This window comes from Vibrio sp. MED222, assembly GCF_000153005.1.
GTDB classification, from domain to species: Bacteria; Pseudomonadota; Gammaproteobacteria; order Enterobacterales; family Vibrionaceae; genus Vibrio; species Vibrio tasmaniensis_A.
Window position 1 is genome coordinate 394416 of sequence record NZ_CH902609.1, and the last position, 57671, is coordinate 452086.

Annotated in this window: 59 protein-coding genes (1 of these 59 only partly in view); 24 read left to right on the top strand and 35 right to left on the bottom strand. The window is 45.5% G+C overall.

Going from position 1 to position 57671, the window contains the following annotated elements:
* The first annotated feature begins 643 nt into the window (after positions 1-643).
* Positions 644-1189, top strand: coding sequence for a gamma carbonic anhydrase family protein (locus tag MED222_RS05330; protein ID WP_009848088.1), 546 nt, complete (start codon positions 644-646; stop codon positions 1187-1189).
* On the opposite strand, the gene MED222_RS05325 is transcribed toward MED222_RS05330, so the two are convergent.
* The 4 genes from MED222_RS05325 to MED222_RS05310 all read right to left on the bottom strand — a co-directional run bounded on the left by MED222_RS05325 (position 1186) and on the right by MED222_RS05310 (position 3873).
* On the bottom strand, positions 1186-1455 hold the full coding sequence (locus MED222_RS05325) for a DUF1488 domain-containing protein (protein ID WP_009848089.1): 270 nt from the start codon (positions 1453-1455) through the stop codon (positions 1186-1188). The genes MED222_RS05330 and MED222_RS05325 overlap by 4 nt on opposite strands.
* Positions 1456-1472: 17 nt before the next feature.
* Positions 1473-2303, bottom strand: a complete 831-nt coding sequence (aroE, locus tag MED222_RS05320) for a shikimate dehydrogenase (RefSeq protein WP_009848090.1) — start codon at positions 2301-2303, stop codon at positions 1473-1475.
* 75 nt (positions 2304-2378) lie between these two features.
* Entirely contained in the window at positions 2379-3296 is a 918-nt protein-coding gene (gene hemF / locus MED222_RS05315) for an oxygen-dependent coproporphyrinogen oxidase (RefSeq protein WP_009848091.1), read from the bottom strand.
* Positions 3297-3315: 19 nt separating this feature from the next.
* The gene (locus MED222_RS05310; protein WP_009848092.1) at positions 3316-3873 is read right to left on the bottom strand and encodes an L-threonylcarbamoyladenylate synthase; all 558 of its coding nucleotides are present in this window, start codon (positions 3871-3873) and stop codon (positions 3316-3318) included.
* A gap of 195 nt (positions 3874-4068) precedes the next feature.
* Here MED222_RS05310 and purE point away from each other — a divergent pair, with 195 nt between their 5' ends.
* Entirely contained in the window at positions 4069-4554 is a 486-nt protein-coding gene (gene purE / locus MED222_RS05305) for a 5-(carboxyamino)imidazole ribonucleotide mutase (RefSeq protein ID WP_004735777.1), read from the top strand.
* A 5-nt stretch (positions 4555-4559) separates the two neighbouring features.
* Entirely contained in the window at positions 4560-5690 is a 1131-nt protein-coding gene (locus MED222_RS05300) for a 5-(carboxyamino)imidazole ribonucleotide synthase (protein ID WP_009848093.1), read from the top strand.
* An 85-nt stretch (positions 5691-5775) separates the two neighbouring features.
* Here the strand turns inward: MED222_RS05300 and MED222_RS05295 are convergent, their stop codons facing one another.
* Genes MED222_RS05295 through MED222_RS05280 form a run of 4 tightly spaced genes read right to left on the bottom strand, consistent with a single transcriptional unit; the run spans position 5776 to position 9038 of the window.
* Positions 5776-6345: a DNA topoisomerase family protein gene (locus MED222_RS05295; protein ID WP_004735775.1), complete on the bottom strand. Its 570-nt coding sequence runs from the start codon at positions 6343-6345 to the stop codon at positions 5776-5778.
* Between the two features lie 12 nt (positions 6346-6357).
* Positions 6358-6834 carry a DUF494 family protein gene (locus MED222_RS05290; protein ID WP_009848094.1) on the bottom strand — a complete coding sequence of 159 codons (477 nt, stop codon included), beginning with the start codon at positions 6832-6834 and terminating at the stop codon, positions 6358-6360.
* A gap of 3 nt (positions 6835-6837) precedes the next feature.
* A complete protein-coding gene (gene dprA, locus MED222_RS05285) occupies positions 6838-7950 on the bottom strand; it encodes a DNA-processing protein DprA (protein WP_009848095.1) in 1113 nt (370 codons plus the stop codon).
* Complete coding sequence (locus tag MED222_RS05280; protein ID WP_009848096.1) at positions 7947-9038, bottom strand: LysM peptidoglycan-binding domain-containing protein; 1092 nt, start codon at positions 9036-9038, stop codon at positions 7947-7949. Before MED222_RS05280 ends, dprA begins: the two co-directional genes overlap by 4 nt.
* A gap of 140 nt (positions 9039-9178) precedes the next feature.
* On the opposite strand from MED222_RS05280, the gene def reads away from it, so the two are divergent.
* The 6 genes from def to MED222_RS05250 all read left to right on the top strand — a co-directional run bounded on the left by def (position 9179) and on the right by MED222_RS05250 (position 15706).
* On the top strand, positions 9179-9691 hold the full coding sequence (def, locus tag MED222_RS05275) for a peptide deformylase (protein ID WP_004735769.1): 513 nt from the start codon (positions 9179-9181) through the stop codon (positions 9689-9691).
* Between the two features lie 38 nt (positions 9692-9729).
* Positions 9730-10695 (top strand): methionyl-tRNA formyltransferase, encoded by a 966-nt coding sequence (fmt, locus tag MED222_RS05270; RefSeq protein WP_009848097.1) that lies wholly within the window; start codon positions 9730-9732, stop codon positions 10693-10695.
* A 119-nt stretch (positions 10696-10814) separates the two neighbouring features.
* Positions 10815-12095, top strand: a complete 1281-nt coding sequence (rsmB, locus tag MED222_RS05265; RefSeq protein WP_009848098.1) for a 16S rRNA (cytosine(967)-C(5))-methyltransferase RsmB — start codon at positions 10815-10817, stop codon at positions 12093-12095.
* 110 nt (positions 12096-12205) lie between these two features.
* Positions 12206-13582 carry a Trk system potassium transporter TrkA gene (trkA, locus tag MED222_RS05260; protein WP_004735766.1) on the top strand — a complete coding sequence of 459 codons (1377 nt, stop codon included), beginning with the start codon at positions 12206-12208 and terminating at the stop codon, positions 13580-13582.
* 97 nt (positions 13583-13679) lie between these two features.
* Entirely contained in the window at positions 13680-15125 is a 1446-nt protein-coding gene (locus MED222_RS05255) for a TrkH family potassium uptake protein (protein WP_009848099.1), read from the top strand.
* Positions 15126-15151: 26 nt separating this feature from the next.
* Positions 15152-15706 (top strand): DUF3157 family protein, encoded by a 555-nt coding sequence (locus tag MED222_RS05250; RefSeq protein WP_009848100.1) that lies wholly within the window; start codon positions 15152-15154, stop codon positions 15704-15706.
* Between the two features lie 22 nt (positions 15707-15728).
* Here MED222_RS05250 and trhA read toward each other — a convergent pair whose 3' ends face one another.
* Positions 15729-16382, bottom strand: coding sequence for a PAQR family membrane homeostasis protein TrhA (trhA, locus tag MED222_RS05245; RefSeq protein ID WP_009848101.1), 654 nt, complete (start codon positions 16380-16382; stop codon positions 15729-15731).
* Positions 16383-16555: 173 nt separating this feature from the next.
* Entirely contained in the window at positions 16556-17347 is a 792-nt protein-coding gene (locus MED222_RS05240; RefSeq protein WP_009848102.1) for a sporulation protein, read from the bottom strand.
* Positions 17348-17630: 283 nt separating this feature from the next.
* Between MED222_RS05240 and MED222_RS22535 the strand changes: the two genes are divergently transcribed.
* From MED222_RS22535 to MED222_RS05215, 6 genes are all read left to right on the top strand, one after another.
* The gene (locus MED222_RS22535) at positions 17631-17798 is read left to right on the top strand and encodes a hypothetical protein (RefSeq protein ID WP_009848103.1); all 168 of its coding nucleotides are present in this window, start codon (positions 17631-17633) and stop codon (positions 17796-17798) included.
* Between the two features lie 131 nt (positions 17799-17929).
* Positions 17930-18193: a YihD family protein gene (locus MED222_RS05235; RefSeq protein WP_009848104.1), complete on the top strand. Its 264-nt coding sequence runs from the start codon at positions 17930-17932 to the stop codon at positions 18191-18193.
* A gap of 326 nt (positions 18194-18519) precedes the next feature.
* On the top strand, positions 18520-19938 hold the full coding sequence (ccoG, locus tag MED222_RS05230) for a cytochrome c oxidase accessory protein CcoG (RefSeq protein ID WP_009848106.1): 1419 nt from the start codon (positions 18520-18522) through the stop codon (positions 19936-19938).
* A 74-nt stretch (positions 19939-20012) separates the two neighbouring features.
* Positions 20013-20999: a serine/threonine protein kinase gene (locus MED222_RS05225; protein WP_009848107.1), complete on the top strand. Its 987-nt coding sequence runs from the start codon at positions 20013-20015 to the stop codon at positions 20997-20999.
* A 53-nt stretch (positions 21000-21052) separates the two neighbouring features.
* A complete protein-coding gene (locus tag MED222_RS05220; RefSeq protein ID WP_009848108.1) occupies positions 21053-21652 on the top strand; it encodes a thiol:disulfide interchange protein DsbA/DsbL in 600 nt (199 codons plus the stop codon).
* A gap of 139 nt (positions 21653-21791) precedes the next feature.
* Entirely contained in the window at positions 21792-22745 is a 954-nt protein-coding gene (locus tag MED222_RS05215) for a DUF2860 domain-containing protein (RefSeq protein ID WP_009848109.1), read from the top strand.
* Between the two features lie 119 nt (positions 22746-22864).
* On the opposite strand, the gene MED222_RS05210 is transcribed toward MED222_RS05215, so the two are convergent.
* Complete coding sequence (locus MED222_RS05210) at positions 22865-24388, bottom strand: YifB family Mg chelatase-like AAA ATPase (RefSeq protein WP_009848110.1); 1524 nt, start codon at positions 24386-24388, stop codon at positions 22865-22867.
* 471 nt (positions 24389-24859) lie between these two features.
* Between MED222_RS05210 and ilvG the strand changes: the two genes are divergently transcribed.
* The 5 genes from ilvG to ilvA are packed head-to-tail and all read left to right on the top strand — an operon-like array spanning position 24860 to position 31195.
* Positions 24860-26506 carry an acetolactate synthase 2 catalytic subunit gene (gene ilvG / locus MED222_RS05205; RefSeq protein ID WP_009848111.1) on the top strand — a complete coding sequence of 549 codons (1647 nt, stop codon included), beginning with the start codon at positions 24860-24862 and terminating at the stop codon, positions 26504-26506.
* Position 26507: 1 nt separating this feature from the next.
* On the top strand, positions 26508-26792 hold the full coding sequence (gene ilvM / locus MED222_RS05200) for an acetolactate synthase 2 small subunit (RefSeq protein WP_009848112.1): 285 nt from the start codon (positions 26508-26510) through the stop codon (positions 26790-26792).
* 12 nt (positions 26793-26804) lie between these two features.
* Complete coding sequence (locus MED222_RS05195; RefSeq protein WP_009848113.1) at positions 26805-27773, top strand: branched-chain amino acid transaminase; 969 nt, start codon at positions 26805-26807, stop codon at positions 27771-27773.
* Between the two features lie 33 nt (positions 27774-27806).
* Positions 27807-29648 (top strand): dihydroxy-acid dehydratase, encoded by a 1842-nt coding sequence (gene ilvD / locus MED222_RS05190; protein WP_009848114.1) that lies wholly within the window; start codon positions 27807-27809, stop codon positions 29646-29648.
* A 2-nt stretch (positions 29649-29650) separates the two neighbouring features.
* Entirely contained in the window at positions 29651-31195 is a 1545-nt protein-coding gene (gene ilvA, locus MED222_RS05185) for a threonine ammonia-lyase, biosynthetic (RefSeq protein ID WP_009848115.1), read from the top strand.
* Positions 31196-31295: 100 nt separating this feature from the next.
* On the opposite strand, the gene punR is transcribed toward ilvA, so the two are convergent.
* Positions 31296-32210, bottom strand: a complete 915-nt coding sequence (gene punR / locus MED222_RS05180; protein ID WP_009848116.1) for a DNA-binding transcriptional activator PunR — start codon at positions 32208-32210, stop codon at positions 31296-31298.
* A 163-nt stretch (positions 32211-32373) separates the two neighbouring features.
* Between punR and punC the strand changes: the two genes are divergently transcribed.
* Positions 32374-33585, top strand: coding sequence for a purine nucleoside transporter PunC (punC, locus tag MED222_RS05175; protein ID WP_009848117.1), 1212 nt, complete (start codon positions 32374-32376; stop codon positions 33583-33585).
* 127 nt (positions 33586-33712) lie between these two features.
* On the opposite strand, the gene glmU is transcribed toward punC, so the two are convergent.
* The 23 genes from glmU to MED222_RS05065 all read right to left on the bottom strand — a co-directional run bounded on the left by glmU (position 33713) and on the right by MED222_RS05065 (position 53899).
* Complete coding sequence (gene glmU, locus MED222_RS05170) at positions 33713-35071, bottom strand: bifunctional UDP-N-acetylglucosamine diphosphorylase/glucosamine-1-phosphate N-acetyltransferase GlmU (protein ID WP_009848118.1); 1359 nt, start codon at positions 35069-35071, stop codon at positions 33713-33715.
* 182 nt (positions 35072-35253) lie between these two features.
* Positions 35254-35676: a F0F1 ATP synthase subunit epsilon gene (locus MED222_RS05165; RefSeq protein WP_004735742.1), complete on the bottom strand. Its 423-nt coding sequence runs from the start codon at positions 35674-35676 to the stop codon at positions 35254-35256.
* A gap of 18 nt (positions 35677-35694) precedes the next feature.
* Positions 35695-37098, bottom strand: a complete 1404-nt coding sequence (gene atpD / locus MED222_RS05160; protein ID WP_009848119.1) for a F0F1 ATP synthase subunit beta — start codon at positions 37096-37098, stop codon at positions 35695-35697.
* 34 nt (positions 37099-37132) lie between these two features.
* Complete coding sequence (atpG, locus tag MED222_RS05155) at positions 37133-37999, bottom strand: F0F1 ATP synthase subunit gamma (protein ID WP_009848120.1); 867 nt, start codon at positions 37997-37999, stop codon at positions 37133-37135.
* Between the two features lie 48 nt (positions 38000-38047).
* Positions 38048-39589: a F0F1 ATP synthase subunit alpha gene (atpA, locus tag MED222_RS05150; RefSeq protein WP_009848121.1), complete on the bottom strand. Its 1542-nt coding sequence runs from the start codon at positions 39587-39589 to the stop codon at positions 38048-38050.
* A 13-nt stretch (positions 39590-39602) separates the two neighbouring features.
* On the bottom strand, positions 39603-40136 hold the full coding sequence (gene atpH / locus MED222_RS05145) for a F0F1 ATP synthase subunit delta (RefSeq protein WP_009848122.1): 534 nt from the start codon (positions 40134-40136) through the stop codon (positions 39603-39605).
* Between the two features lie 15 nt (positions 40137-40151).
* Positions 40152-40622 (bottom strand): F0F1 ATP synthase subunit B, encoded by a 471-nt coding sequence (atpF, locus tag MED222_RS05140; RefSeq protein WP_010433231.1) that lies wholly within the window; start codon positions 40620-40622, stop codon positions 40152-40154.
* Between the two features lie 59 nt (positions 40623-40681).
* Positions 40682-40939, bottom strand: a complete 258-nt coding sequence (atpE, locus tag MED222_RS05135; protein ID WP_004411110.1) for a F0F1 ATP synthase subunit C — start codon at positions 40937-40939, stop codon at positions 40682-40684.
* 49 nt (positions 40940-40988) lie between these two features.
* Positions 40989-41786, bottom strand: coding sequence for a F0F1 ATP synthase subunit A (gene atpB / locus MED222_RS05130; protein WP_009848124.1), 798 nt, complete (start codon positions 41784-41786; stop codon positions 40989-40991).
* An 8-nt stretch (positions 41787-41794) separates the two neighbouring features.
* A complete protein-coding gene (locus tag MED222_RS05125) occupies positions 41795-42184 on the bottom strand; it encodes a F0F1 ATP synthase subunit I (RefSeq protein ID WP_008221392.1) in 390 nt (129 codons plus the stop codon).
* A gap of 192 nt (positions 42185-42376) precedes the next feature.
* Positions 42377-43258 (bottom strand): ParB/RepB/Spo0J family partition protein, encoded by an 882-nt coding sequence (locus MED222_RS05120; RefSeq protein WP_009848125.1) that lies wholly within the window; start codon positions 43256-43258, stop codon positions 42377-42379.
* A 23-nt stretch (positions 43259-43281) separates the two neighbouring features.
* Positions 43282-44055 (bottom strand): ParA family protein, encoded by a 774-nt coding sequence (locus tag MED222_RS05115; protein WP_009848126.1) that lies wholly within the window; start codon positions 44053-44055, stop codon positions 43282-43284.
* A 14-nt stretch (positions 44056-44069) separates the two neighbouring features.
* Complete coding sequence (gene rsmG, locus MED222_RS05110; RefSeq protein WP_009848127.1) at positions 44070-44702, bottom strand: 16S rRNA (guanine(527)-N(7))-methyltransferase RsmG; 633 nt, start codon at positions 44700-44702, stop codon at positions 44070-44072.
* Complete coding sequence (mnmG, locus tag MED222_RS05105) at positions 44702-46597, bottom strand: tRNA uridine-5-carboxymethylaminomethyl(34) synthesis enzyme MnmG (protein ID WP_009848128.1); 1896 nt, start codon at positions 46595-46597, stop codon at positions 44702-44704. The genes rsmG and mnmG overlap by 1 nt, the downstream gene beginning before the upstream one ends.
* A 480-nt stretch (positions 46598-47077) precedes the next feature.
* The gene (mioC, locus tag MED222_RS05100) at positions 47078-47512 is read right to left on the bottom strand and encodes an FMN-binding protein MioC (protein ID WP_009848129.1); all 435 of its coding nucleotides are present in this window, start codon (positions 47510-47512) and stop codon (positions 47078-47080) included.
* 50 nt (positions 47513-47562) lie between these two features.
* Complete coding sequence (gene mnmE / locus MED222_RS05095; protein WP_009848130.1) at positions 47563-48924, bottom strand: tRNA uridine-5-carboxymethylaminomethyl(34) synthesis GTPase MnmE; 1362 nt, start codon at positions 48922-48924, stop codon at positions 47563-47565.
* 129 nt (positions 48925-49053) lie between these two features.
* Positions 49054-50673 (bottom strand): membrane protein insertase YidC, encoded by a 1620-nt coding sequence (gene yidC, locus MED222_RS05090; RefSeq protein WP_009848131.1) that lies wholly within the window; start codon positions 50671-50673, stop codon positions 49054-49056.
* A gap of 2 nt (positions 50674-50675) precedes the next feature.
* The gene (yidD, locus tag MED222_RS22090; protein ID WP_004735802.1) at positions 50676-50933 is read right to left on the bottom strand and encodes a membrane protein insertion efficiency factor YidD; all 258 of its coding nucleotides are present in this window, start codon (positions 50931-50933) and stop codon (positions 50676-50678) included.
* Complete coding sequence (gene rnpA / locus MED222_RS05085) at positions 50900-51223, bottom strand: ribonuclease P protein component (protein WP_029223763.1); 324 nt, start codon at positions 51221-51223, stop codon at positions 50900-50902. The genes yidD and rnpA overlap by 34 nt, the downstream gene beginning before the upstream one ends.
* Before the next feature lie 45 nt (positions 51224-51268).
* Complete coding sequence (rpmH, locus tag MED222_RS05080) at positions 51269-51403, bottom strand: 50S ribosomal protein L34 (RefSeq protein WP_004735800.1); 135 nt, start codon at positions 51401-51403, stop codon at positions 51269-51271.
* A gap of 206 nt (positions 51404-51609) precedes the next feature.
* Positions 51610-52347 (bottom strand): amino acid ABC transporter ATP-binding protein, encoded by a 738-nt coding sequence (locus MED222_RS05075; protein WP_009848133.1) that lies wholly within the window; start codon positions 52345-52347, stop codon positions 51610-51612.
* Positions 52344-53015 carry an amino acid ABC transporter permease gene (locus tag MED222_RS05070; RefSeq protein ID WP_009848134.1) on the bottom strand — a complete coding sequence of 224 codons (672 nt, stop codon included), beginning with the start codon at positions 53013-53015 and terminating at the stop codon, positions 52344-52346. Before MED222_RS05070 ends, MED222_RS05075 begins: the two co-directional genes overlap by 4 nt.
* Positions 53016-53149: 134 nt before the next feature.
* Positions 53150-53899 carry an amino acid ABC transporter substrate-binding protein gene (locus MED222_RS05065; RefSeq protein WP_009848135.1) on the bottom strand — a complete coding sequence of 250 codons (750 nt, stop codon included), beginning with the start codon at positions 53897-53899 and terminating at the stop codon, positions 53150-53152.
* A 309-nt stretch (positions 53900-54208) separates the two neighbouring features.
* Between MED222_RS05065 and dnaA the strand changes: the two genes are divergently transcribed.
* The 3 genes from dnaA to recF all read left to right on the top strand — a co-directional run.
* Positions 54209-55630, top strand: coding sequence for a chromosomal replication initiator protein DnaA (gene dnaA / locus MED222_RS05060; RefSeq protein ID WP_009848136.1), 1422 nt, complete (start codon positions 54209-54211; stop codon positions 55628-55630).
* Between the two features lie 81 nt (positions 55631-55711).
* Positions 55712-56812 carry a DNA polymerase III subunit beta gene (gene dnaN / locus MED222_RS05055; protein WP_009848137.1) on the top strand — a complete coding sequence of 367 codons (1101 nt, stop codon included), beginning with the start codon at positions 55712-55714 and terminating at the stop codon, positions 56810-56812.
* Between the two features lie 74 nt (positions 56813-56886).
* Positions 56887-57671, top strand: partial view of a DNA replication/repair protein RecF gene (gene recF, locus MED222_RS05050; protein ID WP_009848138.1) — the 5' portion only. Its footprint extends 295 nt past the window's final position; 785 of the gene's 1080 nt are visible here — the first part of the coding sequence; the start codon lies at positions 56887-56889; its stop codon lies beyond the right edge, outside the window.

Below are 57671 nucleotides of genomic sequence, written 5' to 3' on the forward strand. Positions count from 1 at the left end.
CCGCCAGCGTTCAATCTGAGCCATGATCAAACTCTTCAAGTTAAGATTTTGTGACTCAACGAATACTGACTTCAAAACTAATATTCATTCGAAAATGAACATGTAATTCTAAAGCTATTACCCCTCTCTTCTTAAATAAATAGGAACAGAATGGTAATGAATTGACTGTGCCGAATAACTACAAGTAGTTAAACGTATTGGTCACTCAGTTCATTGAAATCAATTTTGATTCCGAAGAATCTGTTTTATCTAACGATAAAACGTTTTGATATTCATCAACGAGTGCCCACACAGATTGATAGGTTTAAATTGTTAAAGAGCTTTTCCTTTTTGAGCTTCGCTCAAATCGGACGGCCATTTTAGCGATTTAAGTTTTAGTGTCAACCACTATTTTCAAAACTTTTTTCAAGCGCTTAGCTTGGTTAATTTGACCTGATGATTCGTTTTCGCTTTTGAAACCAAAGCTTGGAAGCCATCCCGTGTCAGCGAGGTGGCATTATAGAGATTTCGATCACACTGGCAAGCCCTTTTTGAAGTTTTTCTTACTTTTTTGATTGTTCGAGCGTTTTTTGTTCAAAACACCCCATTTTCACTAGTATTCCCCTTAATTAACGGCTTAAGGTGCCTATATAAAGGAGGATTTATGAGTTCAATACGCAGTTATAAAGGAATATCCCCTCAGATAGGGCAAGGTGTCTATATAGATACAAGTTCGGTACTGGTTGGTGATATCAAAATCGGTAATGACTCTAGCGTGTGGCCTTTGGTTGCAGCTCGAGGGGATGTGAACCACATTCATATTGGAGAGAGAACGAATATCCAAGATGGTAGTGTCTTGCACGTCACCCATAAGAATGCAGAAAACCCTGAGGGTTACCCTCTATTAATAGGCAATGATGTCACTATCGGTCATAAAGTAATGCTGCATGGCTGCACGATTGAAGATCGTGTACTTGTGGGTATGGGAGCTATTGTGCTTGATGGCGTGATTATTAAAGAAGAAGTGATGGTTGGTGCTGGTAGCTTAGTGCCACCGAACAAGGTACTTGAAAGCGGTTATCTCTATGTAGGAAGCCCGGTAAAACAAGCACGCCCATTAAACGATAAAGAGCGTGCTTTTTTACAGAAGTCAGCTGACAACTATGTTCAGAATAAAAACGACTATCTAGACTCTGTACTTCCAGTCTAAAGCGCTTTGATTTGGATCCGATTAGAGGAGTCATACTCCTCTTCTTCTATTAACTCTTCAGCTAGCTCTTCAATATCGAAACGTAACTCTGAAAAGATAACTAAAGCTTGATCGCCTTCTTCTATATCTTTGCCTGCCAATCGAGACAACTCTTCAATAGACATTACACACTCAATCAGTGCACCCGACTGCTGTACTGGGAAGGTGATTGATTGATTCTCTTCATCCCAATCTTGGATATCAGAAAATAGAATTGATTGATTCATTTTTTATAAACACCTCATTACATCTCTAGGTTTTTACGTAATTCTCTTAAAATCTGTTTTGTTCCCGGACGAAGACCACGCCAAAGCATAAAGCTTTCTGCTGCCTGCCCCACCAACATACCCAAACCATCATAAGCAGCATGAACACCATTATCTAATGCCCATTGATTAAATACTGTGGTTCCCGATCCATAAACCATGTCATAAACGGCGCTAGTAGAATTGAAAATAGCATCAGACACTTCAGGAAGCTGCCCACTTAGACCAGATGAGGTCGAGTTAATAATGACATCAAAACCTTCATTAACATCACTTAACCCTATACCTTTGATATTTCCATGCGACGAAAACATCTCAGCCAGAAGTTCAGCCTTGGAGCAGGTTCGATTAGCGACCACCAGCTGTTGTGGCTTTTGATCGAGAAGAGGTTGAATCACTCCTCTCGCAGCACCACCAGCGCCAAGAAGAAGAACGCGAGCTCCTTTTAACGCAACTTGATGTTGAAGAAGGTCTTGAACTAAGCCTTCACCATCGGTGTTATCACCAATGATCTCTCCATCATCTAGCTTCTTAAGTGTGTTTACGGCACCTGCTAGTTCAGCTCTCTCAGTCAGGCGATTAGCGAACTGACAAGCATCTTCTTTAAATGGCGCAGTGACATTACACCCTCTCCCACCTTCACTAAAAAATGCTTGAGCAGCAGTGATGAATTCACCTTGTTCTGGCTGGAGTGCTGTATAGGTAAGTTGTTGGCTGGTTTGGCGAGCAAATAATGTGTGAATGAATGGCGATTTGCTTTGCCCAATAGGGTTACCGAAAACGGCATAACGATCTACTTGCTGTGTCATATCCTTACCTAACAGAAATAAAAAAGGGTCATCTATATAGATGACCCTATCACTATCCCTATAAGGAAGGAAGAACTACCAAACTCGAGGCTTTAGGTAGTCGCTATAAAGCCGAGCTTCTGGTGAACCCGCTTGTGGTTCGTAGCGGTATTCCCAACGAGCCAATGGCGGCATCGACATTAATATAGACTCTGTGCGACCACCGCTTTGTAGACCAAATAAGGTGCCACGGTCATACACTAGGTTAAATTCAACATAGCGGCCACGACGGTATAGTTGGAAGTCACGCTCACGTTCGCCATAAGGTGTCTCTTTGCGTCGTTCTACAATTGGTAAGTACGCCGCAGCAAAGCCTTCACCGACCGCCTGCATGTAAGCAAAGCTCTTATCGAAGCCCCACTCATTTAAGTCATCAAAGAACAAACCACCCACACCGCGTGTTTCGTCTCGGTGAGGCAGATAGAAGTATTTATCACACCACTCTTTATGCTCTTGATAAACATCATCACCAAACGGCGCACAAAGATCTTTAGCGGTTTGATGCCAAGATTGGCAGTCTTCATCGAAAGGATAAAATGGCGTTAAATCAAAACCACCACCGAACCACCAGATAGGGTCTTCCCCTTCCTTTTCAGCAATAAAGAAGCGTACGTTGGCGTGTGAGGTTGGGATGTATGGGTTTTTAGGGTGGATAACTAATGAGACACCCATTGCCTCAAACTTGCGTCCAGCTAATTCAGGGCGATGAGCCGTGGCTGAGGCAGGCATTGCCTTACCCGCTACGTGAGAGAAATTAACCCCACCTTGCTCAAATACCGCACCATTGGTCATCACACGAGTTCGACCACCGCCACCAAGGCGTTCGCCAGGTTCACGTTCCCATGCATCTTCTTCAAACAGTGCTGCGCCATCAGCTTGCTCAAGCTGTTGGCAAATCGAATCTTGTAGGCTCAGTAAAAACTGTTTTACTGCTTCTTTATCAATTGCTGACATCTTTCTTCCTCTGCAGGGTTTAACCCTGTCTTAATATTTTCGACGTTTTTGCATCTCTAATTTCGCTTGGCTTCTCACGACCACCCGTTTGACCTTCTAAAATAGCCACCAAATGTTGACCCAGTTGCTGTTGAACTTCTTCAGTCGTCATACAAGGCGATTCACCTGTCAGGTTAGCACTGGTCGAGGTTAACGGCTTACCGAATTCATTACACATTCTTTGAACTAAAGGGTGATCCGTCACTCGCACCGCGATGGATTCAAATTGGCCACTGACCCAGTCAGTTACTTTACTGCTGGTTGGCATTATCCAAGTCACTGGTCCCGGCCATGTCGCTTTCACTGTTGCCAACTGCGCTTCCGTCAACTGGCTTTCATCAATATAGGGCAGCAACTGCTCGTAACTCGCTGCAATTAGGATCAACCCTTTCTCCATCGGCCGCTGTTTTAAATCGAGCAATTTCTTAATGGCTTGTGGATTATCGGGATCACAACCGACCCCAAAAACGCCTTCAGTCGGGTAAGCAATGACTTCACCTTGTTGCAATGCCTGCAAAGTATGTTGAAAGTTATCCACGGGTTGCCTCATAAATTCTGTTATCGAACTCGCTAAGTGTACAAATTATCATTCACTGTGACTAAAGCTATTTGTTTATAAAATGTATCAATTAACAACTTAGACTGACGCAAACGTTTTCCTTAAGCAATTTTACCCGTATAATGCGCGCAAAATATCTAATCACTAATTAAATCGTACCTGAAGGAGTTTGAGATGACTGTCGGTATTATCATGGGTTCTAAATCTGATTGGCCAACAATGAAGCTAGCTGCAGAAATGTTGGATCAGTTTGGCGTGGCGTACGAAACAAAAGTGGTTTCTGCTCACCGCACACCTCAGTTGCTTGCAGATTACGCAACCAGTGCGAAAGAGCGCGGTATTAAAGTGATTATTGCGGGTGCTGGCGGTGCAGCTCACCTTCCGGGCATGGCAGCTGCTTTCACAAGCGTCCCAGTTCTTGGTGTTCCTGTTCAGTCTAAAGCACTGAAAGGCATGGACTCACTGCTTTCTATCGTACAAATGCCAAAAGGTATCGCGGTAGGTACTCTGGCTATCGGTGAAGCTGGCGCTGCCAATGCAGGCATCCTAGCCGCTCAAATCATTGGTACACACAATGAAGAGGTGATGGCGAAAGTAGAAGCGTTCCGCTCTGAGCAAACAGAAACGGTTCTTGCTAATCCAAACCCTGCAGAGGACTAATTCCAATGCATGTTCTTGTGTTAGGCGCGGGCCAACTTGCTCGCATGATGTCCCTAGCTGGGGCACCGCTGAATATTGAAATTTCTGCTTTTGATGTTGGCAGCAAAAATATTGTTCACCCATTAACGCAAGCGATTCTAGGCAACGGCTTAGACAATGCGATTGAGCGTGCGGACGTCATTACTGCTGAATTCGAACATATCCCTCACGATGTTCTTGAGGTATGTGAGCGCAGCGGTAAGTTCTTACCGACAACAGAAGCAATCAAAGCTGGCGGTGACCGTCGCCTTGAAAAAGCCCTGTTAGACGAAGCAAACGTGAAAAATGCTAAGTACTACGAGATTAACTCTCGTGAAGACTTTGACGCTGCGATCGCTCACGTTGGCTTACCAATGGTATTGAAGAGCACACTTGGTGGCTACGATGGCAAAGGCCAGTGGCGCTTAAAGACATTAGATAATGTTAACGCGACTTGGGCAGAAATGGCTGAGTGCATCGCTGCAACAGACAACCAAGCGATTGTTGCTGAAGAGTTTGTCCCGTTTGACCGCGAAGTATCACTGGTGGGTGCTCGTGGCGCTAATGGCGAGATTCAAGTGTACCCACTGGCTGAAAATGTTCACACCGACGGCGTGTTGAGCTTATCGACAGCGATTGATGACATTGAACTGCAAGAGCAAGCAAAAACCATGTTCACCGCTGTTGCAGAACGTTTGGATTACGTTGGCGTGCTAGCGTTAGAGTTCTTTGATGTTAAAGGTTCACTGCTGGTTAACGAGATTGCACCACGTGTTCATAACTCTGGCCACTGGACACAGCAAGGCGCTGAAACTTGTCAGTTTGAGAACCACCTACGTGCTGTGTGCGGTATGCCACTAGGCAGTACTAAACTGATTCGCCCAACCGCAATGATCAACATTCTTGGTGAAGATACCCTACCTGAGGCTATTCTGGCTCAAGGTGGCTGTCATGTTCATTGGTATGGCAAAGAGAAGCGTGCAGGTCGTAAGATGGGCCACATTAACGTGAGCGCTGACTACAACGCAGAGCTGCAAAGAGCGTTATGCTCACTGGCAGACATTCTCGATAAGCAAGCCTACTCTGCTGTGCATGAATTTGCTGAGCAGATGAAGTAAATCTACATTGCTTGATGGATATAGAACGTTTATTGGATATAGAAACGGCGCTCATTGAGCGCCGTTTTTTTTCTATAACATCAAGTTATTGAGATTGAATGTGATGACACTTGCGATCAGCACATTGCTTCTTAGTGCCACTGGCCGTTTTCTTCTCCAGCAACAGCGGGAACTGACACTCTTCACAACGACCTATAACAGGTGGCTGATTAACGGCGAACTTACACTTAGGATAGTTATCGCACGCATAAAAGGTTTTACCATAGCGAGATTTACGCTCAACCAAATGGCCTCTGCCACACTCAGGACAAGCAACAAGTGGCTGCTCTTCAGGTTGTTCTTTTGGTTGATCCAAAGATTCGATGTGATTACACGTTGGGTAGCTACTACAACCAATGAACATCCCAAAGCGGCCTTGCCTTAATACCAATTCGTTTTGGCATTTAGGGCACGGCACACCCAGCTCTTTAACTACGTGGCCATCGTTCTGATGCAGAGGCTTGATGTAATCACAGCTAGGATACTGCTTACAGCCTAAAAATGGGCCGTGCTTACCATGGCGAAGCTGAAGCTCTCCACCACACTGTGGACATGGTTCATGCTCTAGTGCATGTTCATGTGCTGAAAAAAGCTGATTATCAATCTTACTACTCATGACAAGCCTGTATTAATGCAAGATACCTTGCTCTTTGGTGTACAACAGCTCTTCCATTTGCGTGTAAGCACTTTCATTACCCGGTACATTAAATAGCACCATTAAGATAATCCATTTCAGATCATCCAATTCAAATTCGTTTGTCTCAAGCCCCATCACACGATCAATCACCATTTCACGAATCTCTGTCGTGAGTACATTAATCTGTTCAAGGAAAAGTAAGAAACCTCGACACTCCATATTAATACGTGAAATCTCTCGACTGGTATAAATACGCATCGAGGTATTGGAACACACACTAATCGCCGCTTGGTTCTCAGTATCTTGCAATGCAGCAAGATCTTCTAACCAATGGAGGGCCTTATAAATATCATCTTGGTGAAACCCTGCTCGAAGAAGCTCATCTTCCAGCTCATCTTGATCCACCTGCAATTCAGAATCGCTATGGATGTAGGTTTCAAACAAGTACATCAGTATGTCCATCATCATAGCTTAGCCTCTCCCCTTTCGAATATAGCCACCGGAAACTGCAACAACATGCCCTGAGAGCTCAAGCTCTAAAAGCTGCATCATGACCTCATGCACAGGTATATGGGTTCTCTGTGCCAAAATATCAACGGGTGTCGCCTCTAACCCTACGTTAGCTAACAGCTGTGGAAATGGCAATTGTTCATTTTCCCCCATACTGGGCGTAGGTTCGAACAAGCTGGGCTGCTGATCTATAGACCAGTCTAACAGACTCTTTATTTCGATCAGAACATCTTGAGCATTTTGCACCAAACATGCACCAGCTTTAATTAGGCTGTTACCTCCGCGGCTGGTTGGACTATGAATTGAGCCAGGCAGCGCAAACACCTCTCGGCCTTGCTCCATGGCATAGCGAGCCGTAATCAAAGAACCACTCTTCTCAGCAGCTTCAACTACCAAGGTTCCGAGCGATAACCCACTTATAATACGGTTACGCCGAGGGAAATGTTCAGGTCGTGGTTTTGCGCTTGGGCGAAACTCTGAAATCAGCGCGCCATTCTCACAAATTCTATCCGCTAGATTTCGGTGACGTGCAGGATAAATGGAGTCCAAGCCTGAACCCAACACCGCAAAAGTTTCCCCTCCTTTATCCAGAGCACCATCATGAGCATAGCCGTCAATGCCCAACGCTAATCCACTGGTGACAATTAAACCGTTTTGCACAAACTCTTTGGCGAAGGACTTCGCTGTCTGCAGCCCTTCGAGGCTGGCATTACGACTGCCGACCATTGCGATTTGAGGCTCAATCAGTTTTTCAACGTGACCTTTAACGAAAAGCACGCTCGGCGCAGAGGCGGTCTCATTCAGCAGTTTGGGATAATGCGAGCAACTCGGGGTAATGATGTGATGGTTAGTTTGTTTTGCTTGCCACGCCAGGCAAGCCTCCGCTTCTCTTGGGGCTTGCTCTCTTAGATAGGAAATTTGCTTGGCAGACAAACCAAGCGCTTGCAGTTGCTGGCTTGAGTAGCCAACAATATTCGAAGGGGAATCAATGCTCAGCAGTCGAGAAAGTCGCTTGCCACCCAATTGCGGTACAAAACTTAGAGTTAGCCAAGCACTCAGTTGTTGCTCATTCACTCGGAGCCCTTAAGCTCTTCCGTCAAAGCCAGATCCAGAGGCGATACAGCCAGAATGTCATTGCTAACCGGCTTAGAGCTCTGAGTGATCAAAGCCAAGCTAAAATACTCATAAGGGCGAATGACCATCAAACTACCGAGTGAGGTACTTGGCAACTGCACCTTATCGCTCGCCGCTGACTCTTTATAGCTGTATTCACCCTGCTTACCAAACACCACCGCGCCGCTTTCGCTGAGCGTAAACATAGATCCTTGGCGAAGATTGTCCTGTGAGCCTTTATTAATAACCACGACCTGATTCTTTGCACTGTATTGGCTGCCGTCTAATGAACCCAAGATATTAGCAAATTGCCCCGCAGCACTAGGCGCTGGATAAAATGTGGTTGAGAGCTTCACCTGATCAACGCCAAGTTCTGGTAACACGAGGTCGTTGAGCAGTACCTCTTGCAGCTGAGTCTCTATTTGCAAACTACTGAACTCAGCATCCACCTCTTTCAAGCGCGCCGTGGCGACCAAACGCAAAGAAGTCATACTCGCTTGAGGTTGCTGTCGTTGGTAAGTTTCGACAGAACGGTAAATACCCCATTTTTGATGTTGCTGATTGCCCGAGATAAATAGTCGGTCTTCACCTGATAAGAAACGTTTACCATCACTTGTCCCCAACACTCGTTGAGCAGATTGGATATCTTGCTGCTCCACCAAGCGATCAGACTGTAGATACGGCAAAACCAGCCCCTCATTGACGGTAGGTACTGCTTTCTTCTCAGAGACACGAATCTTAGGGCTTAGCTTGATGACGGGTTTGAGGCTCAATACAGGCTCGCCATTAATCCAAACCAGAGACAATTTATCTCCGGGGTAAATAAGGTGAGGGTTTTCTATCTCAGGATTGACCTGCCACAACCTCGGCCACAGCCATGGGCTATCGAGATACATCGCGGAGATATCCCACAAAGTATCGCCCTTCACCACCACATACGCTTCGGGTGCGCCTTGTTTAATGGTTAAAGGTTGCTCACTATTTTCAGCCATAGCAGCGAACGAAAGCGAGGCACAAATAAGAGATAAAGCGGGGGAAAAATGACGCATGACCTAGGTTCCTTGGTCTGAATATATGACATCTGATTAGAGAATTACCTTCAGGATGCTGTCATTTGACCTCTAAAATGTCTAGAATTGAGCCAACAAGGTTTAAGCTGTTTCGGCACAGTTCAATATTTCGAGTGTATATGTCTGTATTACAAGTATTAACATTACCAGATGATCGTCTACGTACCGTGGCGAAACCGGTAAAAGAAGTTACCCCAGAGATTCAAAAGTTCGTTGATGACATGATTGAAACCATGTACGACGAAGAAGGTATCGGCCTTGCTGCAACGCAAGTAGATTTCCACCAGCGCATCGTTGTTATCGATATTTCAGAAACACGTGACGAGCCTATGGTTCTGATCAACCCTGAAATTACCGACAAACGTGGCGAAGATGGTATCGAAGAAGGCTGTCTATCTGTACCAGGCGCTCGAGCTCTAGTCCCTCGCGCTGCAGAAGTAACGGTTAAAGCATTAGACCGTGAAGGCAACGAATTCACATTCGACGCTGACGACCTTCTGGCTATCTGTGTTCAGCACGAACTTGACCACCTAGAAGGCAAGTTGTTTGTTGATTACCTATCGCCACTAAAGCGCAAACGTATTCAAGATAAGCTAGCGAAGATTAAACGTTTCAACGAGAAACAAGGTTAATAACCGCTGCTATTACTAAATTAAGAAGGAAGTCTACCTTGAGTCAATCTTTAAGAATTGTCTTCGCAGGTACTCCGGATTTCGCCGCCCGTCATTTGGCGGCGTTGTTGTCTTCGGAGCATGAAGTTATTGCTGTTTACACACAGCCAGATCGTCCAGCAGGCCGCGGTAAAAAACTGACTGCGAGCCCAGTAAAAAACATCGCACTTGAAAACAATATTCCGGTTTACCAACCAGAAAACTTCAAGTCAGATGAAGCTAAGCAAGAGCTAGCAGATTTGAATGCTGACATCATGGTTGTTGTCGCTTACGGCTTGCTTCTTCCACAAGCTGTATTAGATACGCCTCGCTTGGGTTGTATTAACGTGCATGGTTCTATCCTACCGCGCTGGCGTGGTGCTGCTCCGATCCAACGCTCTATCTGGGCGGGCGATAAAGAGACTGGCGTGACGATCATGCAGATGGATATCGGCCTAGATACCGGTGATATGTTAAGTATCGCGACGCTACCAATCGAAGCAACAGACACCAGCGCGTCAATGTACGAAAAGTTGGCTGGCCTTGGTCCTGATGCTCTTGTTGAGTGCTTAGCAGACATCGCTTCTGGTAAGGCTGTTGCTGAGAAGCAAGACGACGAACTTGCTAACTACGCGAAGAAGCTGAGCAAAGAAGAAGCAAAAATTGATTGGAATGACAGTGCAGAACACATCGAACGTTGTGTGCGCGCTTTCAACCCGTGGCCAATGAGTCACTTTGCGATTGTTGATAGCAGCTCTAGTGATGAAAAAAGCATTAAAGTTTGGCAGACACGTGTTGATGAAGAGTCGACATCTGCGCCAGCTGGCTCAATCATCAAAGCAGATAAGACTGGTATTTATGTTGCGACTGGCGACAAAGTACTAGTATTGGAACAACTACAAGTTCCAGGCAAAAAAGCCATGTCAGTTCAAGATATCTTGAACTCACGTGCAAGCTGGTTTGAAGTTGGTACTCAACTTTCTTAACCGCTTTAAAGCTACTCAATATGTACTTAAAAACGTGTAGCTTGTAAAAACACTATTTAGAAAACCTTTACGAGGGCAGAGATGCCCTCATGTATTCAAATAAATATTCGGTACCCCTCATGAATGTTCGCGCTGCTGCTGCAAATGTCCTATTCCAAGTTGTCGATAAAGGCCACTCTCTTTCACACGCTCTCCCTGCGGCTCAAAAAACGATCCGTCCGCGAGACCATGCTCTACTGCAAGAGATTTGCTACGGCGCACTTCGTTACCTGCCTCGCTTGGAGTCAATCGCTAACGAACTGATGGAAAACTCGCTTAAAGGTAAAAAGCGCGTATTCCACCACCTGATCTTAGTAGGCATTTACCAGTTGAGCTTTATGCGCATCCCTTCGCATGCTGCCGTTGCTGAAACAGTTGAAGCAACCAAAACACTGCGCGGCCCAAGCCTGAGTGGTTTGATCAACGCAGTGCTTCGCAGCTACCTGCGCGATCAAGAAGAGCTAGATGAGAAAGCCGTTAGCCACAATGCGGGCAAATACAGCCATCCAAGCTGGATCCTAAAAATGCTTCAAGAAAGCTACCCAGATCAGTGGGAGCAATTGGTTGAAGCAAACAACAGCAAGGCACCAATGTGGCTGCGCGTAAACCGCCAACACCACACTCGTGACGAGTATGTTGAACTGCTTAAAAACGAAAACATTGAATACACACTGCACCCTGAAGCGGCTGATGCCATAAAATTAGCCTCACCTTGTGACGTTACTTTGCTTCCTGGCTTCGACAGAGGCTGGGTATCGGTGCAAGATGCTGCAGCTCAGCTTTCCGTTGATTTCCTAACACCAAAAGATGGTGAGCTAATCCTAGATTGCTGCGCAGCACCTGGTGGCAAAACTGCACACATTCTTGAACATACTCAAGACACTGAAGTGGTTGCAATCGACAGTGATATTAAACGCCTAGACCGCGTTTACGATAACCTTGAACGCCTACAACTGCGTGCCGACGTAATCTGTGGTGATGCTCGCTACCCTGAAGAGTGGTGGACAGGCAGTCAGTTTGACCGCATCCTACTTGATGCTCCGTGTTCAGCGACGGGTGTAATCCGCCGTCACCCTGACATTAAGTGGCTACGCCGTGCATCTGATATTGATGCACTAGCAGAGCTGCAAAGTGAGATTTTGGATGCAATGTGGCGCCAGCTAAAAGAAGGCGGCACCATGGTTTATGCGACATGTTCTATCACGCCGCAAGAAAACGTGCTGCAAGTGAAAGCATTCTTAGAGCGCACCGAGAACGCAACGCTAGTTGGGTCTGATATCGAAAAACCGGGTCGTCAAATACTACCTGGTGAAGAAGATATGGATGGCTTCTACTACGCAGTTCTAGTAAAACAGGCATAACAACTAACAGCGGCTAAGAATTTATTTCTTAGCCGCTGTTTCTTTCTAGTGCATTATCAAAGCGAAAAGAGATCACTAGAATTACAACGGCAAAAAATAAGAGAAAGGCTATGAAGATCATTATTCTAGGTGCTGGACAAGTTGGCGGTACCCTTGCTGAAAACCTAGTGGGTGAAAACAATGACATCACGATTGTCGACCGTAATGCCGACCGACTTCGTGAACTTCAGGACAAATACGACCTTAGAGTTGTAAACGGTTATGCCAGCCACCCGAACACACTACGTGAAGCGGGCGCGCAAGATGCCGACATGTTGGTTGCCGTAACCAACATGGATGAAACCAACATGGCCGCATGTCAGGTTGCCTTTTCTCTGTTTAACACACCAAACCGTATTGCCCGTATCCGCTCTCCACAGTATTTAGAAGAGAAAGAAGCACTCTTCAAATCAGGGGCGATTCCGGTCGATCATTTGATTGCCCCAGAAGAACTCGTCACCAGCTACATCGAGCGCCTGATTCAATATCCAGGTGCATTGCAGGTTGTGAGCTTTGCTGAACAGAAAGTTAGCCTAGTCGCGGTAAAAGCCTACTACGGTGGGCCACTGGTCGGTAACGCACTGTCTGCTTTGCGTGAGCACATGCCGCACATTGATACTCGTGTTGCCGCTATCTTCCGTCAAGGTCGCCCTATTCGCCCACAAGGTACTACCATCATTGAAGCCGATGATGAGGTTTTCTTTGTGGCAGCAAGTAACCATATCCGCTCAGTAATGAGTGAGCTTCAGCGTCTAGAGAAACCGTATCGTCGCATCATGATTGTTGGCGGTGGTAACATTGGTGCAAGCTTGGCAAAACGCCTTGAACAGAGCTACAGCATCAAGCTTATCGAGCGCAGCTACACTCGCGCCGAGAAGCTATCTGAAGAATTAGAAAACACCATCGTATTCTGTGGTGATGCAGCCGACCAAGAACTGCTGACCGAAGAGAACATCGATCAGGTAGATGTGTTCATCGCTCTAACCAATGAAGATGAAACCAACATCATGTCAGCGATGCTGGCGAAGCGAATGGGCGCCAAGAAAGTAATGGTGCTGATTCAGCGTGGCGCTTATGTCGACCTTGTTCAGGGTGGCGTGATTGATATTGCGATATCTCCACAGCAAGCGACGATTTCTGCGCTACTTACTCACGTTCGTCGTGCTGATATTGTTAACGTATCCTCTCTACGTCGCGGTGCTGCTGAGGCGATTGAAGCCATTGCTCACGGTGACGAGACCACATCGAAAGTGGTTGGCCGAGCGATTGGCGACATCAAACTGCCACCGGGCACCACCATTGGTGCGATTGTTCGCGGAGAAGAGGTACTTATCGCGCACGATAGAACCGTAATCGAACAGGATGACCACGTAGTGATGTTCCTAGTGGACAAGAAATACGTACCGGATGTTGAGTCTCTATTCCAACCGAGCCCGTTCTTCTTATAGCCTTGTTCTCGTAAGCATCGTTCTCGCAACTTTCTTTTTGTGAGAGCGACGCTCCGGCACAAAGCTGTAATCTATTTAAGCTATGGTCTATTAAGCTATGGTCAACTTTCGTCCGATATTATTAGTGATAGGGTTAGTATTATCAAAACTCGCCCTTTTCATGTACATCCCTACATTGGTTGCCTTTTTCACAGGCACCGGTGGCTTCCTCGAGTTTGGTCAATCGGTAGTGATCACGCACATTGTGGCGTTCATCTGCTTGAGCTTGGGCCGCTCCGCTAAGTTCCGACTTGGGGTGCGGGACATGTTCCTTATCACCTCTTTGGTTTGGACCATTGCCAGTGCCTTTGCTGCACTGCCGTTTGTCTTCATCAACCACATCAGCTTTACGGACGCCTACTTCGAAACCATGTCTGGTATCACCACGACGGGTTCAACCGTATTAAGCGGCTTAGACAGCATGGCACCAAGTATTCTGTTGTGGCGTTCTATACTGCAATGGTTAGGCGGTATCGGCTTTATCGTGATGGCGGTAGCGGTTCTACCAATGCTCAACGTTGGTGGTATGCGCCTGTTCCAAACTGAATCATCCGATTGGTCAGATAAAAGTAGCCCACGAGCGAAAACAGTCGCGAAGAACATCGTGGCGGTTTATCTGGTTCTGACTGGTTTATGCATCATTAGCTATTTGTTTGCAGGCATGGGCATCTTTGACGCGATCAATCACGCGTTCACAACACTGTCGACGGGGGGTTACTCAACCTCAGATGGATCGATGAACCACTTCTCCAACAGTGCTCACTGGGTGGGAACCCTGTTCATGTTCCTTGGCGGCCTGCCGTTCTTACTGTTTGTTAGCGCACTGCGAGGCCGAAAGCTCTCAATACTCTACAAAGACGCGCAAGTAAGAGGTTTTACATACCTGTTCTTGGTCACCAGCGCCGTAATATCAACATGGTTGGTGGTTAGAGATGGCTACACTGTTATGGATGCGATGCGTGTTTCGATGTTCAACATCGTATCAGTCGTCACCACAACCGGTTTTGGCCTAGAAGACTTCACCGCCTGGGGTGCACTGCCAACCACCTTGTTTGCATTCCTAATGATGGCGGGAGCTTGCTCGGGTTCAACCTCTGGCGGTATTAAAATCTTCCGTTTCCAGATCGCGATGACCATGCTCCACAAACAAATGATGAAGCTAATTCACCCATCGGGCGTGTTTGTTCAACGCTACAATCAGCGACCTGTGAATGACGACATTGTGCGTTCACTCGTGGCATTTGGTTTGATGTTCTTTATCACGATTATCTTAATTGCTGGTGGTTTGAGTGCGATGGGGTTAGACCCAATAACAAGCATCTCAGGCGCTATCACAGCCGTTGCCAACGTGGGTCCGGGAATGGGCAGCGTGATCGGTCCAACCGGGAACTTTGCTCCACTGCCAGACGCCGCTAAATGGTTGCTAAGTTTAGGCATGCTAATGGGACGACTCGAGATACTGACGCTCATTGTTCTATTTTTCCCAGCCTTTTGGCGACGCTAATTCCGCGAATATTTAAGGAAACACAGATGAAATCATACGTACTTCTCGCTAGCGCATTGCTCGCAAACTCAGTATTCGTAAGTTCTGCCTTTGCTGATCAAATGGTCACATTGTCTGATGGCAAGCAAGTGTTACTAAAAGACGATTTTACTTGGCAGTATGTGAGTAACGCATCATCGAATGCAGAGTCAGCATTGACGAGTATTCCTGTAGCCAAAAACACACGCGGTACCACAATCAAGATTGGAGACACCAAGCCAAGCTTGCAGCTTTCCAAATCAGGTGTGGACGTTTTGATTGGGGCAGGACTCTACGAGAATGAACAGCTAATCTTACCTATTTCAGTCACTAACCAAAGCACAGAAGCCGTTGTGCTAGTTACGCTAAATATCACAGTCTACTCACCAACGGGTGAGCTGCTGCATCAAGGCAGTATCAACACTTGGCAATCCATTAAGCGCCTTGCTGATACCTACCTTCGACCACAAACTTCGGCAGAAGGTAAATACTTAGCGATCGATGTTGATAAGTATCCTGAATATAAAATAGACGTGGAGATCACTGACGTTTCTACCCGTTAGGGGCATACCGGTTCAATCAAAACTAAACTGGTGTCACAAACAGATAGATAGCGAAGAAATGGCAAGCGCAGCCCGCCAATACAAACAAGTGCCAGATGGCATGGTTATAAGGGATGCGTTTTGCCACATAGAAAATCACACCCAGCGAGTAAATCACTCCGCCAACTGCCAGTAACACCAAACCACCTATATCGATATTCATCGCTAATTGATAAACAACTATCAAAGATAGCCAACCCATCGCTAGGTAAATGAACAGCGATAAACGCTTGAATCGATAAACGAAGGCTATCTTCATGATGATGCCCACCAGCGCAATCCCCCAGATCACCGCCATCAAACCCATAGCCAATGGGGTTCTTAAGCCCACTAAGAGAAACGGCGTGTAACTGCCTGCAATCAACAAATAAATCGCACAGTGGTCAAGGGTTTTGAGTAAGCGCTTGGTTTTCTCAGTGGTGATCGAGTGGTATAACGTGGAGGCGATAAAGAGCAGAATAATACTGCTGCCATACACCGCCATACTAGCAACAGTTAGCATGTCGGCTTGGTAATCAAACGCACGAATAAGCAGCAAGATCAGACCAACCACGCCGAGCACAACGCCCAAGCCATGGGTTATTGCATTAGCGCGTTCTTCGATGTCACTGTATTCGCTGGCTGATGATGCAGACATGAATATCCTACTAGAGTAAATGTTCGATTGACCCAGTATTGCACATTAAGCTTACACGTGTAAGCTTAAATTTTTATGACACCTTTTATGACACTAATAACGCCTGAAATATGAAATGAGGCTAAAAGATCCAAAACTAAATAACCAAAGAGTTAAATAAAGGATTATAGGAACTAAGAGGCGTTATCTAGATATTCAAGTACCATCTTGCCAGCATCTTGTGGTGAGGTATCCAGTGGCACACTCAATTGACGCTGTAGCTTACCAACGCCTAGCAAGCTAGCTAACATGCCTTTTGCACCATCGCGATTTCTATCAATCTCGAACCACAACTTCAGCTCTGTTTCATCACGATGAGCCACCACTTCCAATTCACGCCAACGGCCATGATAAGGACCCGTCGTCGGCACAAACTCAAACTCTTGTACAAACGGCAGTTCAAAGCCTTTGACCGCTTCACATTCCACTTGACGAATACGCAGGCCTTGAGCTTCAAGCTCGTTAAAAATACCATCGAGCAGTGGGTCGGGACGAACCGTTAAGGTGTCTTTATCCGATGGGTCAATCGCCATCGCAATATCCAACCCGGTTTCCAGCCATACCTTTGAATCACCAATCGTAACCGGTGTGTTCAGTGGCACATCAAACTCACATTCAAAGTCACGGGTTTCACCCGGTTGAATCACAAAGGCATACGGCAAGCTCCATTTTGCCAGCGAGTATGTCTGGTGCATTCGGCGTTTATGACCGCCCTCTTGCCCTTGCGAGTTCGCGGTAACTTCTTTGACGTAGCGACAGCATAAGTTGAGATCAATGTTATCGATCTCCTGCGGCTGAGCGCCTCCGTAGACATGTACAATAATGCTCGCCTTCTTACCTGGATAAAGCACTTCCTGTTGCAATACAGAATCCACCTTGGCAGATCCAATTCCAAAACTTGCTAACGTTTTCTTTAAGAACGACATATGCACCTCCTTTAAAGCATCATCTTAAGCCTGAAAGAGGTTCAAACTCAAATATACTGCTCACACTATTTTAGCTCTAATATCGTTTAATTATCACTCAGGCGTCGATCGATAACTTAGATAGTGATAATCTAACCCTTGATATGCATGCATATCATTATCCTGATTTATTTTTCGGATTGGCGAAAGCCAGACGAGTGACTCTTCAAGCAATTGAGGCGGAGCTCATGATAAATCAGGCCATTAGATTGGCAATGGATATGCCTGACCGTTAGGTAAATTAATGCGCCCAACAGCTGTCAGGTTCTCGCACACCAACCGTAGTGCGATGCGTCGTCGTAGTGGCTTTGTTGCTGCTCCAACGGCTAAGAAATTGGCTCCTACAATGACTCTCGTTGAGAAGGCTGCTTTATTAGCACCGACTGCAACAAAAGTAATTAAAGCCGCTTAACAAAAAGCGCAGTTTTTACTGCGCTTTTTTCTTGCCCGCTCCCATCTTGAAATGTGTTTACACATTGGTATTCCCTACCCGATTTGATACCTTAGCCACAAATCATTATAAAATTTGTGGAGAAATAAAGTATGAAGTGTCACCGCATTGAAGAACTGCTTGAACTGATGGAGCCTGAGTGGCAGAAAGATCAAGAGCTTAACCTATTAGAGTTCATCATTAAGCTATCAAAAGAAGCGGGCTACCAAGGTAAGCTTGAAGAGCTAACTGACGATGTTCTTATCTACCATCTAAAAATGCGTAATAGCGAAAAAGATGAAATGATCCCAGGTCTTAAAAAAGACCAAGAAGATGATTTCAAAACCGCAATTCTAAAAGCACGTGGCCTTCTTTAGTCGCCTATTTATTTAGGGCTCAATTGCCGTATAGATAAAAAACTCAATGTTTAAAAGCGACCACTCGGTCGCTTTTTTGTTTCTGTTCGCTATTTTTTCGTCACAACTGTTATGACTTTTGTTGTTAAAGGTTGATAGCGTTAAAGAAATGAGAACAAGATTGTCGCTATAATCGCCATCCATAAGAATCTTCTAAAATAATAAGAGTGAGTGCGATACCAATAAATGCACCAAACTCAATTTCTACAGGTTCTCTAAACCATACTGTCAAGTAATGTCGTCATGCTCGAGTTAACCGGGCAAACAAGCCACAAAAAGGATAGTCCATGAGTCAGGATAAAATCGATATCAAAGATGTGACTCCTAAAACCTTTAACCCAAAAACACATAAAGGTAATGGAGATCGATTTAACCCAAGTAACCGAATCTATGTTCGAGAAAGCAAAGGTAAATTCCAACAACTGCGCCGTTATGGCGGTTGGTTCTTACTTTTACTTTTTGCGCTTATCCCATGGATCCCATTTGGTGAGCGACAAGCGATCTTGCTCGATATCGGCAGCCAACAGTTCAACTTCTTTGGTACAACCCTATACCCACAAGATCTAACGCTACTCGCTATCCTCTTCATGATTGCGGCGTTTGGCTTGTTCTTCATAACCACCTTCTTAGGGCGAGTCTGGTGTGGCTACCTGTGTCCACAAACCGTCTGGACCTTCATGTACATCTGGTTCGAAGAGAAACTGGAAGGCGCTGCCAATAAGCGAAGAAAGCAAGACTCAGGCAAACTGACGAGCAATTTAATTCTCAGAAAAACCATCAAGCACATCGCATGGTGGGCGATTGCGATTGCGACGGGCTTAACCTTTGTCGGTTACTTCATCCCAATCAAAGAACTGGTGGTTGGCTTCTTTACCTTTAACTCGACTTTCTGGCCGGTGTTTTGGGTATTGTTCTTTGCTGGGTGTACTTATGCGAATGCGGGATGGATGCGTTCTATTGTTTGTCTGCACATGTGTCCTTACGCGCGTTTCCAATCGGCAATGTTCGATAAAGATACCTTCATCGTGGGTTACGACACTGAGCGAGGTGAAAGCCGCGGCCCTCGCTCTCGTAAAGCCGATCCAAAAGAACTTGGGCTAGGCGACTGTATTGACTGTAATTTATGTGTTCAAGTGTGCCCGACGGGTATCGATATTCGTGATGGTCTGCAATACGAGTGTATTAACTGTGGCGCGTGTATTGATGCTTGTGACAACACCATGGAACGTATGGGTTATGAGAAAGGTCTGATCAACTACACCACCGAACATAGGCTTGAGGGGCACTCAACCAAGGTGATGCGTCCTAAGCTCTTGGGCTATGGCGTAATACTGATCGTTATGTTGGGGCTGTTTTTCGCACAAATCGCGAGTGTTGATCCTGCAGGCTTAAGCGTTCTGCGCGATAGAAACCAACTATTTAGAATCAATAGCCAAGGGCTTGTCGAAAATACTTACAACTTGAAAGTCATCAACAAGACTCAGCAAGAGCAAGAGTACAAACTTGATGTCAGCGGGCTACCGGATTCTATCTGGTACGGTAAACAAAAGATTACCGTAGACCCTGGTGAGGTTTTAAACCTTCCTATCAGTTTGGGCGTCGATCCAGAAAAACTGAGCTCACCAGTTTCGACAATTCAGTTTATACTCTCGGATAATGAAGAGTTTACGATGAAAGTCGAAAGCCGCTTTATCAAGAAGCTCTGATACCAGTCACCTTAGTGCTAGGTATAACAACCCAATAAATGGAAAAAGGCTCAGTAATGAGCCTTTTTTATTCTATGACGATGCAAGCCTTTAACTTTGATAACCTGACTCCCGACTTCATGTGGTACGCACTGGAGAGTATTGGAGTCCGTGCTGAATCCGGGCTTCTCGCTCTCAACAGTTACGAAAATCGAGTGTATCAATTCACCGATGAAGACCGTAAACGCTACGTCGTTAAGTTTTATCGTCCGCAGCGCTGGAACAAAGCACAGATCCAAGAAGAGCATGACTTCGCACTCGAGCTTATCGAACAAGAGATGCCAGTTGCACCTCCAATGCGAATCAATGGCGCAACCTTACATGAATATCAAGGCTACCTATTTGCCTTATTTGAAAGTGTTGGTGGCAGACAGTACGAAGTCGACAATCTAGACCAATTGGAAGGCGTTGGACGTTTTCTTGGGCGTATTCATAAAGCCAGCGCAGGAAGAACATTCCAACATCGCCCAACCATCAGCTTAGATGAATACCTTTATCAACCACGTAAAATTCTAGAGAACTCTCAGTTTATCCCGACACACCTAGAGAACGCGTTCTTCAATGATGTCGACCTTCTGATCAAAGAGCTAGAGAGCCAGTGGCCAAGCAATATTGAAAATATCCGCCTGCATGGTGACTGCCACCCAGGCAATATCTTATGGCGTGACGGGCCAATGTTCGTCGATCTTGATGACGCACGTAACGGCCCTGCGATACAAGATTTGTGGATGCTGCTTAACGGCGAGCGTCAAGATAAGCTAATGCAACTGGATATTCTGCTAGAGAGCTATCAAGAATTTTGCGATTTTAATACCGCGCAACTGAAACTAATCGAACCACTACGCGGTCTACGTATGGTGCATTACATGGCATGGTTGGCGAAACGATGGAACGATCCTGCATTTCCTCTAGCCTTCCCATGGTTTAATGATCCAAAATATTGGGAGCAACAAGTACTTGCTTGTAAAGAGCAAATTGCTACCCTGCAAGAGCCACCACTTTCGTTAATGCCTCAGTGGTAACAGCAATCGCAACACAACTAGATAAAAATTCAAACATAATGGAGATTGGATAAATGAAAAAGCTATTCGCATTTTTCTCATTGATCATGTTGAGCCTTTCAGCTCACGCTGCGAAATTTAACGAAGGTGAACACTACAAAGTTCTCGATCTAGAAGCATCAAAAAAACCAATGGTGACAGAGTTCTTCTCTTTCTACTGCCCACACTGTAATAGCTTTGAACCAATCATCCAGCAGCTAAAACAACAGCTACCAAAAGACGCTAAGCTACAGAAGAACCATGTTTCATTCATGGGTGGCAACATGGGTCTGCCAATGAGCAAAGCTTACGCAACCATGATTGCACTGAAAGTTGAAGATAAAATGGTGCCAGTGATGTTTAACCGCATCCACACCATGAACAAGCCACCACGCGATGAAGAAGAATTGCGTCAAATCTTCCTAGACGAAGGCGTTGATGCTAAGAAATTCGATGCGGCATACAACGGCTTTGCAGTCGACTCTATGGTTCGCCGCTTCGACAAAGCATTCAAAGACAGCGGTCTTTCTGGTGTTCCTGCGGTCGTCGTTAACAACCGCTACCTAGTAGACGCTCAAGGTATTAGCTCTCTCGATGAGTACTTCGAGCTCGTTAACTTTCTACTTAAGAAGTAACGTATTGATTAAAGGAAGCTTCGGCTTCCTTTTTTGCACTAGTTCAAAAAGATTCATAGATAAACAATCATCCTGAAAACGTTGTGCTTTACTGATATCAATATCCAGTCCTAAGAACTGGTAGGCAAGGAGCCTTTGAATGAAAATAAAAATAACGCTTTTGGCACTGAGCATTGCAGCCTCTCCTGCTTTTGCCAAGCTTGCAGACGAACAAGGTTTCAGTGGTGAAATCTCTATTAATACAGGGGTTACCTCTTCCACCTCAAACTTTAATACCGATGCTAATAGCACCATTTCGTCCATTAACCAGAAAGCCTCATCTGAAAGCTCATTTCTTGTCGCTCCTTTAGGCAGTATTGCTTACACCTTTGGCGAGAAATTGAATCACCAGGTATACACAGGTACCACTCGTGATGACGTAGCAACAGGTACTGTCGTGCTTGAGGTTGGTTATAAATACCAACTAGAGTCAGGCATGACCATCGACGCTTCACTTTTGCCGACTATCATGTCAGGTGAGACTTGGGCCGACCCGTACAACACCACTTCAGGTCGCACCAAAACGGATGAAACAGGCAATGCCTTTCGTGTGAAACTAAGTAGCATTGCGGGGTCTGCTTTCTCGTTAGACATGGCCTACGCCACCAAAGATGTGGAAGATGATCGGGTTAGAGAAGAATTACAGCGTGATGCCAATACTTTCTACCTGAAAGGTCAGTACCGTCAACCAATCAACCGCACCATGATGTTAGTACCATCATTGATTTACCAATCAAGTTCTGCCGATGGCAAAGCTGCCTCTTATGAACAGTTTGGCGGTGAAGTGAGTTTGTTTGGCGGTATGGGTCGTCACCAATACGCACTAACAGCGGGCTATAACCAACGCTCTTACGATGCAAGCAACCCTATCTACAGCAAGAAGCGCAGCGACGACAACATCAACCTATTTGCCGCGTATGAATATGATCAATTCATGGACTGGGAAAACTGGTCGTTTGTTTCGCTTGCGGGCTACGGCACCAGCGACTCGAACATTACCTTCTACGATGAATCACAATACATCGTCTCAGTTGGCTTGAACTACAAGTTCTAATCACTGCTTTCTAATAACCATTAGTTCATAACAACGAAAGCCTGCGTAAAAGCAGGCTTTCTTGTTTTTATACCAATCACAGTAAATAAATGACCCGTTGTTTACTACGATTGGCATGACTATACAGCTTGAGCCGAGAGTTGTTTCAAGAGTCGATCCATCGCTCGATAACCAAGTGCCTCTGATAAATGCTTCTTTTCAATCTGCTCATTACCCTCTAGGTCCGCAATGGTTCGCGCTACCTTAATAATGCGATGATAAGCACGAATTGATAAACCTAATCGATGCAGAGCCGTTTCCAGAAATTCTGCATCCTCACGCCTCAATGGGCAGTACTTTTCAATTTCTCGGCTGCCTAACAGCGCATTCGATTTATGGTTCCTAGACAGCATCAACTGGCGCGCTTGTTTGACTCTTTGCTTTACCACTTGAGTCGTTTCACCACGATCGCCACCTTCAGCCAACATCCCTTTGGGCAATAGTGGGATCTCCAATGACATATCGAACCGATCAAGCAGTGGCCCCGATAATCGATTGAGATAGCGCAATATGATCTGAGGATTAGCGCGTGCTTGATTGCCTTCGTAATAACCAGTCGGGCTTGGGTTCAAGGCTCCGACCAACTGAAAGCGTGCAGGAAAACGAGTCTTGCCTGCCACGCGTGAAATAATGATCTCACCTGACTCTAGAGGCTCTCGTAATGAATCGAGCACCTTGCGCTCAAACTCAGGCATCTCATCGAGAAACAATAATCCGTTATGCGCCAAAGAGATCTCTCCGGGGCGAGGTATCGAGCCACCACCGACCAATGCTGCCATCGAACTCGAATGGTGTGGAGAACGGAAAGGTCGTTGTTTCCAGTTGTATTGATTGATTTCTTGTTGCGTTAAAGAAGCCACCGAAGCGGTTTCCATCGCCTCGTCGTCACTCATCTCAGGTAACAAATCGCGCAATCGAGACGCCAACATGGTTTTTCCAGTTCCGGGCGGGCCGAGAAAAAGAAGGTTATGGTTGCCCGCTGCGGCGATCTCCAGTGCTCGCTTACCTTGTTGCTGGCCAATAATATCTTGTAGGTCACGATTATCAGACACATCGACATGATGATGCTCGGTTCGATATAAACCAAGCTGAGCCTGGCCACACATATCAGCGCAAACCTCCAACAAGGTTTGTGCAGATTTATGCGCTCCCTTGCCAACTAAGGCCGCCTGATCACCGTTATGGTGCGGAACCACCAAGCATCGCTCAACACTATCCGCCGCTAATGTTGCTGGTAGCACTCCTTTGACTGAACGCAGCTCTCCCGATAACGCCAACTCACCGATAAATTCATGTTGAACTATTTTTGATGTAGGAAGCTGATCTGACGCCACCAAAATCCCAAGCGCAATTGGCAGATCGAAACGTCCTCCCTCTTTGGGTAAATCTGCAGGTGCAAGGTTGACCGTGATTCTTTTCGATGGAAATTCAAAGCGAGAATTGATGATGGCACTCCTTACTCGATCTTTAGATTCCTTAACCGTCGTTTCAGGTAGACCCACCAGCGTAAAACCGGGCATTCCGTTGCTAATATGCACTTCCACAGTCACTTCTGGTGCCTCTACACCCACACTAGCTCGGCTATGAATTATTGCGAGTCCCATAACTTTCCTTTGTCTTTGATTTAAAAGTATTCACTCTGGATATTCATTGCTCACCAAAGCGATAAGGTTGTTATATAGCGTGGTGGAATGGTGTTTTAATGTGAAAAAAGAATGACATTTTCCTTGTCATGCAGCAGATTTGTGTGATAACACTAGAGATGTAGACATTTACTTAAGACAATAAACGAGAAAACTCGAACTTTATGACATTTAACGCTCGCATTTACGCACTGATTAACCTGATTATCGTAGTCATTATTGAGACTGCGCGGGGGCGAGTGGGAAAAAAGTAACCACGAATTAGAAAAAACCCCCGCACTGAAAAGTCCGGGGGTTTTTTCTAATTTAGACATTCGATTTTATATTTTGAAACATTTTCGGCTTTGCCGATTTACAGGAAGAATGGGAGCACAAGATGTGCAGAGACAATGGAAACAATTACCAAAACAAAGGTAATACGGAGGAATTACGATGAAAGGCGCAGAACTGGTCGTATCCGCACTCAAGCAACAAGGCATTGAGACCGTATTTGGTTACCCTGGCGGTGCCATCATGCCAATCTACGATGCACTCTATGACGGCGGGGTTGAACATATCCTATGTCGTCATGAGCAAGGCGCTGCAATGGCCGCTATCGGTATGGCTCGAGCAACGCAAGACGTCGCTGTTTGTATGGCAACCTCAGGCCCGGGGGCAACTAACCTAGTCACAGGTCTTGCTGATGCTTTTATGGATTCCATCCCACTCGTAGCTATCACTGGTCAAGTTGCTAGTTCCCACATTGGTACCGATGCATTCCAAGAAATGGATGTGATTGGTATGTCTCTGTCATGTACTAAACACAGCTACCTAGTAACTGATATTGAAGATCTTGCTCCAGCGCTCGCTGAAGCGTTTGTAGTAGCAAAGTCTGGCCGTCCTGGCCCGGTTATCGTCGATATCGCTAAAGATGTTCAACTAGCAGAAGCACCTGTTAACACTCTTCCTGAATTTACTCCACCCGCAATTCCTATTGCGACAACTGATGCCATTGAACAGGCACAGTACTTTTTGTCTCAAGCAACCCGTCCTGTTTTATACGTAGGTGGTGGTGTTCAACTGGCGAAAGCAACCGATGCGGTTCGTGAATTTTTACGCCTTAACCCAATGCCAGCAGTAAGCACACTGAAAGGCTTGGGCACTATCGAACGTGACGACCCACACTACCTTGGCATGCTGGGTATGCACGGCACTAAAGCCGCTAACCTTGTGGTTCAAGAGAGTGACCTATTGATTGTAGTCGGTGCTCGTTTTGATGACCGAGTAACGGGCAAACTCGATACCTTCGCGCCGCATGCTAAGGTTATCCATATCGATATCGATGCCGCTGAGTTCAGCAAACTGCGTCTTGCCAATGCTCCAATTCGCGGTGACATCAACAAGATCATGCCTCAACTGGAGCTAAGCCAAGACATCTCCTCTTGGGTTCACCACTCTGAAGGCCTTCGTAGCTCATTTAAATGGCGTTACGACCACCCTGGCGACCTTATCTTCGCACCTCTGTTGTTGAAACAACTGTCAGACATGATGCCTGCGAGTTCTATGGTTTCGACCGATGTTGGCCAACATCAGATGTGGGCAGCTCAACACATTCAGCCACGCGATCCACAAAACTTCATCACTTCAGCGGGCTTAGGCACTATGGGCTTTGGCCTACCTGCAGCCATGGGTGCATCGGTTGGTCGTCCTAATGACCAATCTATACTTATCTCTGGTGACGGCTCGTTCATGATGAACATTCAAGAGCTTGGTACGCTGAAGCGTCGCCAAATCCCAGTAAAAATGGTGCTGCTTAACAACTCGCGCTTAGGCATGGTTCGCCAATGGCAATCGCTGTTCTTTGATGGCCGACACAGTGAAACCATCTTGGATGACAACCCGGATTTCGTCATGCTAGCGAAAGCATTTGATATCCCGGGCAAAACCATCACGCGTAAAGAAGAAGTAGAACCAGCACTGAAAGAGATGCTAGAGAGCAAAACCGCTTACCTACTTCATGTTCTTATCGATGAAGAAGAGAACGTATGGCCACTAGTACCGCCAGGTGCTTCAAACAGTGAGATGTTGGAGAACACATAACATGAAAAGATACCTATTAGACATCAAAGCCGATGATAAGCCTGTACTACTAGAGCGTGTTCTTCGTGTTATCCGCCACCGTGGCTTTATTGTTAAGCAAGTAGCTGGCACTCAAAACCACGAAAGCAAAGTGGCGAGTGTTGAGATCATTGTCGACAGTGAGCGTCCGATCTCTTTCTTGGTAAACCAAATCGAAAAACTGTGGGACGTGCGTACCGTTGACGTTATCTCGATCAGCCGTAATGAATTGCCAAACAACAACTTACAACAAAAGATAAACGCATAAGGAACCGCTAACATGACAGCTAAAACAGCAGACTATATTTGGTTTAACGGTGAAATGGTTCCTTGGGCAGAGGCGAACGTTCACGTCCTGACTCACGCAATGCACTACGGTACTTCTGTGTTTGAAGGTGTTCGTTGTTACAACACGCCAAAGGGCCCGGTTATCTTCCGTCACCCAGAGCATGCAAGACGCCTAAAAGACTCAGCGAAAATCTACCGCTTCCCAATTCCTTACACAGAGGAAGAAATTATGGAAGCGACTCGCGAAACGCTACGCCAAAATAAGCTAGAGTCAGCGTACATCCGCCCTCTCGGCTTTGTCGGTAACGTTGGTTTGGGTGTCTGCCCGCCAGAAAACACTGAGATGGATCTGATCATCGCTGCTTTCCCTTGGGGTTCTTACCTAGGCGAAGAAGCGCTAGAAAATGGCGTAGATGCGATGATATCAAGCTGGAATCGTGCAGCGCCAAATACCATCCCAACCGCAGCAAAAGCCGGTGGTAACTACCTATCTTCACTACTGGTTGGTGGTGAAGCTCGTCGTCATGGTTACGATGAAGGTATCGCACTGAGCGTCGATGGTTACCTTTCAGAAGGTGCAGGCGAGAACATCTTCGTGATTCGTAATGGCGTGCTATCAACACCACCAGCAACCAGCGCAATTCTGCCGGGTATTACTCGTGATTCGATCATGACGCTAGCAAAAGACATGGGTTATGAAATCCGTGAAGAGAACATTGCTCGTGAAGCGCTATATCTTGCCGATGAAGTCTTCATGACAGGCACAGCTGCAGAAATCGTTCCAGTTCGCAGCGTAGACAAAATTACAGTAGGTGAAGGCAAACGCGGTCCTATCACTGAAAAAGTTCAAGCGGCTTACTTTGGTTTATTCAATGGCACTACTGAAGATAAGTGGGGCTGGTTAGATTACGTTTATCCAGCAGACCAAACTTCAGAAAGCCAAACACAAACCACTAAGTAAGCAACAGCCAAATATTTTATAAGGATTTAAGCAATGCCAATCTATCGTTCAGCAACGACTACCCACGGACGCAACATGGCTGGTGCGCGCGCTTTATGGCGTGCAACTGGCGTTAAAGATGATGACTTCGGTAAGCCAATCATCGCGGTTGTAAACTCTTTCACTCAATTCGTACCTGGCCACGTTCACCTTAAAGATATGGGTCAACTGGTTGCAGGTGAAATCGAGAAAGCGGGCGGTATCGCTAAAGAATTCAACACCATCGCAGTCGATGATGGTATCGCAATGGGCCACGGCGGCATGCTGTACTCACTGCCATCACGTGAGCTTATCGCAGACTCGGTAGAGTACATGGTCAATGCACACTGTGCAGATGCGATGGTGTGTATCTCTAACTGTGACAAAATCACTCCGGGAATGATGATGGCAGCTATGCGCCTAAACATCCCTGTGATCTTTGTATCAGGCGGCCCAATGGAAGCAGGTAAAACCAAGCTTTCAGATCAAATCATCAAGCTCGACCTTGTTGACGCGATGATTCAAGGCGCCGATCCAACCATTTCTGATGAGCAAAGTGAGCAAGTAGAGCGTTCAGCATGTCCAACCTGTGGTTCATGTTCAGGTATGTTCACAGCAAACTCAATGAACTGTCTAACAGAAGCACTTGGTCTATCTCAGCCTGGTAACGGTTCTATGCTGGCAACACACGCAGACCGTGAAGAGCTGTTCATCAATGCCGGTAAGCGTATCGTTGATCTAACCAAGCGTTACTACGAGCAAGACGACGAATCAGCACTGCCACGCAACATTGCAAACCGCGCTGCCTTTGATAATGCGATGGCACTTGATATCGCAATGGGTGGTTCTAGTAACACCGTTCTTCACCTTTTGGCAGCAGCTCAAGAAGGCGACATTGATTTCGATATGGATGATATCGACGCGATGTCTCGCCGTGTTCCACACCTATGTAAAGTGGCACCTTCAACTCCGAAATACCACATGGAAGACGTTCACCGCGCTGGTGGCGTAATGGCTATCCTTGGTGAACTTGACCGTGCAGGTCTACTAAACAACCAAACTCGCACGGTACTTGGTCTAAGCATGCAAGAGCAACTTGCACAGTACGACATCATGCAGACAGAAGACGAAGCCGTGCTTAAGTTCTTCCGTGCTGGTCCTGCGGGCATCCGTACAACTAAAGCTTTCTCACAAGATTGTCGTTGGGATCGTCTTGATGACGATCGCAAAGAAGGTTGTATCCGTACTAAAGAAAACGCATTCAGCCAAGAAGGTGGACTAGCGGTACTTTCAGGTAACATCGCGGTTGATGGTTGTATCGTTAAGACCGCGGGTGTTGATGAAGAAAACCTTAAATTCCAAGGCCCTGCAATCGTATTCGAAAGCCAAGATACGGCAGTAGACGGCATCTTAGCGGGTAAAGTAAAAGCCGGCGAAGTGGTTGTTATTCGTTACGAAGGTCCTAAAGGTGGTCCGGGCATGCAAGAGATGCTTTACCCAACGACTTACTTGAAATCAATGGGCTTAGGCAAGTCATGTGCTCTACTGACTGATGGTCGCTTCTCTGGTGGTACATCAGGTCTGTCTATCGGTCACGCTTCTCCAGAAGCAGCAAGTGGCGGTGTGATTGGTCTAGTGAACACGGGCGATATTATCACTATCGACATCCCTAGCCGCTCAATCACACTTGATGTGCCAGAAGCAGAGCTTGAAGCACGTCGCGTTAAACAAGATGCACTAGGCTGGAAACCAGAAAACCGTCAGCGTGAAGTGTCTTTCGCACTGAAAGCTTATGCAAGCATGGCGACCAGTGCCGACAAAGGCGCTGTACGTGATAAGTCTAAACTTGAGGGCTAACTATGAGTGATGACACCTCCAGCCCCCAAAAACAAACTGGCGCAGATTATCTGCGCCAGATCCTGAGAGCGCCGGTTTACGAAGCGGCGATTGTGACACCTCTGCAAGATATGCCACGCTTAAGCGCTCGTATCGGTAATCAGGTTCAGCTTAAACGAGAAGACCGTCAGCCGGTGCACTCGTTCAAGCTACGTGGTGCCTACAACATGGTATCAAGCCTTTCTGAACAACAGAAAGCCGCAGGTGTGATTGCTGCATCGGCAGGTAACCATGCTCAAGGTATGGCGCTGTCCGGTTCTAAGCTTGGTATTCAGACCACGATTGTGATGCCAAAAACGACGCCGGATATCAAGGTTGATGCGGTACGCGGATTTGGTGGTAATGTGGTTCTGCACGGCAGTAATTTCGATGAAGCAAAAGCGGAAGCGGAACGCCTATCGGCTGAACATGGCTTCACCTTTGTACCTCCTTTCGATCACCCACTGGTGATTGCAGGGCAAGGTACTATGGGCATGGAGATGCTGCAGCAAAACGGTCACATGGATTATATCTTTGTGCCGGTTGGTGGTGGTGGCTTAGCCGCTGGTGTTGCAGTGCTTATCAAACAACTGATGCCAGAGATTAAAGTGATTGCGGTAGAGCCTGAAGACTCAGCTTGCTTGAAAGCAGCACTGGATGCGGGTGAACCAGTGGTACTGGATCAGGTCAGCATGTTTGCTGATGGTGTTGCGGTTAAACGCATTGGTGAAGAAACCTTCCGTCTTTGCCAACAGTACATTGATGGTCATATTACAGTATCTAGCGATGAAATCTGCTCTGCGGTAAAGGACATCTTTGAAGACACCCGTGCAATTGCTGAGCCTTCAGGAGCGCTTGCTCTGGCAGGCCTTAAGAAGTTTGCAGAACAAAACCAACTGCAAAATAAGCAACTAGCAACGGTATTGTCTGGTGCGAACACCAACTTCCACGGTCTGCGTTATGTCTCTGAGCGTTGTGAATTGGGTGAGAAGCGAGAAGGTCTACTTGCGGTGACTATTCCAGAACGACAAGGTGCGTTCCTAGAGTTCTGTAACATTATTGGTGGTCGAGCGGTGACTGAGTTTAACTACCGCCACAACGACGAAAGCCTGGCGAATATCTTCGTTGGTGTACGTCTACAAGGTGGACAAGAAGAACTCGAACACATCATCAATGACTTACGTGAGGGTGACTACGCGGTTGTCGACTTGTCTGATGACGAGATGGCAAAACTTCATATTCGTTACATGATTGGCGGCAAACCATCGAAACCATTGAAAGAGCGTCTGTACAGCTTTGAGTTCCCTGAATACCCAGGAGCATTGATTAAATTCCTTGATACCTTAGGGACTCACTGGAATATCAGCTTGTTCAACTATCGTAACCATGGTGCTGATTACGGTCGTGTGCTGTGTGGTTTTGAGCTTGGTGATGACGATTTGGCTCAGTTCTCTACGCATTTAGAAGAACTCGGCTACCAATGCAAAGATGAAACCGATAACCCTTCCTACAAGTTCTTCTTGTCTTAAAAGTTCGGACTAAACATGAAAAAGAGCGAGTTATGATAACTCGCTCTTTTTATTGGGCTGATTCAAACCTAACCCGAATGATCTTCAACGGATCGCATCATTAGATCGCTTTACGATGATCCAACCAATCTTGGTGAAGTTGCTCACTTGATCCTAGATATTTGACCATCCATTCGATCAATTTATGGTTATCGTCTTTTCGCCACACCAAACAACAATGACTCTGCGGGCTTGGCTCGGGCAATATTTTTTCTACCAGCAAACCTTGCTCAATAATAGGTGCGGCGATATGCCTTGGCATGTAACCCACCCCAACACCATTTTTAAGACACTCTATCGCACTGTACCAGTTAGGTAACAATAGACGCCTTTGATTCGAAAAGTGCCCTGTGTGTCGCTTAGGCAGTACACTAGAGGTATCATCCAAACATATTGCTGGGTATTGACTGACAAAGGCTTCATTAAGGTTTTGCTCTCGCACACACGGGTGACTGGGTGACATCACAAATGCCCAATCTAACCGCCCCATATCCTTAACTTCAAAGTCACCACCAACCGGAATCGCCGAGGTTGCACCAATCACGACATCCGCCCTGCCCTGTGCAATGGCTTCCCAAGAGCCGTTAAACACTTCCATGTTAATCTGCAGCTCAGCGAACTCAAAGGTTTGATAAAACTCTTCAATCATAGGCTTCATCTTGTCGAGCTTAACCACGTTATCAAGCGTTAAGCGCAAGGTTTTCTTCCAACCACGCGCAGCTCGGCGAGTCTGGGCACTGAGTTCTTCCATCTGTCTCAGCAGTTGACGAGCCTCTTCAATAAACAACTCACCTGCAGGTGTCAGCTCTACTTTTCTTGGTAACCGTCTGAAAAGTAGAACATCAAGCTCTTGCTCTACCTGCCTAACCCCATAGCTGATCGCTGAGGGCACTTTGTGCAATTGTTCTGCCGCCGCAGTAAAACTGCCTAAGCGAGCAACAGTATCGAGCATTTCTAAAGAGGATTTAGAGAACATAAGCCTTCAAATTTTTTGATTGATAACCACATATTTTAGCGTTTTATTTTATCAGGTCTGAAAAATAGAATGTCAGCACAAATAAACAGGGGCTTTCACTTCTGTATATCAAACAATTTTTTTGATGATAAAAACATCACTACCTTTAGCTTAATGGCATCTTATGAATATTTCTAAATTTCAATTGGTCTACCTTGCAGTACTTTCAATGCTTGGCTTTATTGCGACCGATATGTACCTTCCTGCATTTAAGGCAATGGAAGTTGATTTCGCAACCGGTCCAGAGCAGATTGCTCTGTCTCTAACTGTATTCCTTGGCGGTATGGCAATGGGTCAGCTTCTTTGGGGTCTGGCGAGTGACAAGTATGGTCACCGCAACACACTAGCGGTTGGTCTTGTTATCTTTACGGCAGCGTCATTCGGCTTGGCATTCAGCACCGAGGTATGGCACCTACTAACACTACGCTTCATTCAAGCGATCGGTGTGTGTGCGCCTGCGGTAATCTGGCAAGCAATGGTTATCAAGCGTTACTCGCAAAGCAGTAGCCAGCAAATTTTTGCTACTATCATGCCTCTAGTAGCGCTATCTCCAGCACTAGCACCTCAACTGGGTGTGTTGCTAGCAGACAGCTTTGGCTGGCACAGTATCTTCATTACATTGACTTTGATGGGCGCACTACTAATTGCAACAACAATGGCTCAACCAAAAGAAGCGCCTGAAGTAAAGCAGACATCGATTAAGACAGACATCAAGATGTTGATAAAATCAAAGCCTTACATGGGTAATGTTTTAATGTTTGCTTCGGCATCTGCAGCGTTCTTCGCTTACCTAACGGGTATGCCAGAGATAATGGCTCAGCTAGGTTATGAAGCAAAAGACATCGGCTTGAGCTTTATCCCACAGACAATCGCGTTCATGGCGGGTGGTTATTTCGGTAAGCAAGCGGTGAAGAAATATGGTGATGGCGTTGTACTAAGAAATCTTATCGGTTTGTTCAGCGTTGCAGCGATGCTTATCTTCATTGCATCACAGTGGGAACTGACGTCAATCTGGCCTCTGCTTGCGCCTTTCTGTTTGATTGCAGTAGCAAACGGTGCACTTTACCCAATAGTAGTAAACCGTGCTCTATCAAGTGCTAAGCAAAGCCCAGCAACAGCTGCTGGCCTACAAAACAGCCTGCAAATCAGTATCAGTGGCCTATCAAGTGCATTGGTCGCGGCAATGGCTAGCCAAGCACTAAGCGCAACGGGTATCGCGGTTGTGATTTGTTTGGGTGCATTGTGGGTTGGCTATATTGTTTCAAACAAAGAGCTTTCTGAACACTTCGCGACACCAGACAACTCTCGAGTGGTCGCTGACGAGAAACAAGACTAGTTTCTCGTTTAACGAAAACAAAAAAAGAGCGAGTAATCTCGCTCTTTTTTTATATCTAAAGTTATTTAGAAAGCAGCCAGTGGCATTGCTACTGGCTTGTATCCGAATATCTTTTGGACGTTAGTACTTACTTCTTAGTTGGACGTTTCCAATCAGCAATCTTACGTTCTTTAGCACGGCTGATAACTAACTCATTTTCAGCAACATCACGAGTTACTGTAGAGCCAGCACCAACGGTAGCGCCATTACCAATAGTAACTGGAGCAATTAATTGACTATCTGAGCCAACGAATACGTCATCGCCGATGATGGTCTTAAACTTGTTTGCGCCATCATAGTTACAAGTGATAGCACCTGCACCCACGTTTACGCGCTGACCAATTTCAGCATCGCCTAAGTACGTTAAGTGATTCGCTTTAGAGCCCTCACCAAGGCGAGTGTTCTTCATTTCGACAAAGTTACCAACGTGCGAGTTATTACGCATGTCAGCTCCAGGACGTAAGCGAGTGAATGGACCAACCGTACAGTCTTCACCGACCGTTGCACCTTCGATTACGCTGTATGGGCGAACGATAGTGTTGTCATCAATCTCACAGTCTTTCAATACACAACCAGTGCCGATAACCACATTATCGCCAATGCTTACACTGCCTTCGATGATAACGTTAGTATCAATCTCAACATCCATACCACACTGTAATTCACCGCGTAGATCAAAGCGGCTTGGGTCGCGTAACATTACGCCTTGCTTCAATAGCTTATCTGCTTGTTCAGCTTGGTAAGCGCGCTCTAGACGAGCCAGTTGTGAGCGGTCGTTCACGCCTTCAACTTCAATTGGGCTTACTGGATGTACAGCCTCAACCGCACGACCTTCATCGTGAGCCGCTGCAATAACGTCAGTCAGGTAGTATTCACCTTGTGCGTTATCGTTGCTTAAGCCAGACAACCAACGTTTCAGATCGCCACCAGTAGCCACCATAACGCCAGTATTAATCTCTTTGATAAGCTTCTGCTCATCGGTTGCATCTTTTTGCTCAACGATAGCGACAACCGGGCCATTGCGACGAATGATACGACCGTAGCCCATCGGGTTATCTAGAACGACAGTAAGTAGTGCGATACCACCGTTTGGTTGAGCGTCTAATAGGTTTTCAATGGTTTCAGGAGAGATTAGTGGAACATCACCGTATAGCACCAATACTTTTTCATCATCAGCAAAATGTGCAGATGCTTGATCTACAGCGTGACCAGTACCTAGCTGCTCAGCTTGCAGTGCCCAATTTACAGATTCTTCAGCTAGAGTAGCCTTCATCTGATCACCACCGTGGCCGTAAACCAGGTTGATATTTTGAGCGCCTAAACCATTACATGTATCGATAACATGCTTCACCATTGGCTTACCCGCAAGCGTGTGCAGAACCTTTGGTGTGTTTGAATACATGCGAGTGCCTTTGCCCGCCGCGAGAATCACTGCGCTAAACTTCATTGTAAACCTATCCAACAGTATTTTTATTAAGCCGATATTGTAACCGTTTTTGGCCAAAAAATTAAATCACAATAACCATTTAACCAGTAGTGATGTGTAAAAGATGCATTTTTCAGAACCTAAAAATGCAAAAAGGCGACCCTTAGGTCGCCTTTATCTCAGAGTCTATAATCTTAAAAAGATTAACGACGCTGCTTTGTCAGTTCGATAACTCGTAACTGAGCAATGGCTTTAGCCAGTTCACCGGCCGCTTGTGCGAAGTCTATGTCGCCATGCTGATTTTGGATATTCTCCACAGCCTTGCGTTTAGCTTCTTCCGCCTTTGCTGCGTCTAGCTCTTCACCACGGATAGCTGTATCAGCCAGTACAGTCGCTGTACCAGGCTGAACTTCTACCATACCACCAGAAACATAAATAATTTCTTCGTGGCCGTGCTGCTTAACAATACGCACCATACCAGGCTTGATAGCGGTCAGCAGTGGAGTGTGACCATGGAAAATACCAAGCTCACCCTCACTACCGGTCACCTGAAACGTCTCAACAAGACCAGAGAAAATTTGTTTCTCGGCACTTACAACGTCTAGGTGAAAGGTTATTGCTGCCATATCGCCTCCTAGTTAGCCTTATAGCTTCTTAGCATTCTCGATAGCTTCGTCAATTGCACCACAGTACATGAACGCTTGCTCTGGAATGTCATCGTATTCACCAGATAGAAGACCTTGGAAGCCACGTAGAGTCTCTTTAAGAGGTACGTAAACGCCTGGGTCACCTGTAAATACTTCCGCTACGTGGTAAGGCTGAGTTAGGAACTTCTCAATCTTACGAGCACGAGATACAACTTGCTTATCTTCTTCAGATAGCTCGTCCATACCTAGGATAGCAATGATATCTTTCAGCTCTTTATAGCGCTGAAGAGTAGACTGAACGCCACGAGCGATGTCGTAGTGTTCTTGTCCAACTACCAATGGATCCAGTTGACGTGAAGTAGAATCTAGCGGGTCGATCGCTGGGTATAGACCCATAGATGCGATGTTACGGTTAAGTACAACCGTTGCATCCAAGTGAGCGAACGTTGTTGCTGGAGACGGGTCAGTCAAGTCATCCGCAGGTACGTATACCGCCTGTACAGACGTGATAGAACCAGCTTTAGTTGACGTGATACGCTCTTGTAGAACACCCATTTCTTCAGCTAGTGTAGGTTGGTAACCTACCGCAGAAGGCATACGACCTAGAAGTGCTGATACTTCAGTACCTGCTAGTGTGTAACGGTAGATGTTATCAACGAACAGTAGAACGTCACGACCTTCGTCACGGAAGCGCTCTGCCATTGTTAGACCAGTCAGTGCAACACGTAGACGGTTACCTGGTGGCTCGTTCATCTGGCCGTAAACCATCGCTACTTTTGATTCTTCAGGTTTTTCGATGTTTACAACACCTGCTTCCTGCATCTCAAAGTAGAAATCGTTACCTTCACGAGTACGCTCACCTACACCTGCAAATACAGATAGGCCTGAGTGTTGAAGTGCGATGTTGTTGATAAGTTCCATCATGTTAACGGTCTTACCTACACCAGCACCACCGAATAGACCGATTTTACCACCTTTAGCGAATGGACAAATCAAGTCGATTACTTTAACACCAGTTTCTAGAAGAGCTGTCTCGTTAGACTGCTCTTCGTAGCTTGGAGCTTCACGGTGAATGGCGTAATGCTCTTCAGCACCAATCTCGCCACACTCATCAATCGCGTCACCTAGGACATTCATGATACGACCCAATGTCTTAGTACCTACTGGTACTGAGATTGGAGCGCCAGTATTTTCAACTGTCAAACCACGACGTAAACCATCAGAGCTACCCATTACGATTGCGCGAACTACGCCACCGCCAAGTTGTTGCTGAACTTCAAGAACTAGACGCTCTTTCACTTCATTAACATTCAGAGCATCGTATACACGAGGTACTTCGCCCTGTGGGAACTCTACGTCGACTACCGCACCGATGATCTGTACGATCTTACCTGTAGCCATCGTTAATCCTCTAACTATTTAGTTTTACCTAAGCTTAAACCGCAGCTGCGCCTGAAACGATCTCAGAAAGTTCTTGTGTAATCGCCGATTGACGGGCTTTGTTATACACAAGTTCTAAGTCATCAATAATGTCACCAGCATTATCTGTTGCTGATTTCATTGCAATCATTCGAGCCGCTTGCTCACAAGCAAGGTTCTCGACCACACCTTGGTACACTTGAGATTCGACATAGCGAACCAATAGTGCATCTAGTAGTGGCTTTGGCTCGGGCTCATAAATGTAGTCCCAAGAATGACTGCGTTTCATTTCTTCGCTGTCTGATTTAGGCAAAGGAAGTAATTGATCGATCGTTGGTTCTTGAACCATAGTGTTTTCAAACTTGTTGAACACTACGAACAGGCGATCTAGTTCGCCTTCATCATATTTCTTCAGCATAACGCTCACAGAGCCAATCAAGTCTTCAAGGCTTGGACGATCGCCCAGACCAGAAACTTGAGCTGCTACTTTCGCGCCGCTGTTGTTGAAAAATGCTGTTGCTTTAGAGCCTACAATTGCAAGCTCAACATCAGCACCTTTCTCAGACCAATCTTTCATGTCGTTCATGGCTTTCTTGAACAAGTTAATGTTCAAACCACCACAAAGACCACGGTCTGTAGAAACGATGATGTAACCAACACGTTTGGCTTCACGTTCCTCAAGATAAGGATGCTTATACTCGAGGCTACCATTAGCCAAATGACCGATCACTTTACGCATTGTTTCTGCATATGGACGAGTAGCTTCCATTGCGTCTTGAGAACGACGCATTTTTGAAGCTGCTACCATTTCCATTGCTTTCGTAATCTTCTGTGTGCTTTTAACACTACCGATTTTATTACGTATCTCTTTTGCGCCGGCCATCGTTACTCTCCGTTAATGGTATGAGGTGGCCCTAAGACCACCTACCAATTACCAGGTCTGGGTTGCCTTGAAATCGTCAACAAGCTTCTTCAGCTCAGCTTCGATTTCTTTGTTGAAAGCACCCGTTGCGTCGATCTGTGTTACTAGATCAGCGTATTGACCACGAGCAAACGACAGTAAAGCAGCTTCAAAGTCTAGAACTTTAGAAAGTTCAACGTCTTGAAGGTATCCACGCTCTGCAGCGAAGATTACTAGAGCTTGGTCAAATACAGACATAGGAGCGTATTGCTTCTGCTTCATCAGTTCTGTAACTTTTTGACCGTGGTCTAGCTGCTTCTTAGTCGCTTCATCAAGATCCGAAGAGAACTGAGCAAATGCTGCAAGTTCACGGTATTGAGCTAGAGCAGTACGGATACCGCCAGATAGCTTCTTGATGATTTTAGTCTGCGCCGAACCACCTACACGAGAAACTGAGATACCTGGGTCAACAGCTGGACGTACGCCCGCGTTGAACAGCTCAGTTTGTAGGAAGATCTGACCATCAGTAATCGAGATTACGTTCGTTGGTACGAATGCAGATACGTCACCAGCTTGCGTTTCGATGATAGGAAGAGCTGTTAAAGAACCAGTCTTGCCTGTCACTTCGCCGTTAGTGAATTTTTCTACGTATGCTTCGCTTACACGAGCTGCACGCTCAAGTAGACGAGAGTGAAGGTAGAAAACATCACCTGGGAACGCTTCACGACCTGGTGGACGCTTAAGTAGTAGCGAGATTTGACGGTAAGCGACAGCTTGCTTAGATAGATCATCATAAACAATCAGTGCATCTTCACCGCGATCACGGAAGTATTCGCCCATCGCACAACCAGCATACGGTGCAAGGTATTGCAGCGCTGCAGATTCAGAAGCAGATGCAACAACAACAACAGTGTTTGCTAGTGCGCCGTGCTCTTCTAGTTTGCGAACTACGTTAGCAATAGTCGACGCTTTTTGGCCGATAGCTACGTAGATAGAGAAAATACCAGAATCTTTTTGGTTAATAATCGCATCGATCGCCATTGCTGTTTTACCAGTCTGACGGTCACCGATTACTAGCTCACGTTGACCACGACCGATAGGGATCATTGAGTCAACAGACTTGTAACCAGTTTGAACAGGTTGATCTACCGATTTACGGTCGATTACACCTGGTGCGATAATTTCTACAGGCGAAGTCAATTTAGCTTCGATTGGACCTTTACCATCAATTGGCTCACCTAGCGTGTTTACAACACGACCAAGCATTTCAGGACCTACTGGTACTTCTAGAATACGACCAGTACCTGTAACTTTCATGCCTTCCTGTAGGTCAGCATACGGGCCCATTACAACAGCACCAACCGAATCACGGTTCAAGTTTAGTGCTAGAGCGTAACGGCCACCCGGTAGTTCGATCATTTCACCTTGCATCACGTCCGCTAGGCCGTGGATGCTAAGGATGCCATCGCTTACAGAAACGATAGTACCTTCATTGCGAGCTTCACTAACAACGTCGAAAGATTCAATACGTTGTTTAATTAGATCGCTAATTTCAGTGGAATTAAGTTGCATGCTCCAATCCCCATTAAGACTGCAATGCATCGCTCAGGCGGTCTAAACGACTGCGCGCTGAGTTATCGATGACTAGGTCTCCGGCTCGAATAATAACTCCACTAAGTAGAGTCTCATCTATACTGCAATTCAGCTGAACTTTGCGCGCTAAGCGCTGTTCCAATTTGCTGCTGATCTCTGCTCGTTGTTCTTCAGAAAGTTCTACCGCTGAAGTTACTTCAACGTCGATCTCTTTCTCATACTCTTTTTTGAGTATAAAGAACTCTTTACAAACATCAGGAAAAGCCATTAAGCGGCCATTCTCTGCCATCACTTTAATTAAGTTCTGACCGAATTCATCAAATTGTTCGCCACAAATTACAATGAATACTTCAGCTAATTTTTCAGCAGTCATAGAACCGCTTAATAAATTGTGAACATCATCATTTTGTGCCACTTCGGCAGCAAAAGTAAGCATTTGACCCCATTGGTCTAGCTCACCTTTATCTACCGCAAAGTCAAACGCTGCTTTAGCATAGGGGCGTGCGATTGTAGTCAAATCAGACATATACAGCCCCTTGCTTTAAAGTTTTGCAGTAATGTTGTTAAGAAGATCATCGTGTACATCTTTATCGATTGTACGTTCAAGGATTTTCTCAGCACCAGCTATAGCCAGAGTTGCGACTTGTTTGCGCAGGTCATCACGGGCACGTGTACGCTCTGCTTCAATTTCTGCTTCAGCTTGCGCTAAGATCTTCTGGCGTTCTGCCTGAGCCTCTTCGCGTGCTTCATCAATAATTTGAGCTTTACGTTTGTTTGCCTGATCAATAACCTCAGTTGCAGTGCGCTTTGCTTCTTTCATTTGCTCAGAAGCGTTGGCTTGTGCCAGGTTCAAGTCTTTAGCAGCGCGTTCAGCGGCTACTAGACCGTCAGCAATTTTTTTCTGACGTTCTTCAATTGCTTGCATGATTGGTGGCCATACATATTTCATGCAGAACCAAACAAACAGTGAAAAAGCAATTGCTTGACCTAGCAGAGTTGCGTTCATATTCACAACAGCTACCCCTCGTTAAGAATCAACTACAAAAATTTAATTAACTATTTAGAAGTTAATTAGCCTGCTAGTTGACCAACAAATGGGTTAGCAAACGTGAATAGTAGTGCGATTACGATACCGATCATTGGAACAGCATCCAATAGACCAGCGATGATGAACATCTTAACTTGTAGCATTGGAGCCATTTCAGGTTGACGCGCAGCGCCTTCTAGGAATTTACCACCAAGAATAGCAAAACCAATTGCAGTACCTACGGCACAAAGACCAACAATGATAGCAACAGCGATTGCTGAAAAACTTAGTACAGTTTCCATTTACGTTCTCCGATTAACATTAATAGTTAGAATAAAGCTTAAAAATTTTTTAGTGATCACTATCTTCATGAGCCATTGATAAGTAAACGATTGTCAACATCATGAAAACAAACGCTTGAATCAAAATAACCAAGATATGGAAGATAGCCCAAGGTAGTGCACCTACCCATTGTAAGTACCACGGTAGCATTGCCGCGATAAGAATAAACACCACCTCACCCGCAAACATATTACCAAATAAACGCATACCTAGAGATAGTGGCTTCGCTAATAACGAAATTACCTCAAGTACCAAGTTAAATGGAATCATGATTGGGTGATTAAATGGATGCAGTGCCAATTCTTTAGCAAATCCGCCTAGACCTTTCACTTTGATGCTGTAGTAGATCATCAGAGCAAAAACACCTAAAGCCATTGCCATTGTTATATTAACATCAGCTGTAGGAACCACTTTCAAGTAAGGGATACCTAGCCAATGCTCTGCAGGATATGGTAAGAAATCGATAGGCACTAAGTCCATCAAGTTCATAATGATAATCCAGCAGAATATAGTCAGTGCTAGTGGGGCAATCAGAGGGTTGCGGCCATGGAAAGTTTCTTTAACGTTGTCACCAACGAATTCCACTACCATTTCAACAAAACACTGAAGCTTACCAGGTACACCTACTGTTGCTTTCTTAGCGACTGAGCGAAAAACCCAAAGGAATAACATCCCTGTCAACACCGAAAAAAACAGACTGTCTATATGTACGTTCCAGAAACTTGTCTCCTCTACAAGACCAAACTTAGCTAAAGAAAGGTTTTGTAAATGGTGTTCAATGTATCCGGATGCTGTTGGCGCAGCCATAACTCATCCTATTTTTTATTGTTAATGAAAAGCACTGGCGCAAAGATATTAATACCTAGAACCAGTAAATAGGTCAGTTTGAGGGGAATTAATTCCACCTGCATATACATGTAGACGATAGAGAATAGTAGAACTGTGATTAAGATTTTGAGCGCTTCACCTGCATAGAACGACGCCGCAACTAACTTAGTTGCGCGAGCTCCACAAAATAGAAAAGCACACACACAAAAAACTACATTCGCGATGACAAAAATACCACCACCGATTAATGCAGCAAAACCCCAATCAGGATTAACAGCTAAACCTAACCCTATCGCCACTAATATAACCGCGCTAAGCTCGATCAATAACATTTGCTTTGCAAGCACTCGTCCTGGTCTTGCTAACGCCGCTACCATGTATTCGTTCCTCTTTTAAGCCTACTTTGATACTCGCTTAAAAGCGTGCTGATAAATTGGCGAAAATTATACGTTCAGCCAAATTGATTGCAATAAGAATGCAGCAATCATTTACATTTTTGTATACAAACCGACAACTTTTGTACGAAATCACTTGTTCATTACATAATTGACCTAAATCAATTATCTCACTTAGTACTCTAATTTAGCAATAAGTTGATCTAATTTGTGAGGCTCATCAAGAGTAATTGTCACTTTTGACTTCCCACTAACAGAACGAGTAACTGAAACGTTTGCTTGCAATTTTTCCGTGAGTCTTCGTGAAAGTTCGATAGCTTCAGTGTCTTCTTGCTTCGATTCTGATTCAACGTCTGGCTTTAAGCACTTTTTAACAAGCTGCTCAGTTTGACGCACGGTCATTTTTTTGGTTGCCGCAGTGTTTGCTGCCTCAACCTGGGTATCGCCTTCGAGCGCAAGCAATGCTCTAGCATGCCCCATTTCCAGGTGTTTGTTGGAAACTAAACTTTTTACTTCATTTTCGAGCTGATTTAGACGTAATAAGTTACTAACCGTTGCTCTCGATTTACCGATCACTTCAGCAACTTGTTGATGTGTCAGCTCAAATTCGTTCTGCAAGCGCTCTAACGCTTGTGCTTCTTCGATAGCATTCAAGTCTTCACGCTGAATGTTCTCGATCAATGCCATCGCAATCGCGGCCTTGTCTTCGACTCTCTTAATTAGACATGGCACTTGCTTAAGGCCAGCTTGACGAGCAGCTCTCCAACGACGTTCGCCAGCAATAATCTCAAACTGGTCGTGTGCTAAGGGGCGTACAACGATTGGCTGAATAATACCTTGAGATTGGATTGATGCTGCCAGCTCTTCTAGCGCTTCCGGCGCAATATCCTTACGCGGTTGATATACACCTGGCTTTAAGCAACCAACAGCCAATTCGATAAGCTCACCATCAGCCGACAACGCCTGACTATAAGAAGCAACTTGCTGCTTTTCACGAGCTAATGAGCTAGTTGCAAGCAATGCATCTAGCCCCTTTCCTAAACCACGCTTAGACATTGAGCGAATTCCTTTGGTTGGACCTATACTGGGACTTCTTCACGACGTAACATTTCGCCAGCAAGAGCAAGATATGCCTTAGCTCCTGCAGAATATTTGTCGTAGTACATTGCTGGCTTGCCATGACTCGGCGCTTCTGCCAGACGCACATTTCTAGGGATCACAGTTCGATAGACTTTGCTACCGAAGTGCTTTTTGAGTTGATCAGATACTTCGTTCGATAAGCGGTTACGAGGGTCGTACATAGTACGCAGAAGACCTTCAATCTTCAGATTCTCATTGACCACCGCAGCGAGCTTGCTAATGGTATCCATCAACGCAGTCAAACCTTCCAAAGCAAAGTATTCACATTGCATAGGAACCAATACGGAATCGGCCGCAGCCATCGCATTAATTGTAAGAAGATTTAATGACGGTGGGCAATCGATAAAGATGAAATCATAGTTATTACGAATGGATGCCAACGCGTTCTTTAGGCGAACTTCACGAGCAAACACTTCCATCAATTTGATTTCTGCCGCTGTAACATCACCATTTGCGGCGATAAGGTCATAATTGCCAGATGTACTTCGGCAAACTACCTCATCAAATGGGGTGTCTTCAACCAGCAAATCGTAAGCAGTTGCTTCAACCTGATACTTGTCAACACCGCTCGCCATCGTGGCATTACCTTGAGGATCGAGGTCAACAACCAATATCTTGCGCTTTGTTGCCGCCATTGATGCTGCCAAGTTAATGCAAGTTGTTGTTTTTCCTACGCCACCCTTCTGGTTGGCAATTGCTACGATTTTACCCACTATGGCCTCGCTGATTATCCTTGACGCGATAAAGTAACTAGATGACGCTCTCCATCAAGCTCTGGCACTTGCAAAGCTTTAATGTCTGTCACTGAACACCATTCAGGTAACAGGTCGATTTCGTCTCTAGGATGTTGTCCCTTAAGAGCCAAAAATACACCGGATTGCTCTTTAGGTAAATGATGACACCACTCTACCATGTCTGTCATTGATGCAAATGCGCGACTGAGCACGGCATCAAACTTTTCTTCTGGTTGAAATTCTTCAACACGACTTTGAATCGGCACCACGTTGTCGATACCCAGCTCATGAATCACTTGCTTGATAAAACGAATACGCTTACCCAAGCTGTCTAGCAAGTAAAACTCGCAGTCAGGATTCATGATTGAGAGCGGAATCCCAGGAAGGCCAGGGCCTGTGCCAACGTCAATAAAGCGCTTGCCTTGTAAGTGAGTGCTAACAATGATGCTATCCAAGATATGTTTCACCATCATTTCTTGCGGATCACGAACTGACGTCAGATTGTATGCTTTGTTCCACTTGTTTAGTAACTCAACGTAGCCAACCAATTGGCTGCGTTGCTTTTCAGATACTTCAAGTTCAGTCTGGCCAATCAGGTGATCCAGTTTTTCGCGTAATGCGCTCATTATGCTTCCTCACCTTTTTTCAACAGGCCGTGTTTTTTCAAGTAAACCAACAGAATTGAAATTGCAGCAGGTGTGATACCTGAGATTCGCGATGCAATACCAATTGAGTCTGGTTTAGCGGTAGTTAGTTTTAGAACCACTTCGTTAGAAAGCCCTTTTACCTTACTGTAATCGATGTCAGCCGGCAGTTTGGTGTTTTCATGACGCAGTGATTTTTCAATTTCATCTTGTTGACGTTGGATATAGCCATCGTACTTCACTTGGATCTCAACTTGCTCTGAGGCTTGTTGATCTTCCAGTGCAGGACCGAAACGATCCAACGACGTTAGCTGTGAATAAGTCATTTCAGGACGACGAAGAAGATCTTCACCACTCGCTTCACGAGACATTGGTGTTTTCAGGATCTGGTTCAATTGATCAATATCTTCAGATTTTGGGTTAATCCATGTTTCTTTAAGACGTTGACGCTCTTTCTCCATGTTTTCCATCTTCTCGTTGAATCGCGTCCAACGAGCATCGTCGACCAAGCCAAGTTCACGTGACTTTTCAGTCAAACGGATATCAGCGTTGTCTTCACGAAGCAACAAGCGGTATTCCGCGCGAGATGTAAACATGCGGTACGGTTCTTTGGTACCCATTGTCGACAAGTCATCGATAAGTACACCCATGTAAGCTTGATCGCGGCGTGGGCTCCAGCCCTCTTTGCCTTGCGTAAACAAACTCGCATTCAAACCGGCCATTAAGCCTTGTGCTGCAGCTTCTTCGTAGCCAGTGGTGCCATTGATTTGCCCTGCAAAGAACAACCCCTTAATAAACTTGGTCTCGTAAGTCAGTTTAAGATCGCGAGGGTCAAAGAAATCGTACTCAATCGCGTAACCAGGACGAACGATGTGTGCGTTCTCAAAACCTTTCATTGAGTGAACGATTTTTACCTGAACATCAAACGGCAAACTGGTTGAAATACCATTAGGGTATAACTCGTGCGTCGTTAGGCCTTCAGGCTCAATGAAAATTTGGTGACTGTTTTTATCAGCAAAGCGCATCACTTTGTCTTCAATCGACGGACAGTAACGAGGGCCAATACCTTCAATCACACCAGCGTACATCGGGCTGCGATCGAGGTTGGCACGAATAACGTCATGCGTATTTTCGTTAGTGTGCGTGATGTAACATGGAATCTGACGCGGCTGCTGAGCTCGGTTACCCATGAATGAGAAAACCGGAGTCGGATTATCGCCGTGTTGAACCTCAAGATCAGAAAAATCAACGCTGCGTGCATCAATGCGAGGAGGTGTACCTGTTTTCAGGCGATCAACTCGAAATGGAAGATCACGAAGACGGTCAGCGAGCGCGATCGATGGTGGATCACCCGCACGTCCACCCGATGAACTTTCCATACCAATATGAATCTTACCGCCTAGGAATGTGCCTACCGTTAAGACCACAGCATTAGCGCGGAATTTGAGGCCCATTTGCGTAACCACACCCACCACTTGATCTTGTTCAACGATCAAGTCATCAACCGACTGTTGGAACAGAGTTAGGTTTGGTGTGTTTTCAAGAACATTACGGACAAAGGCTTTGTAAAGTGCGCGGTCAGCTTGTGCACGAGTTGCACGTACCGCAGGGCCTTTTGATGCGTTTAATGTTCTGAACTGAATACCTGCATGATCAATAGCTTGCGCCATTAATCCACCCATAGCATCGACCTCTTTTACCAAGTGGCCCTTACCGATCCCGCCAATGGCTGGGTTACAAGACATCTGTCCCAACGTATCGATATTATGAGTTAGTAATAACGTACTTTGACCAGTACGTGCAGATGCGAGTGCGGCTTCCGTTCCTGCATGGCCACCACCAACAACGATGACGTCAAATTTTTCGTGATAAAGCATGAACCGACCTCAGGTACTCAAACGTTTCTAGATTGATAAAAAGGAGCGATATTCTACCTGTTTTCATAGCTTGAGAAAACGTTTTTGGAATTTTTCGAAAAAGCTGTTTTTAATTAATATAGATAAGATCTTTAGAGAGATCTTTTATTAGATCTATTATTAGGATCGAGGGCGTCTGTGGATAAGTAGAAAATGATCAACAAGATCATGGATCTTTTTTGGATCAAAGGGTGTGATCTAACTTTGATCATAATGAGGATTAGCTGGGATCAAAATGGCTACTTATACACAAGGGGAAATTACCTAGAAAGTTGTTATTTGGATAACTATAGGTTGATCACCGTATATGTATGATCTTATCCACAGAGGAAATTGAAAAAATGGGCATGTATTTCGATTTATTTTCAAAAAAGTTATTCACAATCACGATTTTCAGAGACAAAAAAAGCGGCATAAGCCGCTTTTTAGAATGTTGAGGTGTTAAAACTGGTCACTATGATCGTTAAACCATTCCTCTGCAGCATCTTCTGGGACCGGTGTTTCAAGAACATCGATGGTAAAACAGCCAGAAATAGCTTGAGCACCGAGCTCTTTTAGTTGGCTGTGGACAGATTTACCTGCCAAACAGAAGGTATCGTAGCTCGAATCTCCAAGCGCCACTACAGCAAAGCGAACCTGGCTTAAATCTGGAGATTGCTGGGTCAATGCGTCGATAAACGGCTTAATATTATCTGGAAATTCACCGGCACCATGAGTTGAAGTGACCAACAACCAAAAGCCTTGTTGGGGGATATCATCGTATTCAGGCTGATTATGAAGGGTTATTTCATGACCTTGCTCTTCAAGAAGATCATTAAGGTGATCGCCAACGTACTCTGCACCACCTAAGGTGCTACCTGTAATAATGTGGATCATTAAGCTGTCCTTACTAAAGAAGAAGGCCAGCATGAGCTGGCCTTTTAAGGTTATTTACCAATACAGAATGAAGAGAAGATGCGACCTAAAAGATCGTCTGAACTGAACTCACCCGTGATCTCATTGAGGTGCTGCTGAGTAATTCGAAGCTCTTCCGCTAAAATCTCACCCGCCATGTAGCCTTCAAGCTGCTGTTGGCCGATATCTAGGTGTTCTGATGCTCGTTCTAGGGCATCTAAGTGACGACGACGTGCCATAAAGCCACCTTCATGACCACCAGCAAAGCCCATACAATCCTTTAGATGACTACGCAGAGCGTCGACACCTTGGCCTGTTTTGGCTGATAAGCGAATCAGGGTTGGATCGTTAACATGACAAATGCCTAACTCTTCACTGGTTTGATCCGCTTTATTACGAATTACCGTCATTCCGATGTTGTTTGGTAGACGATCAACGAAATCTGGCCAGATATCTTTCGGGTCTGTTGCGTCTGTTGTTGTGCCATCAACCATAAATAAAACTCGGTCTGCCTGAGCTATTTCTTCCCAAGCACGTTCAATACCGATTTTTTCTACTTCATCTGAGGCCTCACGTAGGCCTGCGGTATCAATAATATGCAGTGGCATGCCGTCAATATGGATATGTTCACGCAGTACATCACGTGTCGTTCCCGCAATATCGGTCACAATGGCAGATTCTTTACCCGACAGCGCATTCAATAGGCTTGATTTACCCGCATTTGGGCGGCCTGCAATCACGACTTTCATGCCTTCACGCATGATTGAGCCTTGATTGGCTTCTTGGCGTACAGCTTCTAGGTTATCAATGATAGCTTGTAAGTCAGTGCTTACTTTACCGTCAGCCAGAAAATCAATTTCTTCTTCTGGGAAATCAATCGCGGCTTCAACGTAGATTCTTAAGTAAATCAGAGAATCTACCAGCGTATTAATGCGTTTAGAGAATTCACCTTGCAGGGATTGTAGTGCAGATTTCGCCGCTTCTTCTGAGCTGGCATCAATCAGGTCAGCAATCGCTTCTGCTTGTGTTAAGTCCATCTTGTCATTCAAGAAGGCACGCTCAGAGAATTCACCAGGACGCGCAGCACGCACACCTGAGATGGATAGGATACGTTTGATCAGCATGTCCATAACCACAGGACCACCGTGGCCTTGCAGCTCTAACACATCTTCGCCTGTGAACGAATGTGGGTTAGGGAAGTAAAGTGCAATACCTTGGTCGAGTTCGGTGCCATTGTGAGATTTAAAAGGCAGGTACTCGGCATAGCGCGGTTTTAGTACTTTGCCTGTTACTTCAAGCGCGACTTGAGCGGCTTGTGGGCCTGAAACGCGGATAATACCGACGCCACCACGTCCTGGCGCAGTCGCTTGAGCAACAATCGTATCTGTAGTCATAGTTGTGCCTGCTAGCATGTGAAGGCCAAAGGGGCGTTCACGATTAATCAATTAGCTGAATTGTAATCAGCTCAAAACAAAAAGGCGACCTTTTGGTCGCCTTTCTTTTATCTCTTTCTGTTATCGAACTTACTTAGAGTGTAAGCCTTTCTTTTCCAGCGCGCGGTAGATAAGCGTTTGCTGAATTAGAGTTACGATGTTCGATACTAGCCAGTAAAGAACCAGACCTGAAGGGAAGAACAGGAAGAAGAACGTGAACATAACCGGCATAAAGGTCATGATCTTCTGCTGCATTGGATCCGTTACAGTTGTCGGGCTCATCTTCTGGATTAGGAACATTGAAGCACCCATCAGAAGTGGCAAGATGTAGTATGGGTCTTGTGCTGAAAGGTCAGTAATCCAACCGAAGAACGGTGAGTGACGCAGTTCAACAGACTCCATTAGTGCCCAGTATAGTGAAATGAAGATAGGCATTTGAAGAAGGATAGGTAAACAGCCACCTAGTGGGTTTACTTTCTCTTTCTTGTAAAGCTCCATCATTTCTTGACTCATGCGTTGACGGTCGTCGCCAATACGCTCACGCATTGCAGTCAGCTTAGGCTGAAGCATGCGCATTTTCGCCATAGACGTGTACTGAGCTTTCGTTAGTGGGTACATAGCACCACGAACGATGAAAGTTAGACAGATGATTGCCAGACCCCAGTTCACAACGATGCCTTGAATAAATGAAAGCAGAGTATGAAGTGGTTTAGCAATGAACCATAACCAACCGTAGTCAACTACTAGGTCTAGGTTTGGTGCAACAGCAGCCATTTGGTCTTGAAGTTTAGGACCAACCCAAAGCGTTGCTTTGAAGCTTGCTTCGTCGCCAGTAGCGATGGTTTTGTTCGGCATGCGAACACCGATGTCGCCAAGGTTACCAATTACACGAGTGTAAAGGTTGCTGCCTGCTTCGTCGCGTGGAATCCAAGCACTTGCAAAGTAGTGTTGAATCATCGCTGCCCAACCTTGACCGTTTGCTAGGTTAAGAGAAAGGTTGCGATCTTGCATGTCGTCGAAGCTGTATTTTTTGTAACGCGTATCTTCCGTAGAGTAAGCACCACCACGGTAAGTTGGCATTGTTAGGCTACCACCGTCATCCATAACGTTTTGACGTAGGTGAGCGTACATGCCGAATGTTGCGTTATTGCCAGAGTTGTTGACTACATCGTATTCAACGTCAATCGCGTAGCTGCCGCGCTTAAGGACGAATGTTTTTGTGTAATCCAGGCCGTTCGCTTGGTAAGTCATTGGGATGCGTAGTTCATCTTGACCTTCAGCCAACGTGAAGCTGTCTGCTGAAACCGTGTAGCTAGGGCGGTTAGTGCTGCTTAAATCGATACCTTGAGGACCCACTAGACCGCTTTGAGCGATAAATTGGTGACCAGGCTCGTTTTTAAGAAGAACAAAAGTATCTTCAGAATCGAACTCAGCAGAGTAATCGTTTAGGTTTGCTGTAACGACATCACCACCAACCGTATCAATTGACAGAGTCAGAACATCAGTTGTTACTGTGATAGTTTTAGCAGAAGCAACTTGACCAGGAGCCGGGTCTAGATCATCTGCATAAGATGGCGCTGGTAGGGTGCTGCCAGATTGTGCCTGCTCAACCGCTTGTGGAGCTGGGTTCTGAGCTACGTTCCATTGTTGGAACAGTAGGAAAGAAACCAAAGCCAATGCGATTAACAGGATATTACGTTGAGAATCCATCGTTATTTATCTCTGTCTTGTTTTTGGACTGGTGGAACGGGGTCAAAGCCCCCTTCGTTCAAAGGATGGCATTTTAATAGACGTTTGCCTGATAACCAACACCCTTTTACAAAACCGTGAGCTTTCAACGCTTCTATCGCATATAAAGAGCAGGTTGGAGTAAATCGGCAGCGTGGGCCGATGAGTGGACTAATAAACCATCTATAAAAATAGATGGGTATTAGCGCTATCCACGCGAAGGGCGAGACAGGCGAAGCCATAATTTGTCGAGTAGCTTGAACATTTCTTCATTGCTTAAATCTTGCGCGCTCTTCTTAGCGATTACAACATAATCTTTGTTAGGAAGTTTGTGTTGAGTGTTACGAAAGCTTTCACGAGTAAGACGCTTGAATCGATTACGACCCACGGCGGTTTTAATCTGCTTTTTCGGAACGGCTAATCCAAGGCGAGGATTTGAAAGAGAGTTATTTCGGGCAATGATGGTGAAATGAGGGGAGCCTGCTCGATGAGCTTGCTTGAAGACATTCTGATAATGTTCGGGAGTTAACAAGCGTAACTCCCGACCGAAGGCTAGCTTATTCAAAATAATCAAAGATTACTTAGAAAGACGCTTACGGCCTTTTGCACGACGTGCATTGATTGTTGCGCGACCGTTCTTAGTAGCCATGCGAGCACGGAAACCGTGTGTACGCTTACGCTTTAGAACTGTAGGTTGAAAAGTGCGTTTCATTGTAATTACCTTACTGATCAGTAGTTTTAGGTTTTTGTTAAACCCGGCGTGGGCATTTTTTCTCTTCTTTATATAAGAAAGGAAAACCGACGCCTCTCAACAAAGAGGCGGAATTGTAATCACTGTCACAAAAAGTGTCAATGATTGGGTTAACTAAAATTCCGGTCGGGGGATTATACGTAGAATAACTAAAATCACAAGGATCCTTATTCGATCCCGACCTTATTTAAGAATTTCTTTAATTTAGGATCCTGTGGATTACCAAAAATATCCTGTGGAGATCCCTGTTCGACAATGTGGCCATCAGCCATGAAGATCACTCGGTCTGCGACCTCTCTAGCGAACTGCATTTCGTGAGTAACCACCAGCATGGTTTGATGCTGATTTGCTAGTTTTTTCATTAGGTTAAGCACTTCGCCAACCCATTCAGGATCAAGCGCTGAAGTCGGCTCATCAAACAGTAAAAGCTCTGGTTGTAGAGCCATTGCACGGCCAATACCAACCCGTTGCTGCTGGCCACCAGAGAGCGCGGCTGGGTAGCTATCAGCTTTCTCTCCTAAGCCAATGTCGTCGAGTATTTGTTGTGCTTTTTCATGGGCTTGCTTCTTTTTCCAACCACGAACGGTAATCAAACCTTCAGCTATATTCTGTCTCGCGGTTTGGTGAGCAAATAGTGCATAGTTTTGGAATACAAAACCAGTCTTACGACGCAGTGCAAGCACCTCTGCTTTGGTGTGTTTCTGAGCATCAACCTTAATATCATCAATCGAAATAATACCTTGATCGGCTTGCTCTAGAAAATTCACACAACGCAGCAGGGTAGACTTACCCGTACCACTTGAACCTATGATGACAATTATCTCACCTTGTTTGATTTCTAGGTCGATCCCTTTCAAAACTTCGGTGTCACCAAACTGCTTGTGGATATTTTGTAATTTGATCATCGTACATACGCCTTATTCAGTTTCACTTCGGCCCAAATTTGAATACGAGTGAGGATAACCACTACGCCCCAGTAAATCAGCGCGACTGCTAAGAAAGCCTCGAAGAAGCGGAAACTTGAAGAAGCTTCCATCTGAGCTTTAGCCATGATTTCGGCTACACCTAAGGTGAATGCAAGTGAAGTCGACTTGATCATGTCGATGAAATAGTTCATTAAAGAAGGCAGTGCTACGCGGGTTGCTTGCGGCAAGATCACTCGGCGCATCGCTTGACTGGTTGTCATACCGACTGAGAGGCTGGCTTCCATCTGGCTACGATCAATACCGATAATCGCGGCACGAATACTTTCTGCCATATACGCGGCAAAGTGCAGGGTTAAGCCAATTACAGCGGCGCTGAAAGCATCCAACCCAACCATCCACGGGAATACTTGTGGTAAGCCGTAATAAAGGAGGAAAAGCTGTACCAACAGTGGTGTGCCTCGAAAGAAGCTAATGTACAGCTGGCTCAGTTGGTCGAGTACTGGGATTTTGAATACACGAATATTCGCCAGTATCAGAGACAGGATCAGAGCAAAGAACAAGCCCCAAGTCGCCATCTCCATCGTGGTGCCTAAATACTTCAGTAGTATTGGCAACAGCTCTAGCATGTAATTAAAGTCAAATCCCATAATCTATCTCGTATTAGTATTGGAAGTGTTGTTCTATTTGGAAATACTGTTCTATCAGGCTTTTAATCAGTGCACAAAAGCAAAAAGCCCACCGCCGTGTAAAGCAGTGGGCCTCGAATGGAGATAGTGAGTGATTACTTCTGAGTAATGTCCGCACCAAACCATTTCTGAGAGATACTTTCTAGCGTACCATCTGCGCGCATTGCTGCTAATGCTTCGTTTACTTCTGCTTGCAGTTTTTTACCGTTGTCGTTGTCCACGAAAGGCCAAGCGTTTTCAATGGTTTCGAATGGCTGACCCGCTAGCTGTAATGGTAGACCCGTCTTCTTGATAAGCTCTAGTGCTGATAGGCGATCCATTACGAATGCATCGGCACGACCAAGAGCGACATCATGCTCAATACCTGTATCGTAGGTCTTCACATTGATCTTGCCATCTTTATCGTAGCTGCGAAGCAGTTGTTCAAAGTTTGAACCTAGGTTTACCGCAACCGTCTTGCCATCAAGGTCTTCGATACCCTTAATGCTGTCATTACCTTTACGAACGGTAATTTGTGCACCGTCTACTACGTATGGGTCTGCGAATAGGTATTTCGCTTTACGTGCATCCGTCATTGTAATTTGGTTTGAAATGGTATCGATACGACCCGTTTCAAGAAGACCAAAAAGACCAGAGAAGTTTGCCGTTACGTATTCAACCTTGTAATCGTTACGCTTACCGATCTCATCCCATAAATCCACTTCAAAACCTTGTAGTTGGTCTTGTTTAACGAACGTAAACGGGAAGTAGCGACCAGACATGCCGACTTTAACTTCAGTCGCGGCTTGAACAGTAGCAGCAGAGAGTGCGATAGCCGCAATTGCAGCCTTAATCCAGTTATTCATTTGGTAACTCCTTATATTTATAGGGTTGGATGTTACTGGGAAAATGCTCAATAGAATAAATAACCAGATGTTATTAACCATAACCAGATCGCATTCTCGATTTGGGGATAACTAGCAAGGATCCGGGCATAAGTGGATCATTGTGTGAGTAAATTAGGGGCAAGATGTGTGGATCCACCGATTATTTACAAAATTATTGTGAATAACTTGGATCTTATTCACTGGATCTGTGATCAATTGCTGGTGATCTGACTTATCAACAGGTAAAATTAACGGTCATTTCATATAACTTAAATAGAGTGGGGCACCGTGTCATCTTCGCTTTGGTTGCAATGCTTGCAACAGCTTCAAGAAGAGTTACCAGCTACAGAATTCAGTATGTGGGTACGTCCGTTACAAGCGGAGCTCAATGGTAATACTCTAACTCTATTTGCACCAAACCGATTTGTACTCGATTGGGTGCGCGATAAGTACCTAAATAGCATTAACCGTTTGCTACAAGAATATTGTGGTAATGATATCCCGCATCTTCATTTTGAAATTGGGAACAAACGAGTTACTGCTCCAAAATCTGAGACTATCGCCCCAGCTCGTACCCGTACAGCCGCTGATGTGGCCGCTGAATCGTCAGCACCTGCGCAGTTACAAGCTCGTAAGCCTGTTCATAATATCTGGCGTGATGAAGAGCCTGTAGCGGTTGATCTTAACCACCGTTCAAACGTAAACCCAAAACATAAGTTCAATAACTTTGTTGAGGGTAAATCAAACCAATTGGGTTTGGCGGCGGCACGTCAGGTTTCTGATAATCCAGGAACAGCTTATAACCCGTTGTTTTTATACGGTGGCACCGGTTTAGGTAAGACACACTTGTTGCATGCGGTGGGTAATGCCATTGTTGATAATAAGCCGAATGCGAAAGTGGTTTACATGCATTCTGAGCGTTTTGTTCAGGATATGGTGAAGGCGTTACAAAATAACGCGATTGAAGAATTTAAGCGCTACTACCGTAGTGTTGATGCTTTGCTTATCGATGATATCCAATTTTTCGCGAATAAAGAGCGCTCTCAAGAAGAGTTCTTCCATACCTTTAATGCGCTGCTTGAAGGCAACCAACAGATCATCCTAACCTCTGACCGTTATCCAAAAGAGATCAACGGGGTAGAGGATCGTCTTAAATCTCGCTTCGGCTGGGGTTTGACGGTAGCGATTGAGCCTCCTGAGCTTGAGACTCGTGTTGCGATCTTAATGAAGAAAGCCGAAGACCACCAAATTCACCTTGCGGATGAAGTGGCATTCTTTATTGCTAAGCGTTTACGCTCTAACGTTCGTGAGCTTGAAGGCGCATTGAACCGTGTTATTGCGAATGCAAACTTCACTGGCCGTCCGATCACGATCGATTTCGTGCGTGAAGCACTGCGTGACTTGCTTGCCCTGCAAGAAAAACTCGTCACCATTGATAACATTCAAAAGACAGTCGCTGAATACTACAAAATCAAAGTTGCTGATCTATTATCTAAACGTCGTTCTCGTTCTGTTGCTCGTCCACGCCAACTGGCGATGGCACTGGCTAAAGAGTTAACTAACCACAGCTTGCCTGAGATTGGCGATGCATTCGGTGGCCGTGACCACACGACCGTACTGCATGCTTGTCGTAAGATTGCTCAGTTGCGTGAAGAGAGCCACGACATTAAAGAAGATTATTCGAACTTGATTCGTACCCTTTCTTCTTAATACACAGTATTCTTAACCTTAATAAGCAGAATCTTGGCCACGTACTATTACGCAGTGCCATTTAGACCGTAAGAGCAAGATATGAAATTTACCATTGAACGTAGTCACCTGATTAAGCCATTACAACAAGTATCTGGCGCACTCGGTGGCAGGCCAACGCTTCCAATTCTAGGAAATCTACTGATTAAAGTAGAAGATAACGTGTTGTCGATGACAGCAACGGATCTAGAAGTTGAACTGATCAGCCGTGTAACGCTTGAAGGTGATTTCGAAGCGGGCAGCATTACTGTACCTTCACGTAAATTCCTAGATATCTGTCGTGGCTTGCCAGACAGCTCAGTGATCACTGTGGTATTGGATGGCGACCGTATTCAGGTTCGTTCTGGTCGTAGCCGCTTCTCATTAGCAACATTACCTGCGGCAGATTTTCCAAACATTGAAGACTGGAGCAGTGAAGTTGAAGTGTCAGTGACACAAGCTGAGCTACGTGGTCTTATCGAGAAAACCCAATTCTCAATGGCGAACCAAGATGTTCGTTACTACCTCAACGGTATGTTGTTTGAGATTGAAGGTTCAATCCTACGAAGTGTCGCGACTGATGGTCACCGTATGGCGGTATCTCAAGCACAACTGGGTGCCGATTTTGCTCAGAAGCAGATCATTGTTCCTCGTAAGGGTGTGCAAGAGCTAGTGAAGCTACTGGATGCACCAGAGCAACCGGTAACGCTGCAGATTGGTAACTCTAATGTGCGTGCTGAAGTGAACAACTATGTCTTCACTTCTAAGCTGGTTGATGGTCGTTTCCCTGATTATCGCCGCGTAATGCCGCAAAATACTACCAAGACACTTGAAGCTGGTTGTGATGAATTACGTTCAGCATTTTCTCGTGCTGCGATTCTGTCGAATGAAAAATTCCGTGGTGTTCGCGTTAATCTTGTAGATAGCGAGATGCGTATTACCGCGAACAACCCAGAGCAAGAAGAAGCGGAAGAAGTGCTAGACGTAACCTTTGATGGTGATGCACTAGAGATTGGTTTCAACGTAAGCTACGTGTTGGATGTTCTGAACACACTACGTTGTGAGCAAGTTCGCATCTCAATGTCAGACGCCAATGCGAGTGCTCTTATCGAGAACGCACAAGACGACAGCGCGATGTACGTTGTTATGCCTATTCGCTTATAAGCGTTGTTTGTGATGTTTACTGATCAACAACGTTTACCTATCGAGTCGTGATTGAAGATTAATATGAAGACGTTATGCCTTTATCGCGCTTAATCGTTAAGCAGTTTAGAAATATAGAAGCCTGTGACATTCTACCGTCATCAGGCTTTAACTTTCTTATAGGGGCTAACGGGAGCGGAAAAACCAGTGTCCTTGAAGCGGTATATCTGCTTGGACATGGTCGCTCATTTAAGAGTTCACTCACCGGCCGTATCATACAAAACGAGTGCAGTGAGCTGTTTGTACATGGCCGTTTTATGACCTCGGATCAATTTGAGCTGCCAATTGGCATTAATAAGCAGCGCGATGGCACAACAGAGGTTAAAATAAGCGGTCAAACTGGGCAAAAATTGGCTCAGTTAGCTCAGGTTTTACCTTTGCAGTTGATTCACCCGGAAGGGTTTGATTTACTAACCGATGGACCTAAGCATCGCCGCGCATTTATTGATTGGGGAGTCTTCCACAGTGAGTCCGGCTTTTATGATGCATGGGGCAGGGTAAAGCGCCTCAATAAGCAGCGAAACGCCTTATTGAAAACGGCAACACACTATCGAGAACTGAGCTATTGGGACCAAGAATTGGCCCGTTTAGCGGAAAGTATCAGCCAGTGGCGTGCCACTTACGTTGAACAGCTTAAAGAAGTCGCCGAAGAAATCTGTGCGACCTTCCTTCCTGAGTTTGAGATAAAGATTAACTATTATCGTGGTTGGGACAAAGACACTCCATACGCCGAGATTTTAGAAAAGAATTTTGAAAGGGATCAGCAGCTTGGTTACACCTTTAGTGGGCCAAACAAAGCGGATCTGAAGATAAAAGTGAA

What these genes read in the sequence shown, in the direction of transcription:
- MED222_RS05295 (WP_004735775.1), bottom strand. Translation starts at nt 6,345, where the DNA reads ATGAGTAGTAAGATTGATAATCAGCTTTTTTCAGCACATGAACATGCA.
- punC (WP_009848117.1), top strand. Translation starts at nt 32,374, where the DNA reads ATGAATATTTCTAAATTTCAATTGGTCTACCTTGCAGTACTTTCAATG.
- rsmG (WP_009848127.1), bottom strand. Translation starts at nt 44,702, where the DNA reads ATGAGCGCATTACGCGAAAAACTGGATCACCTGATTGGCCAGACTGAA.
- ilvD (WP_009848114.1), top strand. Translation starts at nt 27,807, where the DNA reads ATGCCAATCTATCGTTCAGCAACGACTACCCACGGACGCAACATGGCT.
- MED222_RS05325 (WP_009848089.1), bottom strand. Translation starts at nt 1,455, where the DNA reads ATGAATCAATCAATTCTATTTTCTGATATCCAAGATTGGGATGAAGAG.
- ccoG (WP_009848106.1), top strand. Translation starts at nt 18,520, where the DNA reads ATGAGTCAGGATAAAATCGATATCAAAGATGTGACTCCTAAAACCTTT.
- atpA (WP_009848121.1), bottom strand. Translation starts at nt 39,589, where the DNA reads ATGCAACTTAATTCCACTGAAATTAGCGATCTAATTAAACAACGTATT.
- rpmH (WP_004735800.1), bottom strand. Translation starts at nt 51,403, where the DNA reads ATGAAACGCACTTTTCAACCTACAGTTCTAAAGCGTAAGCGTACACAC.
- MED222_RS05240 (WP_009848102.1), bottom strand. Translation starts at nt 17,347, where the DNA reads ATGTCGTTCTTAAAGAAAACGTTAGCAAGTTTTGGAATTGGATCTGCC.
- MED222_RS05195 (WP_009848113.1), top strand. Translation starts at nt 26,805, where the DNA reads ATGACAGCTAAAACAGCAGACTATATTTGGTTTAACGGTGAAATGGTT.
- atpG (WP_009848120.1), bottom strand. Translation starts at nt 37,999, where the DNA reads ATGGCCGGCGCAAAAGAGATACGTAATAAAATCGGTAGTGTTAAAAGC.
- MED222_RS05330 (WP_009848088.1), top strand. Translation starts at nt 644, where the DNA reads ATGAGTTCAATACGCAGTTATAAAGGAATATCCCCTCAGATAGGGCAA.
- ilvM (WP_009848112.1), top strand. Translation starts at nt 26,508, where the DNA reads ATGAAAAGATACCTATTAGACATCAAAGCCGATGATAAGCCTGTACTA.
- hemF (WP_009848091.1), bottom strand. Translation starts at nt 3,296, where the DNA reads ATGTCAGCAATTGATAAAGAAGCAGTAAAACAGTTTTTACTGAGCCTA.
- MED222_RS22535 (WP_009848103.1), top strand. Translation starts at nt 17,631, where the DNA reads ATGCGCCCAACAGCTGTCAGGTTCTCGCACACCAACCGTAGTGCGATG.
- MED222_RS05250 (WP_009848100.1), top strand. Translation starts at nt 15,152, where the DNA reads ATGAAATCATACGTACTTCTCGCTAGCGCATTGCTCGCAAACTCAGTA.
- MED222_RS05255 (WP_009848099.1), top strand. Translation starts at nt 13,680, where the DNA reads ATGGTCAACTTTCGTCCGATATTATTAGTGATAGGGTTAGTATTATCA.
- glmU (WP_009848118.1), bottom strand. Translation starts at nt 35,071, where the DNA reads ATGAAGTTTAGCGCAGTGATTCTCGCGGCGGGCAAAGGCACTCGCATG.
- def (WP_004735769.1), top strand. Translation starts at nt 9,179, where the DNA reads ATGTCTGTATTACAAGTATTAACATTACCAGATGATCGTCTACGTACC.
- MED222_RS05290 (WP_009848094.1), bottom strand. Translation starts at nt 6,834, where the DNA reads ATGATGATGGACATACTGATGTACTTGTTTGAAACCTACATCCATAGC.
- dnaN (WP_009848137.1), top strand. Translation starts at nt 55,712, where the DNA reads ATGAAATTTACCATTGAACGTAGTCACCTGATTAAGCCATTACAACAA.
- mioC (WP_009848129.1), bottom strand. Translation starts at nt 47,512, where the DNA reads ATGATCCACATTATTACAGGTAGCACCTTAGGTGGTGCAGAGTACGTT.
- atpB (WP_009848124.1), bottom strand. Translation starts at nt 41,786, where the DNA reads ATGGCTGCGCCAACAGCATCCGGATACATTGAACACCATTTACAAAAC.
- mnmE (WP_009848130.1), bottom strand. Translation starts at nt 48,924, where the DNA reads ATGACTACAGATACGATTGTTGCTCAAGCGACTGCGCCAGGACGTGGT.
- MED222_RS05165 (WP_004735742.1), bottom strand. Translation starts at nt 35,676, where the DNA reads ATGGCAGCAATAACCTTTCACCTAGACGTTGTAAGTGCCGAGAAACAA.
- MED222_RS05220 (WP_009848108.1), top strand. Translation starts at nt 21,053, where the DNA reads ATGAAAAAGCTATTCGCATTTTTCTCATTGATCATGTTGAGCCTTTCA.
- punR (WP_009848116.1), bottom strand. Translation starts at nt 32,210, where the DNA reads ATGTTCTCTAAATCCTCTTTAGAAATGCTCGATACTGTTGCTCGCTTA.
- yidD (WP_004735802.1), bottom strand. Translation starts at nt 50,933, where the DNA reads ATGGCTTCGCCTGTCTCGCCCTTCGCGTGGATAGCGCTAATACCCATC.
- MED222_RS05225 (WP_009848107.1), top strand. Translation starts at nt 20,013, where the DNA reads ATGACGATGCAAGCCTTTAACTTTGATAACCTGACTCCCGACTTCATG.
- MED222_RS05120 (WP_009848125.1), bottom strand. Translation starts at nt 43,258, where the DNA reads ATGTCTAAGCGTGGTTTAGGAAAGGGGCTAGATGCATTGCTTGCAACT.
- atpE (WP_004411110.1), bottom strand. Translation starts at nt 40,939, where the DNA reads ATGGAAACTGTACTAAGTTTTTCAGCAATCGCTGTTGCTATCATTGTT.
- ilvG (WP_009848111.1), top strand. Translation starts at nt 24,860, where the DNA reads ATGAAAGGCGCAGAACTGGTCGTATCCGCACTCAAGCAACAAGGCATT.
- MED222_RS05070 (WP_009848134.1), bottom strand. Translation starts at nt 53,015, where the DNA reads ATGGGATTTGACTTTAATTACATGCTAGAGCTGTTGCCAATACTACTG.
- mnmG (WP_009848128.1), bottom strand. Translation starts at nt 46,597, where the DNA reads ATGCTTTATCACGAAAAATTTGACGTCATCGTTGTTGGTGGTGGCCAT.
- MED222_RS05075 (WP_009848133.1), bottom strand. Translation starts at nt 52,347, where the DNA reads ATGATCAAATTACAAAATATCCACAAGCAGTTTGGTGACACCGAAGTT.
- aroE (WP_009848090.1), bottom strand. Translation starts at nt 2,303, where the DNA reads ATGACACAGCAAGTAGATCGTTATGCCGTTTTCGGTAACCCTATTGGG.
- ilvA (WP_009848115.1), top strand. Translation starts at nt 29,651, where the DNA reads ATGAGTGATGACACCTCCAGCCCCCAAAAACAAACTGGCGCAGATTAT.
- MED222_RS05280 (WP_009848096.1), bottom strand. Translation starts at nt 9,038, where the DNA reads ATGCGTCATTTTTCCCCCGCTTTATCTCTTATTTGTGCCTCGCTTTCG.
- trhA (WP_009848101.1), bottom strand. Translation starts at nt 16,382, where the DNA reads ATGTCTGCATCATCAGCCAGCGAATACAGTGACATCGAAGAACGCGCT.
- MED222_RS05215 (WP_009848109.1), top strand. Translation starts at nt 21,792, where the DNA reads ATGAAAATAAAAATAACGCTTTTGGCACTGAGCATTGCAGCCTCTCCT.
- MED222_RS05300 (WP_009848093.1), top strand. Translation starts at nt 4,560, where the DNA reads ATGCATGTTCTTGTGTTAGGCGCGGGCCAACTTGCTCGCATGATGTCC.
- MED222_RS05235 (WP_009848104.1), top strand. Translation starts at nt 17,930, where the DNA reads ATGAAGTGTCACCGCATTGAAGAACTGCTTGAACTGATGGAGCCTGAG.
- MED222_RS05210 (WP_009848110.1), bottom strand. Translation starts at nt 24,388, where the DNA reads ATGGGACTCGCAATAATTCATAGCCGAGCTAGTGTGGGTGTAGAGGCA.
- trkA (WP_004735766.1), top strand. Translation starts at nt 12,206, where the DNA reads ATGAAGATCATTATTCTAGGTGCTGGACAAGTTGGCGGTACCCTTGCT.
- atpH (WP_009848122.1), bottom strand. Translation starts at nt 40,136, where the DNA reads ATGTCTGATTTGACTACAATCGCACGCCCCTATGCTAAAGCAGCGTTT.
- purE (WP_004735777.1), top strand. Translation starts at nt 4,069, where the DNA reads ATGACTGTCGGTATTATCATGGGTTCTAAATCTGATTGGCCAACAATG.
- atpD (WP_009848119.1), bottom strand. Translation starts at nt 37,098, where the DNA reads ATGGCTACAGGTAAGATCGTACAGATCATCGGTGCGGTAGTCGACGTA.
- MED222_RS05125 (WP_008221392.1), bottom strand. Translation starts at nt 42,184, where the DNA reads ATGGTAGCGGCGTTAGCAAGACCAGGACGAGTGCTTGCAAAGCAAATG.
- rsmB (WP_009848098.1), top strand. Translation starts at nt 10,815, where the DNA reads ATGAATGTTCGCGCTGCTGCTGCAAATGTCCTATTCCAAGTTGTCGAT.
- MED222_RS05065 (WP_009848135.1), bottom strand. Translation starts at nt 53,899, where the DNA reads ATGAATAACTGGATTAAGGCTGCAATTGCGGCTATCGCACTCTCTGCT.
- yidC (WP_009848131.1), bottom strand. Translation starts at nt 50,673, where the DNA reads ATGGATTCTCAACGTAATATCCTGTTAATCGCATTGGCTTTGGTTTCT.